General features: G+C 56.9%; 49 protein-coding genes and 2 tRNA genes. 21 read left to right on the top strand and 30 right to left on the bottom strand.

Going from position 1 to position 57671, the window contains the following annotated elements; all coding sequences use genetic code 11:
* Positions 1 to 357: 357 nt before the first annotated feature.
* The 3 genes from katG to ACR0NN_RS17385 all read right to left on the bottom strand — a co-directional run bounded on the left by katG (position 358) and on the right by ACR0NN_RS17385 (position 4782).
* The gene (gene katG, locus ACR0NN_RS17375) at positions 358 to 2559 is read right to left on the bottom strand and encodes a catalase/peroxidase HPI (protein ID WP_170722921.1); all 2202 of its coding nucleotides are present in this window, start codon (positions 2557 to 2559) and stop codon (positions 358 to 360) included.
* 335 nt (positions 2560 to 2894) lie between these two features.
* Positions 2895 to 3878, bottom strand: a complete 984-nt coding sequence (locus tag ACR0NN_RS17380; RefSeq protein WP_170722918.1) for a glycosyltransferase — start codon at positions 3876 to 3878, stop codon at positions 2895 to 2897.
* A gap of 46 nt (positions 3879 to 3924) precedes the next feature.
* Entirely contained in the window at positions 3925 to 4782 is an 858-nt protein-coding gene (locus tag ACR0NN_RS17385) for an SDR family oxidoreductase (protein ID WP_170722912.1), read from the bottom strand.
* Positions 4783 to 4869: 87 nt separating this feature from the next.
* On the opposite strand from ACR0NN_RS17385, the gene ACR0NN_RS17390 reads away from it, so the two are divergent.
* Positions 4870 to 5502, top strand: coding sequence for a class I SAM-dependent methyltransferase (locus ACR0NN_RS17390; protein ID WP_170722910.1), 633 nt, complete (start codon positions 4870 to 4872; stop codon positions 5500 to 5502).
* 27 nt (positions 5503 to 5529) lie between these two features.
* On the opposite strand, the gene ACR0NN_RS17395 is transcribed toward ACR0NN_RS17390, so the two are convergent.
* The gene (locus ACR0NN_RS17395) at positions 5530 to 6516 is read right to left on the bottom strand and encodes a sterol desaturase family protein (protein ID WP_170722908.1); all 987 of its coding nucleotides are present in this window, start codon (positions 6514 to 6516) and stop codon (positions 5530 to 5532) included.
* 25 nt (positions 6517 to 6541) lie between these two features.
* The gene (locus ACR0NN_RS17400; protein WP_480685211.1) at positions 6542 to 7297 is read right to left on the bottom strand and encodes a class II aldolase and adducin N-terminal domain-containing protein; all 756 of its coding nucleotides are present in this window, start codon (positions 7295 to 7297) and stop codon (positions 6542 to 6544) included.
* 118 nt (positions 7298 to 7415) lie between these two features.
* Between ACR0NN_RS17400 and ACR0NN_RS17405 the strand changes: the two genes are divergently transcribed.
* The 7 genes from ACR0NN_RS17405 to msrA all read left to right on the top strand — a co-directional run bounded on the left by ACR0NN_RS17405 (position 7416) and on the right by msrA (position 14372).
* On the top strand, positions 7416 to 8291 hold the full coding sequence (locus ACR0NN_RS17405; RefSeq protein ID WP_170722903.1) for a LysR family transcriptional regulator: 876 nt from the start codon (positions 7416 to 7418) through the stop codon (positions 8289 to 8291).
* A 148-nt stretch (positions 8292 to 8439) separates the two neighbouring features.
* Positions 8440 to 10242: an adenine deaminase gene (gene ade, locus ACR0NN_RS17410; protein ID WP_170722898.1), complete on the top strand. Its 1803-nt coding sequence runs from the start codon at positions 8440 to 8442 to the stop codon at positions 10240 to 10242.
* Positions 10239 to 11702, top strand: a complete 1464-nt coding sequence (locus ACR0NN_RS17415) for an AMP nucleosidase (RefSeq protein WP_170722896.1) — start codon at positions 10239 to 10241, stop codon at positions 11700 to 11702. Before ade ends, ACR0NN_RS17415 begins: the two co-directional genes overlap by 4 nt.
* A gap of 130 nt (positions 11703 to 11832) precedes the next feature.
* Complete coding sequence (locus ACR0NN_RS17420) at positions 11833 to 12120, top strand: HU family DNA-binding protein (protein ID WP_170684908.1); 288 nt, start codon at positions 11833 to 11835, stop codon at positions 12118 to 12120.
* 111 nt (positions 12121 to 12231) lie between these two features.
* A complete protein-coding gene (locus tag ACR0NN_RS17425) occupies positions 12232 to 13119 on the top strand; it encodes a DMT family transporter (RefSeq protein ID WP_170722894.1) in 888 nt (295 codons plus the stop codon).
* Between the two features lie 294 nt (positions 13120 to 13413).
* Complete coding sequence (msrB, locus tag ACR0NN_RS17430; RefSeq protein ID WP_170722892.1) at positions 13414 to 13860, top strand: peptide-methionine (R)-S-oxide reductase MsrB; 447 nt, start codon at positions 13414 to 13416, stop codon at positions 13858 to 13860.
* On the top strand, positions 13860 to 14372 hold the full coding sequence (gene msrA, locus ACR0NN_RS17435) for a peptide-methionine (S)-S-oxide reductase MsrA (protein WP_170722890.1): 513 nt from the start codon (positions 13860 to 13862) through the stop codon (positions 14370 to 14372). Before msrB ends, msrA begins: the two co-directional genes overlap by 1 nt.
* Positions 14373 to 14394: 22 nt before the next feature.
* Here the strand turns inward: msrA and ACR0NN_RS17440 are convergent, their stop codons facing one another.
* From ACR0NN_RS17440 to ACR0NN_RS17475, 8 genes are all read right to left on the bottom strand, one after another.
* Positions 14395 to 16398, bottom strand: coding sequence for a hydantoinase/oxoprolinase family protein (locus tag ACR0NN_RS17440; protein ID WP_170722887.1), 2004 nt, complete (start codon positions 16396 to 16398; stop codon positions 14395 to 14397).
* A gap of 62 nt (positions 16399 to 16460) precedes the next feature.
* Positions 16461 to 17498 carry a tRNA epoxyqueuosine(34) reductase QueG gene (gene queG, locus ACR0NN_RS17445; protein WP_170722885.1) on the bottom strand — a complete coding sequence of 346 codons (1038 nt, stop codon included), beginning with the start codon at positions 17496 to 17498 and terminating at the stop codon, positions 16461 to 16463.
* A 77-nt stretch (positions 17499 to 17575) separates the two neighbouring features.
* Positions 17576 to 18241: an FtsZ-binding protein FzlA gene (gene fzlA, locus ACR0NN_RS17450; protein WP_170684896.1), complete on the bottom strand. Its 666-nt coding sequence runs from the start codon at positions 18239 to 18241 to the stop codon at positions 17576 to 17578.
* 60 nt (positions 18242 to 18301) lie between these two features.
* The gene (gene mtgA / locus ACR0NN_RS17455; protein ID WP_170722883.1) at positions 18302 to 19042 is read right to left on the bottom strand and encodes a monofunctional biosynthetic peptidoglycan transglycosylase; all 741 of its coding nucleotides are present in this window, start codon (positions 19040 to 19042) and stop codon (positions 18302 to 18304) included.
* A 38-nt stretch (positions 19043 to 19080) separates the two neighbouring features.
* On the bottom strand, positions 19081 to 20031 hold the full coding sequence (locus tag ACR0NN_RS17460; protein WP_170722881.1) for a Hint domain-containing protein: 951 nt from the start codon (positions 20029 to 20031) through the stop codon (positions 19081 to 19083).
* Positions 20032 to 20217: 186 nt separating this feature from the next.
* Positions 20218 to 24750: a glutamate synthase large subunit gene (gltB, locus tag ACR0NN_RS17465; protein ID WP_170722879.1), complete on the bottom strand. Its 4533-nt coding sequence runs from the start codon at positions 24748 to 24750 to the stop codon at positions 20218 to 20220.
* A complete protein-coding gene (locus tag ACR0NN_RS17470; RefSeq protein ID WP_170684889.1) occupies positions 24747 to 25181 on the bottom strand; it encodes a GFA family protein in 435 nt (144 codons plus the stop codon). The genes gltB and ACR0NN_RS17470 overlap by 4 nt, the downstream gene beginning before the upstream one ends.
* A 27-nt stretch (positions 25182 to 25208) precedes the next feature.
* Positions 25209 to 26642: an NAD(P)-dependent oxidoreductase gene (locus tag ACR0NN_RS17475; RefSeq protein WP_170722877.1), complete on the bottom strand. Its 1434-nt coding sequence runs from the start codon at positions 26640 to 26642 to the stop codon at positions 25209 to 25211.
* Between the two features lie 228 nt (positions 26643 to 26870).
* Between ACR0NN_RS17475 and ACR0NN_RS17480 the strand changes: the two genes are divergently transcribed.
* Positions 26871 to 27674 (top strand): undecaprenyl-diphosphate phosphatase, encoded by an 804-nt coding sequence (locus ACR0NN_RS17480; RefSeq protein ID WP_480685216.1) that lies wholly within the window; start codon positions 26871 to 26873, stop codon positions 27672 to 27674.
* On the opposite strand, the gene ACR0NN_RS17485 is transcribed toward ACR0NN_RS17480, so the two are convergent.
* Positions 27675 to 28658, bottom strand: coding sequence for a complex I NDUFA9 subunit family protein (locus ACR0NN_RS17485; protein WP_170722875.1), 984 nt, complete (start codon positions 28656 to 28658; stop codon positions 27675 to 27677).
* A gap of 197 nt (positions 28659 to 28855) precedes the next feature.
* Between ACR0NN_RS17485 and ACR0NN_RS17490 the strand changes: the two genes are divergently transcribed.
* A tRNA-Leu gene (locus ACR0NN_RS17490) sits at positions 28856 to 28942 on the top strand.
* Between the two features lie 344 nt (positions 28943 to 29286).
* Complete coding sequence (gene hmgA / locus ACR0NN_RS17495; protein WP_170722873.1) at positions 29287 to 30648, top strand: homogentisate 1,2-dioxygenase; 1362 nt, start codon at positions 29287 to 29289, stop codon at positions 30646 to 30648.
* Between the two features lie 78 nt (positions 30649 to 30726).
* Here the strand turns inward: hmgA and ACR0NN_RS17500 are convergent.
* Positions 30727 to 30803, bottom strand: a tRNA-Arg gene (locus ACR0NN_RS17500).
* A 115-nt stretch (positions 30804 to 30918) separates the two neighbouring features.
* Between ACR0NN_RS17500 and ACR0NN_RS17505 the strand changes: the two genes are divergently transcribed.
* Both ACR0NN_RS17505 and ACR0NN_RS17510 read left to right on the top strand, forming a co-directional pair.
* Positions 30919 to 31944 carry a LacI family DNA-binding transcriptional regulator gene (locus ACR0NN_RS17505; protein WP_170722870.1) on the top strand — a complete coding sequence of 342 codons (1026 nt, stop codon included), beginning with the start codon at positions 30919 to 30921 and terminating at the stop codon, positions 31942 to 31944.
* A 5-nt stretch (positions 31945 to 31949) separates the two neighbouring features.
* On the top strand, positions 31950 to 33164 hold the full coding sequence (locus tag ACR0NN_RS17510) for a DNA glycosylase AlkZ-like family protein (protein ID WP_170722868.1): 1215 nt from the start codon (positions 31950 to 31952) through the stop codon (positions 33162 to 33164).
* A 3-nt stretch (positions 33165 to 33167) separates the two neighbouring features.
* Here the strand turns inward: ACR0NN_RS17510 and ACR0NN_RS17515 are convergent, their stop codons facing one another.
* Together ACR0NN_RS17515 and hpaR are read right to left on the bottom strand one after the other, a co-directional pair.
* The gene (locus tag ACR0NN_RS17515) at positions 33168 to 34070 is read right to left on the bottom strand and encodes a helix-turn-helix transcriptional regulator (RefSeq protein WP_170722866.1); all 903 of its coding nucleotides are present in this window, start codon (positions 34068 to 34070) and stop codon (positions 33168 to 33170) included.
* Positions 34071 to 34229: 159 nt separating this feature from the next.
* Positions 34230 to 34664: a homoprotocatechuate degradation operon regulator HpaR gene (hpaR, locus tag ACR0NN_RS17520; RefSeq protein ID WP_170684866.1), complete on the bottom strand. Its 435-nt coding sequence runs from the start codon at positions 34662 to 34664 to the stop codon at positions 34230 to 34232.
* Between the two features lie 127 nt (positions 34665 to 34791).
* On the opposite strand from hpaR, the gene ACR0NN_RS17525 reads away from it, so the two are divergent.
* Positions 34792 to 36201, top strand: a complete 1410-nt coding sequence (locus ACR0NN_RS17525; protein ID WP_170722863.1) for a pyridoxal-dependent decarboxylase — start codon at positions 34792 to 34794, stop codon at positions 36199 to 36201.
* Here ACR0NN_RS17525 and ACR0NN_RS17530 read toward each other — a convergent pair.
* Positions 36198 to 37340: a DUF3095 domain-containing protein gene (locus ACR0NN_RS17530; RefSeq protein WP_170722861.1), complete on the bottom strand. Its 1143-nt coding sequence runs from the start codon at positions 37338 to 37340 to the stop codon at positions 36198 to 36200. The genes ACR0NN_RS17525 and ACR0NN_RS17530 overlap by 4 nt on opposite strands.
* 144 nt (positions 37341 to 37484) lie before the next feature.
* Between ACR0NN_RS17530 and ACR0NN_RS17535 the strand changes: the two genes are divergently transcribed.
* From ACR0NN_RS17535 to ACR0NN_RS17550, 4 genes are all read left to right on the top strand, one after another.
* Complete coding sequence (locus tag ACR0NN_RS17535) at positions 37485 to 38657, top strand: MFS transporter (protein WP_170722859.1); 1173 nt, start codon at positions 37485 to 37487, stop codon at positions 38655 to 38657.
* Positions 38658 to 38672: 15 nt separating this feature from the next.
* On the top strand, positions 38673 to 39707 hold the full coding sequence (locus ACR0NN_RS17540; RefSeq protein WP_170722856.1) for a glycosyltransferase family 4 protein: 1035 nt from the start codon (positions 38673 to 38675) through the stop codon (positions 39705 to 39707).
* A gap of 112 nt (positions 39708 to 39819) precedes the next feature.
* The gene (locus ACR0NN_RS17545; protein WP_480685220.1) at positions 39820 to 40842 is read left to right on the top strand and encodes an aspartate-semialdehyde dehydrogenase; all 1023 of its coding nucleotides are present in this window, start codon (positions 39820 to 39822) and stop codon (positions 40840 to 40842) included.
* A 130-nt stretch (positions 40843 to 40972) separates the two neighbouring features.
* Entirely contained in the window at positions 40973 to 42601 is a 1629-nt protein-coding gene (locus tag ACR0NN_RS17550; protein ID WP_170722846.1) for a DUF4139 domain-containing protein, read from the top strand.
* On the opposite strand, the gene ACR0NN_RS17555 is transcribed toward ACR0NN_RS17550, so the two are convergent.
* Positions 42602 to 43138: an SRPBCC family protein gene (locus tag ACR0NN_RS17555; RefSeq protein WP_170722844.1), complete on the bottom strand. Its 537-nt coding sequence runs from the start codon at positions 43136 to 43138 to the stop codon at positions 42602 to 42604. It lies immediately after the preceding gene.
* Positions 43139 to 43241: 103 nt separating this feature from the next.
* Complete coding sequence (locus ACR0NN_RS17560) at positions 43242 to 43892, bottom strand: carbonic anhydrase (RefSeq protein WP_170722841.1); 651 nt, start codon at positions 43890 to 43892, stop codon at positions 43242 to 43244.
* Between the two features lie 142 nt (positions 43893 to 44034).
* On the opposite strand from ACR0NN_RS17560, the gene ACR0NN_RS17565 reads away from it, so the two are divergent.
* From ACR0NN_RS17565 to ACR0NN_RS17575, 3 genes are all read left to right on the top strand, one after another.
* Positions 44035 to 44424, top strand: a complete 390-nt coding sequence (locus tag ACR0NN_RS17565) for a hypothetical protein (protein WP_170722838.1) — start codon at positions 44035 to 44037, stop codon at positions 44422 to 44424.
* A gap of 64 nt (positions 44425 to 44488) precedes the next feature.
* Positions 44489 to 45871, top strand: a complete 1383-nt coding sequence (locus ACR0NN_RS17570) for a M17 family metallopeptidase (protein ID WP_170722836.1) — start codon at positions 44489 to 44491, stop codon at positions 45869 to 45871.
* The gene (locus tag ACR0NN_RS17575; RefSeq protein WP_170722833.1) at positions 45868 to 46605 is read left to right on the top strand and encodes a C40 family peptidase; all 738 of its coding nucleotides are present in this window, start codon (positions 45868 to 45870) and stop codon (positions 46603 to 46605) included. Before ACR0NN_RS17570 ends, ACR0NN_RS17575 begins: the two co-directional genes overlap by 4 nt.
* On the opposite strand, the gene ACR0NN_RS17580 is transcribed toward ACR0NN_RS17575, so the two are convergent.
* The 10 genes from ACR0NN_RS17580 to ACR0NN_RS17625 all read right to left on the bottom strand — a co-directional run bounded on the left by ACR0NN_RS17580 (position 46602) and on the right by ACR0NN_RS17625 (position 57503).
* Positions 46602 to 46952 carry a DUF2794 domain-containing protein gene (locus ACR0NN_RS17580; RefSeq protein ID WP_170722830.1) on the bottom strand — a complete coding sequence of 117 codons (351 nt, stop codon included), beginning with the start codon at positions 46950 to 46952 and terminating at the stop codon, positions 46602 to 46604. The genes ACR0NN_RS17575 and ACR0NN_RS17580 overlap by 4 nt on opposite strands.
* 78 nt (positions 46953 to 47030) lie before the next feature.
* Entirely contained in the window at positions 47031 to 48695 is a 1665-nt protein-coding gene (locus tag ACR0NN_RS17585) for an ABC transporter permease (RefSeq protein WP_170722828.1), read from the bottom strand.
* A gap of 104 nt (positions 48696 to 48799) precedes the next feature.
* Complete coding sequence (locus ACR0NN_RS17590) at positions 48800 to 49996, bottom strand: acyl-CoA synthetase family protein (RefSeq protein ID WP_170722823.1); 1197 nt, start codon at positions 49994 to 49996, stop codon at positions 48800 to 48802.
* Between the two features lie 19 nt (positions 49997 to 50015).
* The gene (locus ACR0NN_RS17595; protein ID WP_170722821.1) at positions 50016 to 50849 is read right to left on the bottom strand and encodes an ABC transporter ATP-binding protein; all 834 of its coding nucleotides are present in this window, start codon (positions 50847 to 50849) and stop codon (positions 50016 to 50018) included.
* Positions 50850 to 50957: 108 nt separating this feature from the next.
* Positions 50958 to 52241 carry an ABC transporter substrate-binding protein gene (locus ACR0NN_RS17600; RefSeq protein WP_170722819.1) on the bottom strand — a complete coding sequence of 428 codons (1284 nt, stop codon included), beginning with the start codon at positions 52239 to 52241 and terminating at the stop codon, positions 50958 to 50960.
* 75 nt (positions 52242 to 52316) lie between these two features.
* The gene (locus ACR0NN_RS17605) at positions 52317 to 53393 is read right to left on the bottom strand and encodes a branched-chain amino acid ABC transporter permease (RefSeq protein ID WP_170684829.1); all 1077 of its coding nucleotides are present in this window, start codon (positions 53391 to 53393) and stop codon (positions 52317 to 52319) included.
* A gap of 3 nt (positions 53394 to 53396) precedes the next feature.
* On the bottom strand, positions 53397 to 53654 hold the full coding sequence (locus tag ACR0NN_RS17610; RefSeq protein ID WP_170684827.1) for a hypothetical protein: 258 nt from the start codon (positions 53652 to 53654) through the stop codon (positions 53397 to 53399).
* Between the two features lie 3 nt (positions 53655 to 53657).
* On the bottom strand, positions 53658 to 54644 hold the full coding sequence (locus ACR0NN_RS17615; RefSeq protein WP_170722816.1) for a branched-chain amino acid ABC transporter permease: 987 nt from the start codon (positions 54642 to 54644) through the stop codon (positions 53658 to 53660).
* A gap of 29 nt (positions 54645 to 54673) precedes the next feature.
* Entirely contained in the window at positions 54674 to 55492 is an 819-nt protein-coding gene (locus tag ACR0NN_RS17620) for an ABC transporter ATP-binding protein (RefSeq protein WP_170722814.1), read from the bottom strand.
* A 67-nt stretch (positions 55493 to 55559) separates the two neighbouring features.
* On the bottom strand, positions 55560 to 57503 hold the full coding sequence (locus ACR0NN_RS17625) for an AMP-binding protein (RefSeq protein WP_170722986.1): 1944 nt from the start codon (positions 57501 to 57503) through the stop codon (positions 55560 to 55562).
* Between the last annotated feature and the right edge of the window lie 168 nt (positions 57504 to 57671).

Genomic DNA, 57671 nt, shown 5'->3' on the forward strand with positions numbered 1-57671 from the left:
CCACCGTCTCTCCGATGCGTCCAACCGTCTTTCCAGTCCGTCAGGCCGTCTCAGCGACCCCAGCAACCGCCTCAGCAGCGCCGGTGAAGGGGTATTTACGGATTAGGTCTGGGACCTGCAACCCCCAATTTGAAAAAACTTCACATTTCTGGTCAGTTTCTTCTCTTCCTTAATAATAACAACAGGTTAACTTAATAATCCACCGTGCGATCCCGCCAACGAAAGGGTTGAAGATAAGGAATAGATCACCTTTCGGCGGAATCGTACCCAATGCTTGGTAGGCACCCCGGCGTCGGGCGAATGAAAACGCCGCCCGAGTTCTCTCGGGCGGCGCAAATCACTTCTATGATCGCCGGGTTACTTCAGATCGAAACGATCAGCGTTCATCACCTTGTTCCATGCGGAAACGAAATCGCAGACAAATTTACCACCCGCATCATCCTGACCATAGACTTCGGCCAGTGCCCGCAGCTGGGAGTTTGACCCAAAGACCAGATCCGCGCGGGTACCTGTCCACTTGACGTCACCGCTGGCACGGTCGCGACCCTCATAGACGCCTTCACCGGATGGTTTCCATTCGGTACCCATGTCTAGCAGATTTACGAAGAAATCGGTGCTGAGCGTACCAACCCGATCCGTAAGGACACCATGTGACGTGCCGCCAAAGTTTGTGCCCAGCACGCGCATCCCGCCGACAAGCGCCGTCATCTCGGGTGCTGACAGTGTCAGAAGTTGCGCTTTGTCCACCATCAGAGCCTCGGCCGGAACCGAGTATTCCTTGTGCAGGTAATTACGGAAACCGTCAGCGATGGGTTCCATCACGGCGAAGGAGTCGACATCTGTCTTTTCTTGCGACGCATCGGTGCGACCGGGAGTGAAGGGCACGTCAACGTCGTGGCCCGCCGCTTTGGCCGCCTGTTCGATAGCCGCAGCGCCACCTAGAACAATGACATCGGCCAACGAGACCTTCTTGCCACCCGATTGCGCGTCATTGAACGCGGTCTGCACGCCTTCCAGCGCATCCAGCGCCTTGGACAGTTTCAGCGGCTCGTTGACCTCCCAATCCTTCTGCGGGGCTAGGCGAATACGCGCACCGTTGGCGCCGCCACGCATGTCCGACCCACGGAAGGTCGAAGCAGAAGCCCAGGCGGTGGAAACAAGCTCTGAGACCGACAACCCGGTTGCAAGGATCTTGGCCTTCAGATCGGCCGCATCCGCATCGTCAATCAGGGCATGATCCACTGCAGGCACGTTATCCTGCCAAATGAGCTCTTCGGTCGGGGCTTCGTCACCCAGATAACGCGCACGCGGGCCCATATCGCGGTGGGTCAGCTTGAACCAGGCACGGGCAAAGGCATCAGCGAACTCGTCCGGATTTTCGTGGAAGCGCTTTGAGATCGGGCCATAGATCGGGTCCATACGCATCGCCATGTCAGCGGTGGTCATCATGGTCTTGACCTTTTTCGTCGCGTCGTGCGCAGCTGGGGCCATGTCTTCTTCTTTAACGCCCACTGGCTCCCAAATCCACGCACCTGCAGGGCTTTTGGTCAGGTTCCAGTCATAGCCAAACAGCAGATCGAAATAGCCGTTATCCCATTTGATGGGGTTCGCGGTCCAGGCGCCTTCGATCCCCGAGGTCGTGGTGTCGCCACCCTTGCCCGAGCCGAACTTGTTGATCCAGCCAAAGCCCATATCCTCGATTGGAGCTGCTTCAGGTTCGGGGCCAACCAGGTCGGGATCACCCGCACCATGGGCTTTGCCAAAGGTGTGGCCACCTGCGACCAGAGCCACAGTTTCTTCATCGTTCATTGCCATCCGACCAAAGGTGTCGCGGATATCTCGGCCTGACGCCAGAATGTCGGGCTGACCATCCGGGCCTTCAGGGTTCACATAGATCAGACCCATCTGGACAGCGGCCAGTGGGTTTTCCAGATCACGCTCGCCCGAATAGCGGCTGTGCGGATTCTCAGTCGGAGCAAGCCATTCGGTCTCGGCCCCCCAATAGATATCTTCCTCGGGTGCCCAGATGTCTTCGCGACCGCCAGAGAAACCAAAGGTCGTGCCACCCATGGATTCGATCGCGCAGTTGCCGGCCAGAATATACAGGTCAGCCCAGGAGATCTGGTTGCCGTATTTCTGCTTGATTGGCCACAGCAGACGGCGCGCTTTGTCGAGGTTGCCGTTATCCGGCCAGCTGTTCAGCGGCGCAAACCGCTGATTGCCGGTCGAAGCGCCGCCGCGACCATCCGCCGTGCGATAGGTGCCTGCGGCATGCCATGCCATGCGGATGAAGAAACCGCCATAGTGGCCGTAATCCGCAGGCCACCAATCCTGCGAATCCGTCATCAGCGCAAACAGGTCTTCTTTCAATGCTTTTAGGTCAAGCTTCTTGAACTCTTCGGCATAGTCGAAAGCCTCACCCATCGGGTTCGACGCAGGGCTACGCTGGTGAAGAATCGACAGGTTTAACTGGTTCGGCCACCAATCCCGATTGGTCCGGGCTTCGGCGCCATGCATTACCGGGCATTTGCCCATGTTGGGGGTATCACTTCCGTCCATATCGATCTCCAGTCCTAGCTAGATGTGTGCGTCGCGCGGTTAACTTTGAAACATGAAACAGGGGTTGCAAGTGCTTTTATTTCGACCACGGATTTGGGCATTTCGCGCGGTCGCGCAGAATGGCCCTGCATTGAGTGTGGGAAATGGCATTAACGACTCGGTCTTTCTGTTTGGGCTAGATTTAGCAAATCCAAGTCATTCATATAAGTTTTGTTTTTAGATGATATTGATAACTCAAAGCTATTGAATCGGCGTGCCAAGGCAACCCGCAAAAAACCTGCCTCCGCGGCGTCATAACTGCGCTTTATACCACTCGTTAATCTGTCAGCATAAAATCAGTGACCACTGACTTTCTTATACAGCGCGGATTTGTAGCCGAAGGGGATACCCAATACCCCGACCAGCCACCCAGCCGTTCGGGCGATCTGGATCAGCCGCTGGTCCGGTTGAAACGGAAACAACAAGATTGCCCCCAACAATGCGACCAAACGAAGAGGCGCGCTGAGAAATCCCAAAACGGCCTTGGCGGGTTTCTGATCAAGCTTGCGGCGCATATGGGTGTTAGACTGATCCCGCCCACGGGCGGCCTGGTACCAGAAAGATAAGCGCTCGGGCGGAATGGTCTCATACACAAAAGCATCAGGAACCCAGCCGACCGGCAATCCGGCGGCCACGGTCTCGGCATAGAATTTTGAGTCGGTTCCGCCTGTCATCCGCATGGTTTCATCGAACCAAAGACCGGCTTCGCTGAACAGGCGGGTTTCGCCCAACCAGTTGTTGGTCACGATGGTCACGCCGCCGGTATCGTTCAGATTGGCTTTCTTCGCGGCCGCATTCTCTTTGTCGAGGTATCGGTTGCTGATATTGCGCAACATCAGCCGCTGCATCGCCGTTTCCTGCCCCGTTGGCCCTGCCGCACGCAGTGGAGCACCCAGCAACACTGAAGAGCTAGCGCGATACCCCGCAACCAGCCGATCCAACCAATCGGGCGCGACCACCTCGTCATCATCAACAAAACACAGCAGGTCAGAGCCCTGCTGAATTGCTTCACGCGCGGCGCGGTTGCGTCCGAATGGAATCCCGGGCTCGGTTTCGAGGACATAATCCAGACCTGCGCCATTGGGCAGTACGTCTCCTATAGCCCGAATGGTTTCTTCGCTAAGCGGTTTGCTGTCGTTTTCCACTACAAGGCATCGCACCGAACAATTGGGCGGCAACGCCATCTCGCCCCAACTTTGGATCAACGCAGCCAGCATCTCGGGCCGCTGGCGGGTCAGGGTCGAAACGGTGATCTTAAGCGGGGCAGAGCGATCCTTCATCGCATCCCCTTACAACCCGCATCGGTTTCTTGACAAGGCAAGGCCGTCACAAGGTGCTGTTTTGATCTGACATCAGTGCCTCAAGCCCGACACGGTAATCCGGATAAAGCAATGTGATTCCCAGCTCATCCTTGATCCGATCATTCCGAACGCGTTTGTTTTCGTTATAGAAGCTGCGTGCCATCGGAGTCAGATCAGCCTCATCAAACGGAACGGCTGGTGGCAGTGGCAGCCCTTGAAGCTCGGCAGCATAGCCGATCACATCCTGGGGCGGCACCGGCTCATCATCGCAGACATTATAGATTACACCTGGATTGGGCTTGGCCATCGACGCCGTCAAAACCTGGGCGATGTCATCCACATGAATGCGCGAGAAAACCTGACCCGGCTTGATGATCCGCCGCAGCCCTCCGCGTTTGAGTTTCGAAAACGGCCCGCGACCCGGGCCATAGATACCTGCAAGGCGGAAAATATGCAGGGGCAGTCCCGGAATGTCCCTCCATTGCTGCTCGGCACGCACACGCCACCTGCCGCGCTCCGCCGTTGGTGTGGCGGGCGTTGTCTCGTCCACCCAGTTGCCCTGATGATCTCCATAGACGGCTGTGGTCGACAGATATCCGACCCATTCGAACTGCCCGGCATGTGCAACAATATCGTCTCTTAGCCCTGCCAGCACCGGATCGCCCTCAGCGTTCGGCGCGGTCGAAATCAGCAGATGTGTCACCCCGTCCAGATCAGGCCGCTCCCCAGGCCAAACACAAGGCTCCGCACCCGAGGCGCGGATGGCCTCAAGCTGCTGAGGATCGCGCGTGGTTCCGATGATGCGCCATGTCTTGGGATCAAGTCGCCGCGAGACAGCGCGCGCAGAATAGCCGTGGCCGAAGGAAAAGAGTGTCTGAGTCATACCCCTTTGATGATCCCCCCAATCCGGGGATGCAAGCGCCGGATGGACGCACTTGATTCGAATCCTCTGATGCGCATTCATTAATCCATGAGTAAGAAATCACCTGATCTGCACGCGGCTTATGCCCTGAAATCCCCCGAAGAGAACAAGCGCCTCTACGCGGAATGGGCCGGGGATTATGACGATAGCTTTGCGGCGCTCGAGGATTACCAGCTCCACATCCATACAGCACGCGCCTTTGTGGCCGCAGGCGGACAGGGTCCGGTGTTGGATGTGGGCGCAGGAACAGGGTTATGCGGTGCAATTCTGGCCGGGTTGGGTGTTGGCCCGATCGATGCCACTGATATCAGCGCCGAGATGCTGGATCAGGCTATGCGCAAGGATATCTATCGCGACGCGATTGAGGCTGATTTGAATCACGGTCTGCCTGTCCCGCGCGACAGTTATGCAGGCGTGGTTTCATCCGGCACATTCACCCATGGCCATCTGGGACCAGACGTTTTGCCAGCGCTGCTGCGCGTCGCGCGACCTGGCGCGCAATTCGCCCTGTCGATCAATGCCAAACACTTTGAGGCAATAGGGTTCGCTGATGCACTAAAGAGCCTGCAAGGGACACAGATCAGCAATCTTTCGCTGCCAGAGGTGCGCATTTATGGTGATTTGGCCGCTGGACCAAACAAAGACGACATCGCGCTGATCGCATTGTTTGAGAAGAACTGAAACAGACCCTGACACAGGTCTTTTTGCTCAAGTGTACATCTGCTTTTTGAACTCACGCGTCCGCTTTGTCGCTTCGGCCGTACCATCGTGATAGGTGCCAAACCATTTGTCGAAGGGAATCTCCGAGGTGCCATAGTTGCACTCAAAATACCGGTGATGCAGCTGGTGAAAGAAATCCCCGGCCCGCGCAGCATCTGTTTCGCCTGCTTTCAGCTTTTCGAATCCCGAATGGGACAGCACCGGGCTGATCTGCTGAAAATAGACGTGAAACAGCACATGCAGAGGATGCGAAGGCACGATCAGGTGGATGAAGTAGGTCGTGAAATAAAGCAGGTTTTCATACCAGTGGTTCGATATCCCCGACCAAGGCCCAATGTTGATGTTGCGGTGGTGCACGGCATGGACGTGTTTATAAAGCTTAGGATGATGTTCCAATCGGTGCACCCAATAGAAGTGGAGCCCTGACCACATCGGGATCAGCAGCATCCAGATCACAAACCATACGGGCGCAGCCGCCCAGGTTATGACCGGCACAAATCCATTCGCCATCGCCCAGTAGATCAGCCATTGATAGACCGTCGCCACGGTCATCGCGCTGCCCAATGTCCACCAGATATTATCCAGAACCTGATTGCGAAATGTAAAAGTTCCATTGTTGCGGGTCAGATCACGCCGGTCGAACTTTTTGTACATGCCCTGACCTTTGCGCATGTAAAGCCACCAATGCAGCCCACCTGCCACCAGAATCTGAGGCACCATGTTAAGCATCCAAATGCGGAACATCCATCCGGGCGCGAAGCTTTGCATTGCCTCTAATGGAGGCAAGAATGCAAAATACGCGATTAACGCAAATACCATGCAAAGCGTCAGGGACGTTAGCGGCAGCCAAGCCCCTCCGTACCAACTCAGGATAGCAGCAGGCCGTGGTGGCCAGTTAAATAGCGGGTTCAAACCAACCGGGCCTTCGGGGCGATAATTCCAGCGGGCAGCCTCTGCGTCGTTGACATCGGTCATGGCTGATACTCCTCAGCAGGTATAATCAGGTAGCGTAATCCGAACCTTCGGCGTCCAGAACAGCTTTGATCTCTCGCAGATGTGCTTCTGCCTGGCCGGGATAATCATCCAGTTCTTGCGCGGTTTTCTCGGCAATCTCATCTGACAGAACGCGCAAGGGTAACCCGGTCTGTAGCGCGCGAATGTATGTCTCGGCAGCGCGCTCGAAGTAATAGAGCCTATTAAAGGCGTCTGCAGGGTTTTCACCGATCACCAGAACCCCGTGATTGCCCATGATCATAACCTTCTTTTTCGGGTCAGAAAGCAGCGTAGCGCAGCGTTCGCCTTCGCTTTCAAACGCCAGACCTCCGAATTCTTCATCGATCGCGTAGCGGTTGAAGAAGGTCGCTGTGTTCTGATCAATTGGCGGCAGGGTGCTGTCTGCCAGCGAGGCGAGAACCGTCGCAAAGATCGAATGCACGTGCATCACACAGCGTGCATGAGGACAATGGCGGTGGATCGATCCGTGCAACCCCCAAGCGGTCGGGTCCGGTGCACCGGGCTGATCCATAACTTTCGGGTCATTGGCATCCAGCAACAGCAGATTGGACGCAGTGATGCGGGCAAAATGCATCTGATTGGCATTCATCAGGAACTTTGTGCCCTCGGCATTCACAGCCAAACTGAAATGGTTGGCTACGCCTTCATGCATATTAAGACGCTCCGTCCACCGGAAGGTGGCCGCCATATCCACACGTTCTGACCAATGATCAATGTTGGGGCGCAGGTTGGTGACACGCATGCCGGGCTCCTTAGCGAAATGTTCGCGACGTGCGGAAATCGTGCCTGCGCCGCAAAAGTTTGACCAACGAAAAAAACATGCCTAGTTCATTAGTAAAACTAATGGCGAGGTTATGCATATGCAGACACCCCTTCCACCGCTTGGTTGGCTGAGAACCTTCGAGGCCGCTGCCCGCCACCTGTCCTTCACGGGTGCAGCGCGGGATTTGAACATGACGCAAAGCGCGGTCAGCCAGCAGATAAAGTCGTTGGAGGGGTATCTGGGTCAGCCCTTGTTTCTGCGCCGGCCGCGCGCGCTGGAACTAACCGAGGCAGGGATCACCTATCTGCCGGTGGTGCGCGAGGCGTTTCGGACATTGATGCGGGGGACGCAGGCCGTCACAGGTGCGCAACAAAACGCGGTTCAGGTGCAAAGCAATATTACCTTTGCCGTTAACTGGCTTGCCCCGCGCCTGACCCGGTTTCGGGAACTGCATCCAGATATACATCTGAACATCTTCACTGAGCTCTGGGAACCTCGCGAAATGGCCGAGGGTGCAGCCGTGGAAATCCGCTATTCGTTGCGCCCCGCTGATACGGTGCGCACCGAATTACTGCGGACCGATCACTACTATCCTGTCTGTGCCCCGGAGTTTTCAGTGACGCTGGAGAACCTACAGAAACAACCCTTATTCGATTGCTCAAATTTGTTATCGAACTGGGAAAATTGGATTACAGATCAGGCTCTAACTTGGGAAAAACCTCAAGTAACTTATTCGACGACGTATCTGGTCAGCCTATCCGTTGCAATGGCGGGTGGGGGATTGTGTCTGGCGCATGATGTGATCGCAAAGCGTCTGATCGACGAGGGCCGACTGATCGCACCATTCAGCCACCGTGCCGTGATGCCCGAGGCTTATTATTTGCTGCTTTCCCCTCAGGCCGAAGAGACACCAGGAGCTGTTGCGTTCGCCGATTGGCTTCGCGCCGAGATTGAAGTTGATGCGCAGGTCTGAAATAAGCCCTCCCGCCCATCGTCAATGCCCTTTGGGCATCTCCTCTGGTTGGGCGTAGCAGCGCTAACGCGCTGCGGAGTTTGTGATGATACGGTGACACCTCACAGGTGGGGGTTGCACCTTCTGTCGCATTCGTGAAAGTTGGGCCATGGAATACACGCCCTTCCCAAGTTGGCCCGATACCGCCCCTCGTCTCATTGCAGTTGCAGCAGGCCGTGAGGCTGCTGATATGGTGATCCGTGGCGGCATTTGGGTAAATGTGCATAGCCGCGAAACCTTGCCCGATCATGACGTCGCAATCACTGCGGGGCGCGTGGCCTTTGTGGGACCGAACGCATCACATTGCATCGGAGCCGAGACTCAGGTCATCGAAGCCAATGGCCGCTATATGATCCCCGGCCTGTGCGACGCGCATATGCACATCGAATCAGGCATGCTGACCCCTGCCGAATTTGCCCGCGCTGTCATCCCGCATGGAACCACGTCCATGTTCACCGACCCGCATGAGATTGCCAATGTGCTTGGCCTTGAAGGCGTGCGCCTCATGCATGACGAGGCGCTGATGCAGCCCGTGAACATCTTCACCCAGATGCCGTCTTGTGCGCCTTCTGCGCCGGGGCTTGAGACCACAGGCTATGAGATCACCGCCGAGGATGTGGCCGAAGCGATGTCTTGGCCCGGCATTGTCGGGTTGGGTGAGATGATGAATTTTCCCGGTGTCATTCATGGCGACCCGAAGATGCTGGCCGAAATCGCGGCCACGCAGAGGACAGGGAAAACAGTGGGCGGACACTATGCTTCGCCCGATTTAGGGCCTGATTTTGCGGCATATGTTGCGGGTGGCCCCGCTGATGATCATGAAGGCACCTGCGAGGCCGACGCCATCGTTCGGGTCCGTCAGGGGATGCGGTCGATGATGCGGCTTGGATCGGCCTGGTATGATGTGGAAAGCCAGATCACCGCAGTAACCGAAAAGGGGTTGGACCCGCGGAACTTTATCCTGTGCACCGATGACTGCCATTCAGGAACGCTGGTCAATGATGGGCATATGAACCGTGTCGTGCGCCATGCGATTGCCTGCGGGTGCGATCCTCTGGTCGCCTTACAAATGGCGACGATCAACACGGCGACCCATTTTGGCCTGGAGCGCGAAATCGGCTCGATCAGTCCCGGTCGGCGTGCTGACATTATCCTGAGTTCGCACCTGACAGAGCTGCCGATCGAAACCGTGATTGCGCGCGGTCAGATCGTAGCTGAGGATGGGGCGGTGACAATCGACTGCCCGCATCTGAACTGGCCCGACAAGGCGCGGAATACCGTTCATTTGGGGCATGCGCTAACATCGACCGATTTTGAGATCGCAGCCCCTGCCGGAGCCAATCGTGTTATGGCCAATGTGATCGGCGTGGTTGAAAACCAAGCCCCCACACAAGCACTGAAATCCGAACTGCCCATCATCGAGGGGCTTGTCGAGGGCGAAGGCGATGTATGTCAGATCGCATTGGTCGAGCGACACCGCGCAACCGGAGGTGTGACGAATGCCTTTGTTGCGGGCTTCGGCTATCAGGGCAGGATGGCAATGGCCTCAACCGTGGCACATGACAGCCACCACATGATCGTTGTGGGCACCGACCGCGAACAGATGGCGCTGGCCGCGAACAGATTGGCCGAAGTAGGCGGAGGCATCACGATCTTCCGAGATGGTGAAGAATTAGCCCTGGTGGAACTGCCCATCGCAGGCTTGATGTCCGATAGCCCAGCTGCCGAGGTGGCTGCCAAAGCCGAAGCGATGGTCGAGGCGATGCAGGCCTGCGGTTGTCAACTTAACAACGCGTATATGCAGCACTCATTACTGGCACTGGTTGTGATCCCTGAACTACGGATCTCGGACCTTGGGCTGGTGGACGTACGCACATTTGAAAAGATCGATCTTCTGGAACCCCTTGCATGACAATCATAAGAACTCCTGACGTTCCTTCCCCTCAGACCTTTACCGACCCGGTAGCGGCAGTCGCCCGCCTGGAAGAGCTTTATAAACAGGCAACAGATTTCCTGTGCCACAATTTTGCGCAGGCCCTGGAGAACGGGACTCCAACCGAAAGATATCGCGCATTCTATCCGGAAATCCGTATCAAAACATCGTCTTACGCCCAGGTCGACAGCCGCCTAAGCTTTGGACATGTGTCCGAACCGGGTATGCACGCCACAACAGTGACGCGCCCCGATCTGTTCCGGTCTTATCTAACCCAGCAAATCGCGCTGTTGATCAAGAATCACGATCAGCCGGTAACTATCGGAGCCTCGGAAACGCCGATCCCGGTTCATTTTGCCGTGGCCAACAATCCAGATCTCATTGTCCCGCATCAGGGCGCTGCCGGTTTCACGTTGCGCGATGCGTTTGATGTGCCGGACTTGAATACAACCAACGATGACATCGTAAATGGCGTAAACGAGCCTGAAAACGACTCCGGGCCCCTTGCCCTGTTCACCGCGCAGCGCGTGGACTATTCGCTGGCGCGGCTGTCGCATTACACCGCAACCGACCCCGGCCATTTTCAGAACCATGTGTTGTTCACCAACTATCAGTTCTACGTCTCGGAATTCGAAAACTACGCGCGTGCGCAATTGGCCGATCCCGAAAGCGGGTATACCAGCTTTGTCTCGACCGGGAATGTCGAGATCACAGATGCCAAAGCTGCTATGGAAGAGCCGTTGAAGCTGCCGCAAATGCCCACCTACCATCTGAAACGTGCAGATGGCTCGGGGATCACCTTGGTCAATATCGGTGTCGGGCCGTCAAACGCCAAAACAGCCACTGACCACATTGCGGTGCTGCGCCCGCACGCCTGGTTGATGGTCGGACACTGCGCCGGGCTGCGCAATACGCAGGCGCTGGGAGATTTCGTTCTGGCCCATGCCTATCTGCGCGAAGACAAGGTGCTGGATGACGATTTGCCCGTCTGGGTGCCGATCCCCCCATTGGCTGAAGTTCAGGTCGCGCTAGAGCAGGCTGTGGCCGAAGTAACCGAGCTGGAAGGTTATGAGCTAAAGCGCATCATGCGCACTGGCACTGTTGCTTCGGTCGACAATCGCAACTGGGAATTGCGCGATCATTCCGGGCCGGTGCAAAGGCTCAGCCAATCGCGTGCGATTGCACTGGATATGGAAAGCGCAACGATAGCCGCCAATGGGTATCGGTTCCGGGTTCCCTACGGCACCTTACTGTGTGTCTCGGATAAGCCCTTGCATGGCGAATTAAAGCTTCCCGGCATGGCTTCGGCGTTCTATACCACTCAGGTCAGTCGTCATCTTGCGATCGGAATTCGGGCGATGGAGCATTTGCGCGGCATGCCGCTCGAGCGTTTACACAGCCGGAAATTGCGTTCCTTCGACGAAACGGCCTTTCTCTGAAGCAAAAAAGCAACGAATTCCCCCTATTTTTGGGGTTTTTGGTGCTACTATTCGTTGTGTTCGGCCACAATATCCCGTTACAGTTACGCGGTGAGGCCCTATAGATCGGGCACGTTAAGGAGACCAAGAAATGGCAAAGCCTATGACAAAGACTCAGCTGGTGGCTGCTCTCGCTGAGGAAATGGGAAGTGACAAGAAATCCGCAAACTCCGCGCTGGAGGCCATCACCGGCCTGATCACCCGCGAAGTTTCCGCTGGTGGTGCCGTGACTCTGCCCGGCGTTGGCAAAATCTACTGCCGCGAGCGCCCCGAGCGCATGGTGCGCAACCCCGCCACCGGTGAGCAGTTCAAGAAAGAGGCTGACAAAGTGGTCAAAATGACCATCGCGAAAGCTCTGAAAGACAGCGTCAACGGCTAATTCGCCGAAGACAGAGCATAAGATCAAAGGGGTCGCCAACAGGCGGCCCCTTTTCCTTGCGGTTGATGTCAAAATCGGAAACAGTCGCCCGAATTCTATCAGGAGGCCGAAATGGATCTGCGCGCCATTGCCATGGGGCTTGTCTTTGCCCTGATATGGTCTTCGGCGTTTTCGTCGGCGCGGATCATCGTTGCGGATGCCTCGCCTCTGTTTTCTCTGGCCTTGCGATTCCTCATATCGGGTTTGCTCGGCGTCGTAATAGCGCGCGCCTTGGGACAAAGCTGGCATCTGTCACGCAATCAGTGGCGCGCCACAATCCTGTTCGGAATATGCCAAAATGCCCTTTATTTGGGTCTGAACTTCTATGCGATGCAAACGGTCGAAGCCTCGGTCGCCGCGATCATCGCATCAACCATGCCGCTGTTGGTTGCATTGGCTGGATGGCTGGCGCTGGGTGAACGGATGCGTCCGCTGGGCATCACGGGCCTGCTCGCTGGTTTTATCGGGGTCGCCTTGATCATGGGCAGTCGGATCAACGCAGGGGTCGATCTGTTCGGTGTTCTGCTCTGCGGGATTGGGGCCCTAGCTTTGACGTTCGCAACCCTTGCAGTGCGGGGGGCGACGTCGGGCGGAAACTTTATGATGGTTGTCGGGCTTCAAATGCTGATCGGTTCAACTGTGCTGTTTCTTGCCGCCCCAGTGTTCGAAACGATCCATATCCACCTTACACTGCCATTTGTTCTGGCTTTCACCTACACCACCCTGTTCCCCGGCCTGCTGGCGACCTTCCTCTGGTTTCTTCTGCTGGACCGAATCGGAGCAACGCGCGCAGCGACGTTCCACTTCCTCAATCCCGTATTCGGCGTTGCAATTGCCGCCATCCTCTTGGGCGAAAAGCTTGGTGCAATGGATCTGTTGGGGGTCGCAATCACGACCTTGGGCATTCTTGCGGTGCAGCTGTCACGAGACCCGGGGCAGCGCAGCAACGCCTCAGCCTGATCGATCAGCTTTCAAGCATCCGGCATAGGGCCGGATCAGTAATTGGCGGCTATCTTGCCACCTTGGACATCAGGAACTAGGTGGTCTCCATCGCGACCTGGACGGCCTTGCCCAACAAAATCAGATCGGTCGCCAAAGCCATGCGCAACATCTTATCGCCTCCTGCTATTCTGGAGTCGCGACAAGGAGCTGATTGTGTGAATCGCACAGACTCTTGATCAGATTGAAATATGATTTTGAATTTCCCCAGGATGTGCCCAAATAGTGCACCACAATCCTAACACCGGAGGATCCATGCCCCGTTATTCCAAAGACCCCGAGGTCATTGCGGCCCTCTCACCAGAAGAGTTTCACGTCACCCAGCGCAGCGGCACCGAACGCCCGGGCACCGGCAAGCTGTTGAACAACAAAGAACCTGGCATCTATGTGGACATCGTGTCGGGCGAGCCATTGTTTGCCTCGACCCACAAATACGAATCCGGCTGCGGCTGGCCCAGTTTTACCAAGCCGATCATCCATGAACATGTTGAAGAGTTCCGCGATACGACCCATGGCATGATCCGGACCGAGGTCCGCTCGAAACACGGGGACAGCCATCTGGGCCATGTCTTCCCGGATGGTCCTCGCGAACATGGTGGGCTACGATATTGCATCAATTCCGCCTCGCTGCGGTTCATCCATCGCGATGAGATGGAGGCCGAAGGCTATGGCGAATTTCTGATCCATGTGGAGGACATCTGATGACCGATGAACGCGCCGTTCTGGCCGGAGGTTGCTTTTGGGGCATGCAGGACCTGATCCGCAAATTGCCCGGCGTTTCCCGCACTCGTGTCGGCTATACCGGCGGCGACGTGCCCAACGCCACTTATCGCAACCATGGCACCCATGCCGAAGGGATCGAAATCTGGTTTGATTCCAGCCAGATCACCTATCGTGAACTGCTGGAGTTCTTCTTTCAGATCCACGATCCCACCACCCTGAATCGTCAGGGCAATGACCGTGGGATGAGCTATCGTTCAGCCATCTATTACGTGGACGATGCCCAGAAACAGGTGGCCGAAGACACGATCGCCGATGTGAATGCCAGCGGTATCTGGCCCGGGAGGGTCGTGACCGAGCTGGAGCCCGTCGGCGATTTCTGGGAAGCCGAGCCCGAGCATCAGGATTACCTTGAGCGCATCCCCAACGGCTATACCTGCCACTTCCCGCGCCCGGACTGGGTTCTGCCCAAACGGTCCAGCGCGGCAGAGTGAATGATCTGGTAGCCCTTCGGGGCTACCCGACCGCCACCCGAGGTCGCCCGCTGGCCTCAACCGTGATCATCGCCTCAACAAATACTTCCTGCGATTCAACCTTGGCGGTGCGGATGTCGCGGTCGACGGTTACGCGAATGTCCTCAGCACCAGCGTCCCGTACGGCCCCTTCGGCCTCACCCCGCAGCGCGTCCTCGAGAACCTGCAAAGCAGAGGTGGAATCCGAGAAATCTTGCGGGCCTTCTTCCAGATGCACCCGATATCGGCCCTCAGCCGGTGAGGTCACCGATCCCGTGCGACGCAAGGTCAGTCGTCCGACAACAGCCCCGATTGCATTGGCGACGCCGGCATGTTCCGGCAGAACCATTTTACAATGCAGACGCTTACCAACCGCCGGGTAATAGCTGGGGGCAGATGCGCCGAGCCCCACCACATCCACATTCAGTGCCGCATCCAGCGCAAGCAATCCACGGTGTTTTGCCAGCCCACGCTGCGTCAAGACATGCCGCGCAAGATCTTTGGCAGGCAGGCCAAAATCGTCGCTTTCCTCGGCAAAAGCAGTCTCTAACAAGGTCAATGCGGTCTGTTCGGTCAATTGGTCGACAATGACCTGAGCCAGAGCTTCAGGAGACTGCGCAAGCTGGTCACCCGATCCAACCCGCTTACGTGCCATCAGTTCCAAAGCTTTCAGCGCGGCCGCGCGATCCCAATCGTCAAGTCGCCCCAGTACATGGCTGGCATCCGACGGTGTCACGCCCGAGACCTGCACGATCCCGCGGTCGACCAGACGGGTCAGCGCACCATGCTCCATCCTAGTCTGTAGTAGTTTGCTAAGCGAAACGACCCGATCCGCCAACCGATCCAACAAAACAGCTTCACGCGGGCCTACCCCGTCAGCGGGGATCCCAGGGACCCGGCGCGCAAACCGAGTATCGTGTTCACCCACGGTCGTCGCACGCAATTGCTCATCCAACGCAGCATGAACAATCTCTGGGGCCTCGGCAGCGATCAGCGACACCGGCAGCACCCGGCGCGGCCCAAGGAAAACACCGCCGCCCAAGCCTTCGGTCACCACATGAACCTGACTATCGCCGCCCAAGCCATGGGTGCGCATGGCAACGGCCTCAACCATGGTTCGAAATCCGCCCACTTGCGCACCCGCAGGATCGATTGCTGGCTTGCCGTCACGGATCAGCGCCACATCGGTTGTTGTGCCGCCAATGTCGGAAACCAAGGCGTTCTCGGCCTCGGTCAACCAACGCGCCCCGACAATCGAAGCCGCAGGACCACTGAGGATTGTCTCAATCGGTCGCTCCCGCGCTTGCTCGGCGCTCATCAGCGCGCCATCGCCCCGCACGACCATCATGGGCGCGCTGATGCCCTGGGCTTGCAACTGATCTTGTGCCCGCCCGATCAACCGATCGATCATCCCGATCAACCGCGCATTCAGCACCGCCGTCACGGCCCGTTTTGGCCCGTTCAGCTTGGCCGACAGGTGATGAGAGCACGTCACCGGAACACCCGCACGTTCGGTAATCACACGCGCCACTTCCAGTTCATGTGCCGGATTTCTGGTCGCAAACTGCGCTGCAACCGCGTAACCGGAAATACCTGTGTGTGAGTCTAAAAAGGCTTCAAGCGCCTCAATGTCCAACTCTGCGACCTGCCCTCCGGCGTGGTTGTGCCCCCCTGCCAACACCAAAGCCGGATCACCTTTCAATGCGTCTTTCAGCCCATGCTTCTCAAGATCACTATCCCGGAACCCGACATAGATAAGCGCGACGCGCCCACCCTGTCCCTCAACCAGCGCGTTCGTGGCCAAGGTGGTCGACAACGACGCCATACCGATCTGGTCCGGGGCCACGCAGGCAGTCTCAAGCACTGCCGAAACCGCTCGGCTGACACCAATCGCAAGGTCCGCCCGCGTGGTCAGGGACTTGGCCGAGGCGATCACCTCGCGCTCATCCCGGATTAGCACCGCATCCGTGTAAGTTCCGCCCGTATCCACCCCCAAAGCCAGCGCCATCGGGTCCTCCATCTGTTCGCCAAAATCGGGTGTAGCGTTTTCTTGCGGCGCGTCCAGCCTGTTTACGACAACCGAGCTGTTGCCCAGCGCGCAGCATCTGCCACGGTCATATCAGGATCGTCGGTTAATCCCTGCGCAATTGACAGCAACGCCGAATCGCCGGAATTCCCAATCGCGTACAGAACGTTTCGCACAAACCGATCCCGCCCGATCCGTTTGATCGGCGAACCAGAGAATTTTTTCCTAAATGCCGCATCATCCAACTGTGCCAGCTCGGCGAGCGGGGGCGCTTTCAATTCGTCCCGCGCAGCATAGCGAACATCGCTGGCCGCCACCGCAAATTTGTTCCAAGGACACGCAGCCAAACAATCATCGCAGCCATAAATTCGATTGCCCATTAGCGCCCGCAACTCTTCGTTCACAGGTCCCTTATGTTCGATGGTCAGATACGAGATACAGCGTCGTGCATCCAACTGATAAGGCGCTGGGAAAGCAGCGGTGGGGCATGCCGTCAAACAAGCACTGCACGATCCACAATGGTCAACTTCTGCGCCGTCCACGGGCAGGTCTAATGTCGTAAAAACGGACCCTAAAAAGGCCCAATTCCCCCAATCCTGACTAACCAGATTGGTGTGTTTGCCTTGCCACCCCAACCCAGCGGCCTGCCCCAGCGCCTTCTCGGGTACAGGGGCGGTGTCCACAAAAACCTTCACCTCACCCCCGCCCTCGGCAATCAACCATCGCGCCAGTCGCTTGAGGCGTTTCTTGACCAAATCATGATAGTCCTTGTTCTGCGCATAAACCGAGATCGCCCCCAATTCGGGATGCGCCAAAACCTCTGTCGGATCATGTTCGGGCGTGTAACTCTCGGCCAGCATAATCACCGCCCGCGCCTCAGGCCACAGCACCGATGGATCGCCGCGCCAATGGCTTCGCTCAGCCATCCAACCCATCTGCCCATGAAAACCAGCCTTCAGAAACGCATCCATCCGTTCGGGCACCTCAGGCACATCCCACGGACGGCACACCCGGCAGGCCACAAACCCTTCGCTCAAGGCCTGTTCCACCAACCGCTCTTTCAACTCTGATCCGCTCTTCATCTGGCCAAAAATATCCTCGGGGGTGAATTGGCCCAATGGGCCAAGAGGGGGCAGACAGCCCCCTGCCCCTCAGCCTATCAGAAATCCAGATCAGCGTAATGCGGTGGCGGTCGGAAACCCGGAACCTGATCTGCCAGAATCGACCGGAACGCGGGGCGAGACTTTATCTTCGCGTACCAATCCTTAACCGCCGAACTGCGGTTCCAATCCACATCCGAGATATAGTCCAACGCCGACAGGTGCGCCGCAGCCGCAAAGTCGGCCAGCGTCATCTGATCTCCCGCCAGCCAGCGGCGATGGTCCAGCAACCAAGCCATGTAATCCAGATGATACTTAATCGCCTTTGCACCAGCCTTGACGTTTTTGCTGTCCGGATAGCCCTGACCCGTCACCTTCTTGTTCACCCGCTCATACAAGAGATTTGACGTCACCTCGTGATGAAACTTGTCATCAAACCAGCCAACTAGGCGTCGAACTTCATATCGCGCCTCGGGCTTCTTGGGCATCAAAGGTGGCTCAGGGCGGGTCTCTTCGATGTATTCACAGATCGCCGCGCTTTCAGCCATGATCTGACCATCCAGCCGCAGCACCGGAACCTTGCCCGCCGGATTGCGACGTAGGAAATCAGGATCCTGTTCCCAATATCGTTCTTCGACCAGTTCAACCTCGATCTTCTTTTCGGCCAGAGACAGGCGAACCTTGCGGCAGTAGGGAGAGAGGGGAACGTGAAACAGACGCGCCATGAACTTCCAATCGAACCAATAGACTACTCTTCAAGCTTTAGCGCCTGAGGGGATGTGGTTTCAATCCTCGAAACAGTCGGCGCGTCCATCTGCGCGGATGGTAGCCGCCCCATCCAGGATCGAGGCTGCCCGGCGGCGCGTCCGAACCGATGGATCAGTGACTGATCGATTGCGCGGCGAGGGCAGGATTGCGGCCAATCGTGCCGCCTGAACCGGCGACAGTTTTGCGGCGCTTACTCCGTAATATTTCTGCGCCGCTGCCTCGACCCCAAAGACGCCCGAGCCTGTTTCGGCGACGTTCAGATAGATTTCGAGAATGCGTTGTTTGCTCCAGACGATTTCAACGACCGGGGTCATCGTCGTTTCAAGCGCCTTGCGGACCCAACTGCGCCCCTGCCACAGAAACACATTCTTCACCACTTGTTGCGTTATGGTCGAGGCACCGCGACTGCCGCCATCTTCCAGCGCGTCGCGGATCGCTTCAACATCAAACCCCCAGTGCAGGCAGAAGTTGGCATCCTCGGCAGCGACCACGGACCGCGCCATGACAGGAGATATCTCCTCGATCGCCACCCAGTCACGCTCGACCTTGCCCAGTCGTCGCCATTCCGACCAGATTGTGTGAGTGACCGGCGGGTTCACGACTGAATATATCAGCACCAAAGCCACAAAAACTGCCGCCAGCCCCACAACAGTACGCAATGCCCAGCGCCGAATCCGAGCGATGAGGCTTGATGCATTCTTTGATTTAGACGCCTTGTTTTTCTTACCGCGAGACTTGCGCGCTGCTTTTTTTGCCATGGCTTGCTATACGCCGCCCGGGCCGCATTTGAAACGGATTATTTCGACAACATCTGCCCGTCACGCGGACGCACAACCGGGCGCACGGTTTTTACTGATGCAGCACCCCGAAATTTGAGCTCTGGGAACAATTCAAGCACTTCAGCCTGTGTTCGTTCCTCGGCCAGACTCACTGCATGCCCTGGATAGTAGCTTTCGCTTTTAGCCCCGTTGGCAAACACAATTTCGTGCCGTCGGAATAGCAGATGGATGTATTCCACCTCTCCCCCTTCCACACGTGTCACGGTTTCGCCGTTCACAAGGCAATGCGCGGCAATCAGAACTTCTTCGTGACCAAAAAGGTAAGGCGCGCGCCAATCGTCAATCAGCATCCGATGCTGCGGAGACACCAGAAGCGGATGCGTAAGACCAAAAACTCCGGCTTCAAACCTGATCGGCGCCAGCTTTCCTTCGGCCGCCACAGTTGTCCGGCCAATCCAGAGCAAAGGTTTTGCACCGCTATCGGCCGTGGCGATCAAATCGCCCGGCTTCAGATCCTCGACTAGCCTTGGCCCGTCAGGTGTTTCGATCAAAGTGCCGGGTGTAAAGCAGGGCGGACCCAGATCCCCATTGGCTATGTCCACAGAGCCAAAGGACGCGCCATCATCGCTGAAGTCGGTGATCGACGAGGATACAAAAGTGCCCTGCTGCAGAACCTGCCCGTCAGTGGGTGTAAAAACCTCACGCCCATCTGCGAGGTAGAATGTCACACCGACGTAAGTCACCTCTACACCGCTCGGCAGCTCGATGGTTACGACGTCGTCAAAGTAGGATGCAGTGATGTCTGAACCGTCGACGGAATCACCGTTCAGCCGGTTGATCAGGTCATCGTCGTTCTGATCGACGATATCAAAGACCTCAACGTTCAGCGTGGTTCCAACCACCGTTCCGTTCGCACCCGGGTTCGCCGGGTCGAGCACAAAAAACTGGTCTGTATAGGTCGTGGGCACACCGATACTCCACTTAACTCACATCATTGGGACGGCATCATGCCTGCATTTCCCGAATAAACTATGACCAAAGCTAGGCGTTTTAACCCGCATTGCACAACAATTGGAAACAATAAGTGCGTACAAAAGAAAACCCGGCGTGTTGGAAACAACACGCCGGGTCCCTGATTCTCGCTGTATCGGGGCCTATTCTGCAGGAACGGCCGCAACTTCAGAGGTCAGCGGATGGCTGAGTTTGTTCAGCATCTCTTTCGGGCAAACTTGAAGGAAGTTGGCCTTTTCCACTTCCCAATGCTGCAGGATATCAATTCCCTTGCGGCTGTTGGTTTCTTCGACATGGCGCTCGATCATCGCTTTCAGCTGCGTTTCCCAATGCTCCACTGTCACAGGGCAAGTGACCAATGTCTCCATATTCATCAGCTGTTCGGCTTTGCCTTCAGGATCGTACAGATAGGCCATACCGCCCGTCATACCCGCACCAAAGTTGGCGCCAATATCACCGAGGATCACGGCCACACCGCCGGTCATGTATTCACATCCGTTCGAGCCGCAGCCTTCGATCACCACCTTGGCGCCCGAGTTTCGCACCGCGAACCGCTCACCCGCGCGGCCAGCTGCGAACAGGTGACCGTCGGTTGCGCCATACAGAACAGTATTGCCGATGATGGTGTTGTCATCTGCCTTCAGCGGGCTGACCTGCGGCGGTCGAACGACAATCATGCCGCCCGAAAGACCTTTGCCAACATAGTCATTGGCATCACCCGATACCTCAAGCTTGAGGCCCGGAGCCGCAAATGCCCCCAGCGACTGACCAGCTGAGCCTTGCAGCTTCACATGCAGATGGTCATTCTGGAACGTGTTTCGCATCCCGAAATTCTGCACGATATGGCTGGAAACACGTGTGCCAACGGTCCGGTGCGTGTTCTGCACTGCATAAGACAGCTGCATCTTTTCACCGTCTTTCAGGAACCGGGCTGCGTCACGCACGATTTCAGCGTCCAGCGTATCCGGCACCGCGTTGCGGTCCTTGTCGCGGTTGTAGACGATGTCATGCGCTCCATCGACAGTGATCAGCAGCGGGTTGAGGTCCAGATCATCCAGATGCGCCGAGCCTCGGCTGACCTGAGCCAACAGATCGGCCCGACCGATGATTTCATCCACCGAACGCGCACCGAGGCTGGCCAGCAACTCGCGCACTTCTTGCGCGTAGAAGGTGATCAGGTTCACCACCTTGTCCGCATTGCCGGTGAATTTGGCGCGTAAGGACTCGTCCTGCGTGCACACACCAACCGGGCAGGTGTTCGACTGGCACTGACGCACCATGATACAGCCCATCGCGATCAGGGCGGCGGTGCCGATACCGAATTCCTCGGCCCCCATCATCGCGGCCATGACGATGTCGCGCCCGGTGCGCAAGCCACCATCGGTCCTTAGAGTCACGCGGTCGCGAAGGTTGTTCATCGCCAGAACCTGATGCGCCTCGGTCAGGCCCATCTCCCACGGCAGTCCAGCGTATTTGATACTGGTTGCGGGCGACGCGCCCGTTCCGCCATTGTGACCCGAAATCAGGATAATATCCGCTTTCGCCTTGGCCACACCGGCAGCAATCGTGCCAACGCCCGAAGACGCCACCAGCTTTACCGTCACCTTACAGCGCGGGTTGATCTGTTTCAGGTCATAGATCAGCTGCGCCAAATCCTCGATCGAGTAGATGTCGTGGTGCGGCGGCGGTGAGATAAGGGTCACGCCCTTGGTTGAATGCCGCAGGCGGGCGATCAGGTCGGTGACCTTCATGCCAGGCAACTGACCGCCTTCACCGGGTTTCGCACCCTGGGCTACCTTGATCTCAAGCTCTTCGCACTGGTTCAGGTACTCGGCAGTTACGCCAAACCGGCCCGAGGCCACCTGTTTGATCTTGGCCGATGGATTGTCACCGTTAGGCTCGGGCACGAAATGCGCCGGATCTTCGCCACCTTCGCCACTGTCAGACTTGGCGCCAATCCGGTTCATCGCGACGTTCAGCGTCTTGTGTGCTTCGGGCGACAGCGCGCCCAGCGACATGCCCGGCGTGACAAAACGCTTGCGGATAGATGTGATCGATTCGACCTCTTCAATCGGCACCGGCTTACCCATTGGCTTGAAATCCATCAGGTCACGCAGGTGGATCGGCGGGTTCGATTGCATCTTGGCCGAATACTGTTTCCACAGCTCATATGAGGCTCTGTTACAGGCCATTTGCATCATATGCATCGAGGTCGCTTCCCACGCGTGGGTCTCACCCGATTTGCGAGACTTGTAGAAACCCCCGATGGGCAGAACGTCCAGACCGCTGTCCCAGCCTTTGGCGTGGATCTCTTCCAGCTTGGTTTGAATACCGGTGACGCCGATGCCCGAGATACGGCTGGTCATGCCGGGGAAGTACTCTGCCACCATCGCGCGGCTGAGGCCTACGGCCTCAAAATTCAGGCCACCACGATATGAGGAAATCACCGAAATCCCCATCTTGGCCATGATCTTCAGCAGGCCCTGATCGATGGCTTCGCGGAACCGTGCAACGTTTTCTGTAAGCGTTCCATCCAGCAAACCGCGATCAATGCGATCTGCCAGTGAATCTTCGGCCAGATAGGCGTTCACAACGGTCGCGCCACAGCCGATCAAAACCGCGAAGTAATGCGGATCGACGCATTCTGCGGATCGCACGTTCAGTGAACAGAACGTGCGCAGCCCCTGGCGCGTCAGGTGCGAATGCACGGCGCTGGTCGCAAGGATCATCGGCATGGCCACGCGACCCTCGCCCGAATTCATATCCGACAACACCAAATGTCCTGCGCCAGAGCGTACGGCCTCCTCCGCTTCGGCTCTAACACGGGCCAAAGCCGCGCTTAGCACGCCCTGGCCGGGCTCAAAGCTACAATCGATTTCAGCCAGCGGAGATCCCAGATTTTCTACCAGGATGTCCCACTGCGCGTTCCCGACAAACGGGCTTTCCAGAACGATGATCTCGGTCTGGCTGCTGTCTTCGTCCAACACGTTCTTGAGGTTCCCGAAACGCGTCTTCAGCGACATCACGCGGTATTCGCGCAGGCTGTCGATCGGAGGGTTCGTGACCTGGCTAAAGTTCTGACGGAAGAAATGGCTTAGCGGGCGGTATTGCTTGGACAAAACAGCTGACGGGGTGTCATCCCCCATAGACGCCAGCGCCTCTTTGCCATCCTCGGCCATCGGGGCCAGAATCTGTTCCAGCTCCTCAACCGAGTACCCGGCTGCGATCTGCCGCTTGCGCAGCTCTTTACCTTTGAAGATTGGTGCTTCGGACACGCCGGCCAGCGTTCCGTCCAGATCATTGATCTTGCCAACCCACTCGCCAAAGGGCAGAGCACGGGCCAATTTGTCCTTGATCTGGGTGTCGCGGAACAATTTACCCTTCTTCATATCAACGGCCAGCATCTGACCCGGGCCCAAAGCGCCCTTTTCAGTGACCGATGCCTCATCGATCGGAACCATCCCGGCCTCGGACCCGGCAATCACCAATCCGTCCCCGGTTACGACATAGCGCATCGGGCGCAGACCGTTCCGGTCCAGCCCGGCGCAAACCCAACGGCCGTCGGTCATAGCCAGCGCGGCAGGGCCATCCCAAGGTTCCATCACCGAATTGCAGTAGGAATACATGTCACGCCATGCCTGCGGCAGCTCAACCGCCTGCTTGGACCAGCTTTCCGGAACCAGCATGGTCTTTGCCATCGGAGCCGAGCGGCCCGCACGCACCAAAACCTCAAAAACCGAGTCTAATGCAGCGGAATCCGACGATCCACCTGCGATGATCGGCTTGATATCTTCGGCATAGTCACCAAAGCTGTCCGAGGTCATCCGGATCTCGTGGCTTTTCATCCAGTTGATATTGCCCTTAAGCGTGTTGATCTCGCCGTTATGCGCCAACATGCGGAAGGGTTGCGCCAGCCACCACTGTGGGAAGGTGTTGGTCGAATAACGCTGGTGATAGATCGCAAAAGCCGATTCAAAGCGCTCGTCCATCAGGTCCGGGTAGAAGACCGCCACCTGTTCAGCCAGCATCATGCCTTTGTAGATAATCGACCGGCAAGACAGTGACGCCAGATAAAGCCCGGAAATGCCCGCGGCCAAAGCTGCCTTTTCGATGCGTCGGCGAATAACATAAAGCTCACGCTCAAACGTCTCTTCGTCCACACCCTTGGAGTTCGAAATCAGGATCTGCTCGATCTCGGGGCGGGTTGCGTTGGCCTTTTCGCCCAGGCAAGTCACATCCACGGGCACGTGCCGCCAGCCATAGATGTAATAGCCCATGCGGAGAACTTCGGTTTCCACGATGGTCCGGCACTGCTCCTGCGCGCCAAAATCCGTGCGTGGCAGGAAAACCTGACCAACGGCAATCAGTTCATCCAAATTGGGCTCATGCCCTGTCCGGCGGATCTGGTCGTAGAAGAAACGCACCGGGATCTGAACATGGATGCCCGCGCCATCGCCGGTTTTGCCATCGGCATCAACAGCCCCGCGGTGCCAGATCGCTTTTAGCGCATCAATGCCTGCGTCAACCACCTTGCGCGAAGGTTTGCCGTCGATGGACACAACAAGCCCAACCCCACAGGAAGAATGCTCTTCCTGCTCGGAATAGAGACCATTTTCAGCCATCCATTTGCGTTTGGTTTCTTCGGCCTGCACCCAATCGGCATCATATTTGGTCATTGGCTGTCTCCTTCTTCCGGTTGGGCAAACATGGCTTCGACCTGCGTCTTGGTCATTTGCCGGCGCTCACCTTCGAACGCGTACCCGCCGGGTTTTTTGTCGATGTAAAGTTCCAGTTGCAGCGGGTGGCCTGTATCTTCGAACAGGCCTGCTGCCATTTGTGTATGTCCGTGCATCTCGCCTGGCAGGGTGATCCGGTACCAAAGCGCTGAACCACAATCGGCGCAAAAGGCACGCTCGGCCCAATCGGACGAGGTGAAGGTTTTGACCGGTCCCAGAGCGGCATAGCCGGGCTCGGCCTGAAACGTCACCAGCATTGAGCTGGTCCAGCGGCGGCATTGGTCACAATGGCACGCGCCCAGCGAGTCTTTCGCCGGAGTCGCGGTCACAGTCACTGCGCCGCACATGCATTGACCTTGCAATTCGGGCATCAGACCCTCCTGTCGCTGGGCATTGAGTTACTCGGCTGCAACCACAGCTTTGCTGTTAAAGCGGTCGATGATTGCGTCGGCGCAGTCACGGCCGTCGCGGATCGCCCAAACGACCAGTGATGCACCACGCACGATGTCACCAATGGCGTAGACACCCTCCATCTCGGTCTCACCGGTCTGGAAAGCCGCCTTGACGGTCCCCCAGCGGGTCACCGGCAGGTCGGGTTGGCCGAATAGGGTGGGCAGGTCTTCGGGCTCGAATCCCAACGCCTTGATCACCAGATCGGCGTCTTCCACATAGTCGGCGCCTTCGATCACTTCGGGGGCCTGACGGCCCGACGCATCGGGTTGACCCAAACGCATTTTCTGAACCATCACGCCCGAGATCTTGTCATCTCCGGTAAAGCCTTTGGGCGCGCTGAGCCACTCGAACACCACGCCTTCTTCTTCGGCGTTCTGGGTTTCGCGCTGCGATCCCGGCATGTTGGCGCGGTCGCGACGGTAAAGACATTTGACCGAGGTTGCACCCTGACGGATCGATGTACGTACGCAATCCATTGCAGTATCGCCACCGCCGATCACAACAACCTTTTTGCCTTCTGCATTCAGGCGGCCGTTGTCAAAATCTTCGACTGCATCACCAAAGCTCTTGCGGTTTGAGGCGGTCAGGAAATCGATCGCCTTTTCAATACCCGCCAGACCGCTGCCAGGCATGGATAAGTCGCGCGATTTGTAAACGCCCGTGGCGATGATCACCGCATCATGTTTTGCACGGATTTCCTCGAACTTGGCGGCGTCTACATCACAATTCAGAACGAATTCGACACCACCATCTGCCAGCAGGTCATTGCGGCGCTGAACGATGTCTTTTTCCAGCTTGAAACCCGGGATACCGTACATCAGCAATCCGCCGGCGCGGTCATAGCGATCATAGACCGTGACCTGAATACCAGCCTGCCGCAACATATCTGCCGCAGCCAAGCCGCCCGGACCACCACCAATGATCCCTACGCTTTCGCCGCGTTCAGCACCGGGCTGAACGGGTTTGACCCAACCTTTGTCCCATGCGGTATCGGTGATGTATTTTTCGATCGTACCAATCGTGACCGTCCCATGGCCCGATTGCTCGATGACGCAATTGCCTTCGCACAACCGGTCCTGCGGGCAAATACGGCCACATATCTCAGGAAACGTATTGGTTGCCTGGCTTGTCGCATAAGCCTCTTCCAGACGTCCGGTGGCGGTCAGGTGCAGCCAATCCGGGATATTGTTGTGCAGAGGGCAATGCGACTGACAATAAGGCACACCGCACTGGCTGCAACGACTCGCCTGCTCGGCCGCTTTTTCCGCGGCGTATTCGGCGTAGATTTCATCAAAGTCCTCTTTGCGGTCATTTGCGGCACGCTTTTCAGGCATGACGCGATCGATCTGCACAAATTTCAGCATCGGTTGCTTGGCCACGGGTCAGACTCCATGAATTGGCTTGGTCGGGTCTCTTTAAGTGAAGTCACTGAGGATGAAAAGTCAATCGTACTGACCTAATTTTGGAAAATCACGGGAAGGAGTGTTTTTTCTGCAGTTTTTTCGTCTATTTTAGTTCCGTTTCGGACCTATATGCACACTTCCCTTTACAGCGGCACGCAAATACCCATTGTAATCACCAAAACGACCAAAGCGTTGGCAGAGCAGATGAGCCTTTTTCACTTGATTCTCGTGGCGATGATTCAGGGCGTCACCGAATTCCTGCCTGTCTCATCCTCTGGACACCTGATCCTATTACCCAGCCTTACCGGCGCAACCGATCAAGGCTTGGCAATTGATGTTGCAGTACACGTGGGCACGCTTGGCGCGGTTATTTTGTACTTCTGGTCCGATGTGAAACAAGCGCTGGCCGGATTGCCAGAGGTCTTGCGCGGGCAAACTGATACCCCTCAGGCCCGATTGGCACTGGGATTGGTCATCGCAACAATTCCCACGGTCATTGCGGGCGCGATTTTGTACCTGTCAGGGCTTGAGCAATCACTGCGTTCGGTCGCAGTCATCGGCTGGACGATGCTTGGATTTGGCCTGTTGCTTTATTGGATGGATCAGAACGGCGCGCAGACCAAAGAGGCCAACGACTGGGGCTTCAAGGACGCCTTGATCATGGGGCTATGGCAGGTCTTGGCCCTAATCCCAGGCACTTCACGCTCGGGGATCACGATCACCGGCGCGCGCCAATTGGGCTATACCCGAGAAGATGGGGCCCGAATTGCGATGCTGATGTCCATTCCAACGATCATAGCTTCCGGCACACTGTTGTCGGTTGACGTGATCCGAGACTCCAACGCGCAATTGGCCAAGGACGGTGCAATCGCCGCAGCGTTTGCCTTTGTCGCTGCGCTACTGGCCCTCAGCCTAATGATGCGGCTATTGCGCAGCGTCAGCTTCACACCCTACGTAATCTATCGGGTGATCCTTGGCGCGATTTTGCTGGTGATCGCCTACAGTTGATCAGATCTTCAGGTTTTTGGCCGAATCCTGAATCTCGTCATACTGACCGGAGGGCCGGAACTTCCAGAGATACTCTGGCAATATCGATTCCAGAGTCGTCGGTTCGATCCCGAGATCCACAAATCCCTTTGCGTCTTCTGCAACCACGTTGTCACGCCGCAGGTTCTTAAGCTGGTCGCGGGTCAGAATGTGGTTGGGGAACAGCTGGAAACTGAGAAATTTGGCGATATCTAACACGCCCGCCATGATCTTCGCCGCCCAGAAAGGCATGCCGATGATGATCCTGCGACGGTGGATTACGTCCAGCATCTGCTGCATCAGCGCACGGAAGGATTTCACCTCTGGCCCGCCAAGCTCGTAAACACCTGCGGGTGCATCGCCCAGAACGCCCTGAACGGCAGCCTGCGCGACATCATCCACGTATACGGGCTGAAACTTCGTATCCGCCCCGACAAGCGGCAGGAACGGACTCATCCGAGTCATCCCCGCAAAGCGGTTGAAAAACTGGTCTTCGGTTCCGAATATGACCGAAGGACGCAGGACGATCGTACCCGGCATGTGTTGCAGCACTCCTGCCTCGCCCTGCGCTTTGGTGCGCGCATATTCGCTGTCAGAGTCCGCATCAGCACCAATGGCCGAGATGTGCACCATGCGCTCAACACCCTGCGCGGCCGCCAGCCGGGCAATCCGTTCAGCACCATCGGCCTGCACCGCGTCAAACGCGTTCTTGCCCAGTTCGTTCAGCACACCCACGCAATTCACTACTGCGTCGGCACCATGCATCGCAGCAGCGACCGAGGCATCGTCGCGAATGTTGCACAAGATCGGCTCGACCTGTCCAACCGCACCATAAGGTCTGACAAACATCGCCTCATTTGGGCGGCGCACGGCCACGCGGACGCGCCAACCCTCGGCTGCCATACGCCGTGCGATATATCGGCCAACAAAGCCTGATCCACCGTAAATCGTGACCAGTTTCGACATGATGGCGCTCCTGCTATCTGGTTCTGAGTTGGTCTAGCGCTCAAGCGTCCGTTGAACAAGGCGCAATAACGCCGCGCGGCTCTGAAAATCCAGCGTTTGAAACCGATCTTGGGTGTTGCGTCAAAAAACTTTCAAAATCACCTCGAATCCGGTTGACGCCTTCCGCCAGTCAGCTTAAACGCCCCTCCACGACACCTGCCCAGGTGGCGGAATTGGTAGACGCGCTAGCTTCAGGTGCTAGTGTCCGTATGGACGTGGAGGTTCGAGTCCTCTCCTGGGCACCAATCATCCCCAGAATTTTAGTATCTCTGCAGCGATTGTTCGTAACTTTTCGAAGATTTCGAACGCCTGGTAAGAGTTGAACGCGCATGGTCTAACTACTACAAGTTTCGACCACAGATATCCTTCGTGTAAATATGGTCTTCGCCCGCAATGATCGCTGCCAATTGCGACCATTCCAAACCTCTGTTTTCTGGACCAAACAGAGCGCCATGTCTTGCCGCCTCTAATTCTTGCAAAATTCACTCATGTTTTTCCAGATCATCACCCCTCACGCTTGTTAGTTACAAAGTCAACTATTACCAAAGCGCTCAACTTCGATCGCATTTGCTCGGAAGGAACGCGCAAAATGAAAGAAATATCAAAACCCGAACGTATGACGATAGCCCCTACCCTGAAGGGTCCGCATGCTGGATATATGCCTGGTTTCGGCAATGATTATGAGACCGAAGCGCTGCCCGACGCCCTACCGCAAGGTATGAACAGCCCGCAGAAATGTAACTATGGCCTCTACGGTGAGCAGCTTTCGGGCACAGCCTTTACTGCGCCCGCGCACCAGAATGAGCGCACCTGGTGCTATCGCATTCGCCCTTCGGTAAAGCATTCACACCGTTACGAAAAAATAGATGTACCGCATTGGAAATCAGCACCCAATGTCGACCCCGATGTGGTCAGCTTGGGGCAATACCGCTGGAACCCGGTACCCCACACTGAAGAACGGCTGACTTGGGTCACCGGTATGCATACCATGACGACAGCCGGAGACGTGAATACTCAAATTGGTATGGCCAGTCATATCTACTTGGTAAACACGTCGATGGAGGATGACTATTTCTTCTCGGCCGATTCCGAGCTGTTGGTTGTGCCGCAAGAAGGCATTTTGCGATTCTATACCGAGTTGGGAATCATCGACCTTGAACCCAAGGAAATCGCCATCATTCCCCGCGGCCTTGTGTACCGGGTCGAGGTTTTGGAGGGTCCGGCGCGTGGGTTCGTGTGCGAAAATTACGGCCAGAAATTTGAACTGCCCGGTCGCGGTCCGATTGGCGCCAACTGCATGGCCAACCCGCGCGATTTCAAAGCGCCAGTCGCGGCGTTTGAAGATCGTGAAGTGACTTCGACCGTAACCATCAAATGGTGCGGACAGTTCCACCAGACCAAGATCGGTCACAGCCCGCTGGACGTAGTGGCCTGGCACGGCAACTATGCACCCGTGAAATATGACCTGCGCACCTATTGCCCAGTCGGTGCGATCCTGTTCGATCATCCGGATCCATCAATCTTCACCGTGCTGACCGCCCCGTCGGGCCAACCGGGAACTGCCAATATCGACTTTGTCCTGTTCCGCGAACGCTGGATGGTTATGGAAGATACGTTCCGCCCGCCATGGTACCACAAGAACATCATGTCCGAGCTGATGGGCAACATCTACGGCCAGTATGATGCGAAACCGCAGGGCTTTGTTCCCGGCGGTATGAGCTTGCACAACATGATGCTGCCTCATGGCCCGGACCGCGACGCATTTGAGAAGGCTTCGAATTCAAACCTGGGGCCCGACAAGCTGGACAACACCATGTCCTTCATGTTCGAAACCCGCTTTCCGCAACATCTGACCGCCTTTGCCGCCAAAGAATCACCCCTACAGGATGACTACATCGATTGCTGGAGCGACATTGAAAAGAAGTTCGATGGCACACCCGGCAAGAAGTGACGGGATAAATCCCCGACATTTCCCGATAGATCGAACTTCAGCCGCTAAGGCCTGTAATCAGGATGGCTCGAAAGTCTCTGGCGACCCCGGCAGGATTCGAACCTGCAACCTGCCCCTTAGGAGGGGGCTGCTCTATCCAGTTGAGCCACGGGGCCGCGCATCGCTTTCTGTAGCGGGCTTTTTTCGGGTTGTCATGAGTTTTGCGTAACAGTTGAACAGTTTGCCCTGTTCACGCTACCATCGGGGCAAACAAACAATGCAGGTACCCCGGTGACAACAGAAACAAAACGCCCGCTTACCCTTCGTGATGTCTCGGAAGCGTCCGGAGTGTCCGAGATGACCGTCAGCCGGGTGCTGCGCAATCGCGGGGATGTCTCGGATGCTACCCGTACCCGCGTTCTGGCCGCCGCAAAAGAGCTGGGATACGTGCCCAACAAGATCGCGGGAGCATTGGCGTCGAGCCGCGTAAATCTGGTGGCGGTGATCATCCCGTCGCTGTCGAATATGGTCTTCCCTGAGGTGCTGACCGGCGTTAATCAAGTGCTGGAAGACACTGAGCTGCAGCCGGTAGTCGGTGTCACCGATTACCTGCCCGAAAAAGAAGAAAAAGTGCTGTACGAGATGCTCTCGTGGCGGCCTTCGGGCGTGATCATTGCCGGGCTGGAACATACCGAAGCGGCACGCGCCATGCTAGATTCTGCCGGCATTCCCGTGGTTGAGATCATGGACACTGACGGCAAGCCAGTGGACGCAATGGTGGGGATATCTCACAGGCGCGCAGGACGAGAGATGGCGCAAGCCATTCTAAAGGCTGGCTATGAGCATATCGGCTTTATGGGTACCAAGATGCCGCTGGATCACCGCGCCAGGAAGCGATTTGAAGGCTTCACCGAAGTGCTGGGCAAGCACGGGATTGAGATCGAGGACCGCGAGTTCTACTCGGGCGGTTCCGCATTGGCGAAGGGTCGTGAGATGACTCAGGCGATGCTCGAGCGCTCGCCTGAATTGGATTTCCTCTATTATTCCAACGATATGATCGGTGCCGGTGGGTTGTTGTATCTGCTGGATCAGGGGATTGATGTCCCTGGTCAGATTGGGCTGGCCGGGTTCAACAATGTCGAACTCCTGCAGGGTCTACCACGCAAGCTGGCCACCATGGATGCGTGCCGGACCGAGATCGGACGTACTGCGGCAGAAATCATCGCGGCAAAACTGGCCGATCCGGATTCCGAAGTGGAAACCCGCGTCACTCTGACTCCCAAGATCAGCTTTGGCGACACGCTGAAACGGCGTTAAGCCATATGGCGCTGCAACGTCTGGACAATCGGGCTGCGCGTGCCCTGTTTATGGACCGCCATGCGCTGTTGGAGCAGCCCTCAGGCGGGTCCAAGGGTGATGACCTGTTGCAGCTGATCCATCGGCTGGGGTTTGTGCAACTCGACAGCATTAACACAGTCGCCCGTGCGCACGATATGATCCTGTATACACGCAGGCCCAGCTATCGTGCGCGCCACCTAAAACGGCTTTATGAACGCGACCGGGCATTGTTCGAGCATTGGACTCACGATGCGGCCGTGATCCCGATGGACTTTTATCGCCACTGGCATCTGCGATTTCTGCGCGATGCCGATATGTTGAAAGCGCGCTGGAAAAACTGGCGTCGCGATGGGTTTGAACAGAAATTCGAAACCGTCCTGCAGCATATCCGCGATCATGGGCCGGTCGGGTCGTCCGATGTGGGGAAGGACGAAAAGAAGGGTTCGGGTGGCTGGTGGGATTGGCACCCATCCAAGACAGCGCTGGAATATCTTTGGCGATCCGGCGCGCTAACCGTGGTAGGCCGTGACGGGTTTCAAAAGCGATACGATCTGACCGAACGCGTGATCGACAACAATCTTTGTCCTGGCAATTTACCCTGCGATGCCGATGAAACCACGGATTGGCTGTGTAACGCTGCGCTTGACCGGTTGGGTTTTGCTACATCCGGGGAGATTGCAGTGTTCTGGGATACGGTCAGCGCGGCCGAAGCCAAATCTTGGTGCGAACAGGCTCTAACACAAGGTGAAATCCAGGAAGTTTTCATCGAATGTGCTGATGGGAAAGAGCGAAAGGTATTCGCCCACCCAGGCACAAGTGAACATGCCGCAACGCTACCCGAAGCGCCGGGCCGGATCAGGGTCCTTAGCCCTTTTGATCCGATGTTGCGTGATAGAAACCGGGCTCAGCGGTTGTTCGGGTTTCACTACCGCATCGAAGTGTTCGTCCCTGAACCCAAACGCATCTACGGCTACTATGTTTTTCCCTTGCTAGAAGGAAATCGATTGATCGGTCGTATCGACATGAAGGCACAGCGTGATTGTGGCCTGTTGCATGTTCGCGCTGTATGGCCAGAACGGACGGTGCGCTGGTCAGATGCAAGAACCCGGCGGCTGCAGTCAGAACTTGAAAGAGTCTGTCGGTTTGCGGATCTCGATGACGTCAGATTTGATGACGATTGGCTCAAGACTCCCAAATAGCGTCTAGGCGTTGATCAGGAACCCGTGCTCGCTGATGAGGTGCCGCAATTCGCCTAGCGAAACCTCGGGGCTGCGACCAGAAGTATCCAGCTGTGCATCTGCCCGCCCATACAAGGCCTCACGACTGGCCAACATGCTCTTGAGCTGCTCCATCGCCTTGGGATTTCCGGCCATCGGGCGTTCGTCCCCCTGGGCACGCACACGATCCATATGCTCTGTCGGCGAAGCCCTGAGCCAGACGGTATGAAATCGGCTAAGCAGCTTGGAATAGGTCGACGGCTCGGAAACGATCCCACCTGCAACGGCAAGAACAACCCAATCATGATCTGTAATCACCCGATCAAGCGCCTGAGCTTCCAGATTGCGGTATCCTTCCTGACCGTAGAATGCCACCACCTCAGACATTGGCATGCCTGCCATCTCTTCGATCGTCGCGGTCAACTCAACAAACGGAACGTTTTGCGCCGCCCCCAGCATAGCGCCAAGGGTCGATTTGCCCGCCCCGCGCAATCCGATCAGGCAAACCCGACGCGCGCGTGCGTCTTCTTCCGGATGAGGATGCAAGGCGCGCCTGACACTTTCTTTGACGTCATCGCTGGCTTGCCGGAACAGCTCTATGATCTGCAAAACATCCGAATCCCACGGATCATCCTCGCCGATCAGCCATTCCGCTTTGTAGTCCAGGGCCTGCGCGACGCGGTACAAAACTCCGATGGAAATATTTCCCTCACCCGCTTCGAGCTGAGCCAAATAGCGTGGAGAGACACCCGAGGTTTCAGACAGGACCCGGCGCGGTATTCCGCGCATTTGTCGCGCCCGTCGCACACGCGCGCCCACTCGCTCGCTTAGATCCTGCTTTACGAAATGTGCAGGGGATGCCGGGTCTTGCGAGTTTTGTCCTTCCATTCGACTATACCGTTTGCTCAGTATCACCATGAGGCTACGACGCGAAACAACGACGGGCAACGGGTTTTACCAAATACGTGCCAAAAGCTGTTTACTTGGGGCATGGAATTGGGTCCACAGTGCAATTTTTCGCTTGGTTAGAGACTATGCTTGCTGCGTCTATGCTTCCAACTCGTGAAGTTCAACCAGCAGGTCCAACAGCATCTCGTGCCGCTCTGCCCCAAGCAATGCGCGGGTGTGTTCTGCCAGTTCCAACATCTCTGCCAGATTGGCATCGATAATTTGTAATCCGTTTTCGCTGATTTCGACAATCTGGCGGCGGCGATCTTTGGTATCCGGCCGCCTCATTATCAGATTGTTGTCTTCGAGCTTTTTTAGAATGCGGGTCAGGCTGGGCAACAAAAGACAAGCGCGCTCAGCGATCTGAGTTGGTTCTTGCGGCCCCTCCTCCTGCAAAACCCGCAGAACGCGCCATTGTTGCTCGGTAACGCCAGCATCGGTCAACACACCCCGAATTGGCCCCATCACCTTTTCCCGCGCACGCAGCAGCGCAATCGGTAAGGATCGGGACGTCCGTGGTAAGTTTCTGGTCATAAGGAATTTTCGCGCAATTCCAGTAATTTCGCAATAGAGCGTTGGTTCAGGACGCGTATCGCTTTCTGGACTTTACTTAACTTGTTTATTATATGCGTCCTACGTGAAGGTCTTTGGGGGGCACAAGATGAATTGGAATGAATTCTCCGATTGGGGCAAGAAGGTCGCCGAGTGGACGCAGGACTATCACCTGACGGTTGGCGACAAACCTGTCCGTGCCAGGACCGAGCCGGGCGATATCCTGAACGCTTTGCCTGCGCACCCGCCTGAACGGGCCGAGCCAATCGAAGATATCTTTCGCGATTTCGAAGACATCGTAATGCCCGGCATCACCCATTGGCAGCACCCTCGGTTCTTCGCCTACTTTAACTCGAACGCTTCGGCCCCGTCGGTGCTGGCAGAGTTCCTCGCCAGTGCGATCGCGCCGCAATGCATGCTATGGCAGACCTCACCCGCCGCGACCGAGATGGAAACCCGGATGATGGACTGGCTGCGCGAGGCACTGGACCTGCCCAGTGGATTTGCGGGGGTCATTCAGGATTCGGCCTCATCTGCAACGCTGGCGGCTGTGCTGACCATGCGCGAAAAAGCGATGAATTGGCAGGGGAACACCCAAGGTCTGTTCGGCCAAAAACCCCTGCGCATTTATTGTTCTTCCGAGGTTCATACCTCGATCGACCGTGCAATCTGGGTTGCCGGAATCGGACAAGACAATTTGGTGCGCATCCCGGCGCAAGGCGACTGGCGTGGGATGGATCCAGAAGCGCTGGAGGCGGCTATTCAAGCCGATTTATACTCTGGTTTTCAACCAACGGGCGTGATCCTTTGTGTTGGCGGAACGGGAACCGGTGCAACTGATCCGGTGGATCGCTGCCTTGAGATCACACAGAAATATGGCCTGTATTCCCATGTCGATGCCGCTTGGGCCGGGTCAGCGATGATCTGCCCGGAATACCGTCACTATTGGCCAGGGATCGATCAGGCTGACAGCATCGTGTTCAATCCCCACAAGTGGCTCGGCGTTCAGTTCGATTGCTGCGCGCATTTCCTGAGAAATCCCGATGATCTGGTCCGTACGCTGGCTATCAGCCCGGAATATCTGAAGACACATGGCAAAGACGGGATCATCAACTATTCGGAATGGTCGGTGCCGTTGGGCCGCCGATTCCGCGCGCTGAAGCTGTGGTTTGTCATCCGGGCCTATGGGCTGGAAGGGCTGAGGCAACGGCTGCGCAATCACGTCAACTGGTCGGTCGAACTGCATGATCGGCTGGCGTCCGAGCCGGATTTTCGGATCGTGACGCCCCCGATGTGGTCGCTGTGGACTTTCCGGTATGAGCCTGAAGGCGACACGAATCTGGACGATCTGAACCTACGCTTGGTGAATACAATCAATGATGACGGGCGGATATATCTGACCCAGACCCGTGTGGACGGTGATCTGGTCATCCGCTTTCAGGCCGGTCAATTCGAAACCACTGAAAAGGACGTCATGATGGCCTATGACGTCATCACCGAGATTGCGCGGAGGCTTTAACTCCGCATCGATGCCGCGGCCTGAGCATACCCGCCCGACGCCCCGTCAACGAAATGCACATGGTCATCGCGCATGGCCGAGGGCACAAAGCATGTCATCATCGCCTCTTGCTGGGCATGCAGTCCGTATCGGATTTTTCCCTCTGCCTGCGCGTCGTCCAGCATTTGGGCGAGCTGCCTCAGCGTCTCTGGGTCACAATCCAGGGTCATCTTCAGCCCGTCATCGAACTTGCGAAAATCCGCATTGCGGCTGACCATTTCTTTGTAATGATTGGGTTCGAATTGACCCAGGCGCAGGCCGGTTTTGAACAGCAAACCGATCAGCATGTTGCCAATTGTCAGACGGACTTTCTGCAACAGCAAGTTGCGCCCAGCGCGCGAGACATGGGCGTCAATGTCAACGCCTGGCGGTGGCCAGCTCATCGGTGGTCCTTTAGGTGGCACCGGGTGGCCAGCACGCTCTAACCCTTCGGCCAAGGACAGAACGGATTGGGTCAGAGCGGCAAAATCTGCCTCAGTAGACTCTGTTGTTGGTTGTATGACCAGCGACACGATCTGACCAAGCCGCGCCGGGCTGTTGGACCAGCGACATGACAGGCCGGTCAGATCTGGCTGCGCGTCGGGGCCAGCGGGTTTAACGGCCGATAGACCGGATTTCATCTGCGCTTCGGCCCAAGCCAGTCCACCACCCGTGAACATCGCATAATCAACCCCAGTGGACGGTGCATAGCGGGCCACGCGCAGATCGCGACCGGCGGCGCGAATGTCGGCCACCGAAACCAGCGCCGCGCGTAGCGCAATATTGAACTCAGCCTCTGCCCAGCTTTGCAATGCCGCCAATGTTTCCCGTGCGGTTTCAGTATCTTCGCTAGGCACTGCAAACCCGGCACCGTCCCCGCCAAAAACATAGGGGAAGTCACGACCGCTCAGCGCATTGATCATTCCTGAAATCACCGCGGCCCCAACCATGTTGACGGTCTTGTACCGACCGCGCGCGATCTCGCCGGTCGAGTCCACGATATCCGCCACACCCATGACCCAGGTATCTGGCAAAGGTATGAACTGCGCTGGATCGCTGAGGCTCAGGAAACTGTCGGAAATGGGTACGGAATCATAGAATACTGAATCTGAAGAGGTCATGGCTCTCTCTGAAAATCCTAAAACTGATCTGAAGATAGCCCAAAGTTGACAGATGTCTGCCCCTACTGAAGCGAGCCGCGCTTGTGCAGGTCTGGTTGACGTGCGAAGCATCGCTGCAGGGCATTCAGGCAGAGAGGGCGCTAGATGCAGGCAGGATTGGTTGTATTATGTCTGGCTTATGTCCTCAGCCAGTTCTTTCGTGCGTTCTTAGCCGTGCTCACCAGCGATTTGGGCCGGGATATCGGGGCCACGCCCGAAGACCTCGCCTTTGCTTCGGGCCTTTGGTTTCTAGTCTTTGCGGCAATGCAAATACCCGTGGGTTGGGCACTGGATCGTGTTGGCCCAAGGCGAAGTTCGGCGCTATTGCTGTTGATCGGCGGCGCGGGTGGCGCGGGTCTGTTCGCGGTCGCCACTACTCCACTCCATGTCGCGTTGGCCATGGCCCTGATCGGCGTGGGATGCTCACCCGTTCTGATGGCGTCTTACTACATCTTCGCGCGTGAGTTTCCGCCGGCCAAATTTGCAACCCTTGCCGCCGTAATGCTGGGTGTGGGGTCTGTCGGCAATCTGGTCGCCTCATACCCCACAGCGCTGGCGGTTGAATTGATGGGCTGGCGTGCAACGCTGGCTGGGCTGGCGATCATATCGGGCGCGGTGGCTTTAGGCATTTGGATTACAGTTCATGATCCCAATCGTGTCGAGTCCGAGCACAAAGGATCCGTGCTGGACCTGCTGAAAGAACCCGCTCTTTGGGCGATCCTTCCGCTGATGTTGGTGGCTTACGCGCCCTCTGCCGCGCTGCGCGGGCTTTGGGCCGGTCCCTACCTACGCGATGTTTTTGCACTGAATACGACGCAGATTGGCCAGGCAACTCTGATCATGGGGGCTGCGATGATTGCCGGCACCTTTGCGTACGGGCCGATGGATCGCATTCTGAAGACGCGCAAATGGGTGATATTCGGCGGCAATAGCCTAGGGTCGATCGCTTTGGTGCTGCTGTGCTTATGGATTGATCAAGGCATTTGGATATCCATTCTACTGCTCGCTGTGATTGGCTTTCTGGGCGCGAGCTTTCCAGTGATCATGGCCCATGGGCGGGCCTTTGTGCCCCCTCATCTGGTCGGGCGCGGAGTCACGTTGCTGAACCTCTTCGGCATCGGGGGCGTTGGGCTGGCGCAATTTGCAACCGGGCGTATCCATGCAGCCAGCACGGGGATTGATCCCTCAGCGCCATATATCGCGATCTTCAGCTTTTTCGCCGCCACTCTTGCCATTGGATGCGTGATCTATCTATTCAGTCGGGACAGCGTAGACTGAAGCCGGAGACCGCTCGTGCAGGACATTGAGGTGATCGCGCCCAATCTGAAGCATTCCTTGTCGGGCGTGACAACCACGATCGTCCGACTGCTGCCGATCCAGGAGAAGATGATCACCATTCGCGCTACAGGCCCCGGTTTGCCAGCGGATTTACCCCATATCAGGCTCTGGAAACTGCTGTTTCTGCCCAATCGCAAACGGGTTTGGCATGCGCGCCGAAACACTGAGATGCTGATGGGCCTGATCCTGCGCAACCTATTTCGGCGCAAGTATAAACTGCTGTTCACCTCAGCTGCACAGCGGGATCACTCGGGGTTCACCAAGGGTCTGATCCGTAAAATGGACGCGCTGATCGCCACCACGCCTCAGGCGGCTTCATTTCTGGAACACCCCGCGACCGTCATCATGCATGGCGTCAATACCGAGCTGTTCCATCCAACCGAGGACCAGCACGCCCTGCGCCAAAAGCTCGACTTGCCGGATGGGCTGCTCATCGGCTGCTTTGGCCGCATCCGCCCTCAGAAAGGGGTCGACCTGCTGGTTGATGCCGCTTTGCAGGTTTTGCCCAAACATCCAGATGCGCACGTGATCTTCACCGGGCGCGCCACGAACGAATTCGAAGCGTTTCAGGCCGAGCAGGTACAAAAGCTGAAAGATGCTGGGTTGGACGACCGTGTTCATTTTCTGGGTGAGCGCCCCTGGGATGAGATCGTCGAGACCTACCGCGCGCTGGACCTATTCGTCGCTCCGGCGCGACACGAAGGCTTTGGTCTCACGCCGCTTGAAGCAATGGCCTCGGGCGTTCCGGCAATAGCGTGCCACGGAGTTGGCGCGTTCAGCGCGCAGATCAAGGATGGTAAGACAGGGCGTTTGGTTGAAAAAGACAACGCTCAAGCCTTGGCACAAGCGCTAGAAGACATGTTGAAGGACCGCGCAGCATTGGCCGCTGCGGGGCAAACTGCGCGCGCGCATGTGGAACAGAATTTTCGAATCGAAGGCGAAGCAAAGGCGATCGTTAAGGTGTATCGCCGCCTTCTGGACGAGTCCTAATCACCAGCAATCACGACAAATCGGTTTGAGCGGGTAAAATATACCTCAATAGCCCTTTTTTCTTCGCCGCAACGCAGCTATGAACGCGCGTCCTTAACTTTGGAGACATGAAATGGGCTATCGCGTCGTCGTCGTCGGCGCCACGGGTAACGTGGGCCGCGAAATGCTGAACATCCTGGCTGAGCGCCAGTTCCCTGTCGATGAACTTGCTGCACTGGCAAGCCGTCGTTCTTTGGGGACCGAGGTGACTTTTGGCGACAAGACCCTCACGACCAAAGACTTGGACACCTTCGATTTCACCGGCTGGGACATGGCACTGTTTGCTGTGGGATCCGAGGCCACCAAGGTTTACGCCCCCAAGGCGGCAGCGGTTGGCTGCGTGGTGATCGATAACTCGTCGCTCTATCGCTATGACCCGGACATCCCGCTGATCGTGCCGGAATGTAACCCGCAAGCGATCCACGACTACAAAAACAAAAACATCATCGCCAACCCCAATTGCTCGACCGCGCAGATGGTGGTCGCGCTGAAGCCACTGCATGACCGTGCCAAGATCAAGCGTGTGGTTGTATCGACCTATCAATCGGTTTCAGGTGCAGGTAAGGAAGGCATGGATGAGCTTTGGGATCAAACCAAAGCCATCTACAACCCCACGACCGAGGTTGAGCCGAAGAAATTCCAGAAGCAGATCGCTTTCAACGTCATTCCCCAGATCGATGTCTTCATGGAAGACGGTTCGACCAAGGAAGAATGGAAGATGGTTGTCGAAACCAAAAAGATCGTCGATCCGTCGATCAAGGTCACCGCAACCTGCGTCCGCGTTCCCGTGTTCGTTGGCCATTCCGAGGCCGTAAATATCGAGTTCGAGGAATTCCTGGACGAAGACGAAGCCCGCGACATCCTGCGTGAGGCACCAGGTATCATGGTGATCGACAAGCGCGAAGCGGGCGGCTACGTCTCGCCCATCGAGTGCGCAGGCGACTTTGCAACGTTCATCAGCCGTATCCGTCAGGACTCGACCATTGAGAACGGCCTGAACCTGTGGTGTGTGTCCGACAACCTGCGCAAAGGCGCGGCCTTGAACGCCGTACAAATCGCAGAACTGCTGGGCCGTGAGGTTCTGAAGAAGGGTTGAGGTTTTTTAATAAATTGACGCGATCGGGCCGCTTCGAAAGAAGCGGCCCGAATTGTATTTGAGGCTTGTCATCGCCGGAATAGCCTGCAACTTTTGCGGGAAGCTTACGCCCTATTCCATGTGAGATTTCATGAGACAGTTTCTTTTCCTGCTAGCCATTGCCCCAACACTTGCTCAATCCGAAACCTTTACCATCGAAACCAAAGTGAGCGAAGTCACTGTTTATCCGGAAGGGGCCGAGATTATCAGAACCGGAGCATTTGACATCCCGGCGGGTCAGCATCGTCTGGTTCTGTTGGGAATCCCAAACGCAGATTTTGATACACAGCTTTCGACCATGCAGATTGATGCTGCAGGGCTAACGCAAACCGCGTTGATCGTCCGGAGCGATGATGTGCCCTGGCATGATTATGTCAGCGGTGAGGTGAAAGCCGCCGAACAGCGCGTCGAAGACATCGAAACTCTTATCGTGGCCGTTCATGACCGTGCAGAAACAGCCTTGTTGAAGGCCGAAGCCGCGCGCCATAAGATCGCGTTTTTGACCAATCTTGGCGGAAACGAGGGTTTAACGGGATCAGGCGCCGCTGGGCTGCGCGAGATCGCGCGTATGATCGGCTACGAAAGCCTTTCCGCCGAAGAAACCGTTCAGACTGCCGAGATCGAAGCGCGGAGCATCCGCAAGGAACTGATTGAACTGCACCTTGAGCTTGAAGCGGCGAAGGCCGACCTCGCCGCTTTGGTGCCAGAAACCGATGAACGCTTGTTTGTTGCAGTGGATATTGTCGTTGGGAATGACACTGTAGGCGCTATTTCAGTGTCTTATCTTGACTTTTATTCGGCAAACTGGGTGCCCGGCTATGAATTCGATCTGACGACTGGAGACACTCCTGAGGTCACGATCAACCGAAAAATCCGGGTCAATCAGAACACGGGCGAAAATTGGAAAGAGATCACGTTGCATGTTTCGACGCTGCAACCGGTCGGCCAGAACAGCGCCTCATCGCTTTATCCGCGCCGCAGATCTTTCCGGGAGAGGCCCAAGGCCAGGGCCGGTATCGCGAGCCTTGCTGAACCGGTCGTCGAAGCACCTGTAGTTGTCGAAGAAAGCGGCCGCTGGATTCCGAATACGGCGTCAGTTCAAGGCACCGGTATCACCTATACCCTGCCAGAGACGATTTCGGTCGCCAGCGGCTACGAAATCGCAGAGTTCGAACTGGACAGCGAAGTGCAATCCGCTGAAATCTACGCTCTGGCGACCCCGTTGCGGGACAATACCGCCTATCGCACAGCACGCTTCACCAATCCCTACCAACAAAATCTGTTGTCGGCCCCTCTGGCACGATGGAAGGTGGACGGTGTCTTGGTTGCAACCGAAGAATCACTTGAAATCGGCCCGTCGGAAAAGGTCGAAATGGGCTTTGGTCCGCTGCACGGGCTGACCGTAAAACGCCGGATACTCAGCCGCAGCAGCGGTGACACCGGATTGATTTCGATCTCCAATCAGGAGGTCGAACAAGCGCGGATCACTGCCGAAAACCTCACCAACCGCGCATGGCCGTTAAGGATCGTGGATCTTGTACCCTATTCCGAACAGGACGATCTTGAGATCAGCTGGACAGCAAAACCCCGGCCCTCTGAAGAAAACGTCGACGACAAGCGCGGGATTCTTGCATGGGATCTGCAAATTGTGCCAGGCCAGTCCGAAACCATATCGCTGGAAACAACACTCAACTGGCCCGAGGGTATGGTGCTGGACTAATCAGCTCTGCCCCTCAACCAGCCCCTTCAAATTCTCCAATCCACGCTCATAGTCTCCGCCGACCCAGTTATCCATCATCAGACCCATCCAACGGGACATGGGGTTCATGCCCAGTTCAGAGACGAAGCCCCAGGTGACTTGCGTCCCTGACCCTTCGGGCTGCAGCTGGAATGAAGCCGTTGCCGTCCCCATCGGGCCAAAGTCCAGTGCAGTTTGCACCGATTGATCCTGTGTGCTTTCGATGATCTCCTGCGAACCGGTACCGACCTGCGGATTGTCCGAGCTCCAGCTCAGAGTATTGCCAACACCTGCATCCGGGCCGCTGTAGCTTAACTTGGTTTCCGGATCGCGGGACAGCCAAGGGGACCACTTCTCGGTCTCTTGCATGGAATTCACGTAAGGAAAGATTGCCGCGGCCGGAGCATCAATCGTAATGCTGCGCGAAACTTCTGCCTTGCCCGGCAACAAATAAGACACCCCGACAAGCACCAAAATGAGGATAAGCAGGGTGACGAGAATACGTTTAATCAATCGCATGGGTATGATCCGAATCCTGTTAAACAAGAGGATCATATCAAATTATGGCGTGAAATCAGAGCGCTAATCCGATCTTATTCACGCCTCAATCGGCATTTGACCTTCAAACTGCGACGAATTTCTTCTCTTGCGGATCAAAACACTCCAATCCACCTTCACCAATATCAGTCCACAATCCATGCAGGCTGAGCGCACCATCTTCGACCGCTGAGGACACAAAGGGGAAGGTCATCAGGTTTTCCAGCGAGGCCACCACCGCCTGCCGCTCGAACTGACGCGCTTGTTCGACGCCGTCTTCAACATCGGCAACCAACTCGAACTTTGGCTTAAGGATGTCCATCCAGCGGCCCACAAAGCTTTCTTTGGCTTCCAGCTGCGGCGCATGACCTTTGCACATATCAATACAACCTTGCACGCCGCCGCATTGGGAATGGCCCAGAACGATAAGATGCGCGACTTTCAACGCAGTTACGGCGTATTCAATGGCTGCGCTGGTGCCGTGATGGTCACCATCCGGGGCGTAGGGCGGCACCAAATTAGCAATGTTGCGGTGAATAAAGAACTCGCCCTGATCGGCCCCGAAGATCGAAGTTACATGCACCCGACTGTCGCAACAGGAAATCACCATTGCACGGGGGCGCTGGCCCTCGGTCGCCAACCGCCGATACCAGACCTGATTTTCGGAATAGGTGGTTGCCTTCCAACCGTGATACCGTTTCACCAGATAGTTCGGTAAAGGTTTGGCAAATTTCATTCTGTCGTCCCGTTCGCTTGTTTGATCCGTTCTGTAACCTGAATTCTCACAAAATTCGAGACATTATCCCTCTGCCCGGCAACCAATTGCAAAGAGAAATTCGGGCAGAGTAATCCCATGCCGTGGGGGCATATCAATTGGGGTGAATGTGGTGGATAAGATTATCACACTTGAACAGAAGGAATCCGTGCGTCTGGACCCGGACCGCCTGAGCAGCCTGTATCATCAGCTAGGTGATGCCAATGCGATGGATGTAATGTGCCGTACGGTTGAAGAGTTGGCGCTGCGGCTGTCGAATTGCGAACGGTTCTGGCGGCAGCGGGATTGGGTTGGATTGCGCAAATGCGCCAGATCGCTGGTCGCGATATCCGAACAGATCGGCATGACTGCTCTGGCCCGCGTGGCAGGTGACGTTGCCAACACGGTGGATGCCGGCGATGCGGTCGCCACTGGGGCGACATTGGGCCGCCTGATCCGCGTGGGCGAGCGATCTCTAACTGCGATCTGGGATCAGCAGGACTTGTCGGTTTGACGGGGGGTTGCAGGCAGGCTGCAGACGGCTAGTCTGTGCCAAACCTAAATCATCCGAGACACGCATGACACTGTCCTTTGCACCTGACTCAGAACCTTCGCTGCCGCTGCATGTAGTGGCGCAATCTGATCTGGAGGGCTGGCTTGCGGATCAGTCAGATCGCGTGCGCGCGTGGGTCGCAGCAGATGGTTTTTCCGGAGCGCTGGGTCAAACTCTTCTGGTCCCAGGTCCAAAAGGCACGCCAGAATTCGCGCTGGCGGGATATGGCAGCGCGGCGAAACGGGCACGCAAGCGGTTTCCACTGGCTGCGGCGGCGGAGGCGTTGCCCAAGGGCACCTATCACATCGCAACTGGCGTTCCCGACGACGTACTTGAGGCCGAGTGTTTTGGCTGGCTGATGACCGGGTACGTTTTCGACCGCTACGCCGCGCAAAGCGCCGCCACAGCCGCACTGATTGCCCCGGAAGGTATCGATGCGAAGCGGACCGAGATCATGGCCAATGCCGAGGCGTTGACCCGAGATCTCGTCAACACGCCTGCTTCAGACATGGGTCCAGCGCAATTGCAACAGGTGGCAGAAACACTGGCACAGGAATTCGATGCCAGCTTCTCGGTCACTACAGGTGATGCGCTGCTGGACCAGAATTTTCCAATGATCCATGCGGTCGGGCGCGCGGCAGAACAGCCGCCGCGTCTGATCGAGATGAATTGGGGCAACCGCGGACCAAAGCTGACTTTGGTCGGGAAAGGGGTCTGTTTCGACACCGGCGGCTTGAACCTCAAGCCCGGTGCGTCGATGGGATTGATGAAAAAGGATATGGGCGGGGCGGCAAACGTGTTGGGTCTGGCCCGCATGATCATGGCGCTGGAATTGAACGTTCAGCTGCGCGTCTTAATCCCGGCGGTTGAGAATTCGGTCGCAGGCAACGCTTTCCGACCCGGTGATATCCTGACGGCACGAAATGGAATGGCTGTCGAGATCAACAACACCGATGCCGAGGGGCGTCTGGTCTTGGCCGATGCGTTGACGCTGGCACAAGAGGACGCTCCGGACCTGCTGATCTCGATGGCTACACTCACGGGCGCGGCACGTGTTGCGTTAGGCCCCGATTTGGCGCCGTTTTACACTGATGACGACCGGGCTGCCGAAACATTGGCGCGCGCAGGCCAAACAGCCGCCGATCCGGTTTGGCGCCTGCCCTTCCATGAACCCTATGAGGCCATGATCGAGCCTGGGATTGCAGATCTGGACAACGCGCCAGCGGGGGGCTTCGCGGGGTCAATCACTGCCGCGCTGTTCCTGCGCCGGTTTGCCGCCCAAAGCCGCTATCTGCATTTTGATATTTATTCCTGGCAACGCAGCAAAGAGCCCGGCCGCAGCAAGGGTGGTCTGGGTCAAGGCCCGCGCGCCCTATTGACTGCTCTACCAGAGATGCTGGGCCTATGACGCAAGCACGAGTCATCCATCCGGTCACCAACCTGTTGCGCCGCCCCGACGGCCCGCGTGACCGGCAATTGCTGTTTGGTGACGTCGTAACGATTGCGGATGAACAGGACGGGTACAGCAGCGTCACATCCAGCAAGGATGGATATTCAGGATGGATATCGACAGAACACTTAGGGTCGATCGAACCCCAGACCCATTGGATTGTCGCGGCCTCGACCCATGCCTATGAAAAGCCGGATATAAAAAGCCCTGATCAGCTTTCGCTGAGCTTCGGCAGCAAAATCAGGGCGCTGTCAGAACAAGACGGGTTTTTGGAAACGGCGAGCGGATTCATTCCTCGGGTTCACGCCGTGCCCGCCTATTCCCGGCTGACCGATCCCGTTGCGGCGGCCGAGCTGTTTCTTGGTACACCTTATCTTTGGGGCGGCAACAGCCGGTTCGGGCTGGATTGCTCGGGCCTGGTACAGGCCGCGCTGCTGGCATGTGGCATTCCCTGCCCCGGAGACAGCGGCGATCAGGAACGCGAAGTCGGAGAAGTCGTGCCTGCGGGTGAGTCGGCGCGACGGGGGGACCTGTTGTTCTGGAAAGGTCATGTTGCATGGGTCGCGGCCGAGAACCTGCTGCTTCACGCCAACGCCTATCACATGGCCGTTGCGCTTGAACCAATGGATCAGGCGATAGCCCGGATCGCCGCCCAAGGCGACGGGCCGGTTACCGCGCACAAAAGGCTCTAGTCCGGGTCAACGGCGCGGATCAGCTTACGTTCCAAAACCCTCAGAACCGAACGCAGATCGTGCCCGCGTTTCAGAATACGACCATCCATGCCAACGACCGAATACATCCCCTGCCGCATCCGCAGGCGCGGGTGTTTCTCGACCCGATAGATGGGATGTTCAGCCGTCCGACGAAAGATGGAAAATACGGCCATATCCTTCAGATTGGAAATACCATAGTCGCGCCACTCACCGGCGGCGACCATTCGGCCATAGACTGACAGGATTTGAGACATCTCGCGCCGGTCAAACGCGACCGGCATCTGGGCAGAGCCGGACCCGAACCGGCTGGGAGGCTGCATGTTCATATGACAAGCCTTGCCGGAAATCGTCGTTGAATCAAGTCCGACGCTATCTGGGTGTTGTATTTTTGAATCGCTCGCATTCTAGCGCCGTCCGACTTGTCGACAGATCAGGATCACCGGCAATAGCCCAACAGCGAGAATAACCAGTGACGGGACAGCTGCCCCCTCAAGCCGTTCATCCGAGGCAAGGCGATAAGCCTGCACTGCCAGCGTGTCGAAGTTGAATGGCCGCATGATCAATGTCGCGGGCAGTTCTTTCATCACATCGACAAAGACGATCAGCAGTGCCGTCAGAAGTGATGGTGTCAGGATCGGCAAATGCACGCGGCGCAAGGTTCCCAGCGGTGTCTGGCCCAATGATCGCGCTGCGGCATCCATATTGGCGTGTACTGTGCTTTGCCCGCCCTCATAGGCGCTAAGCGCGGCTGCAAGAAACCGCACCATATAGGCCGCAACCAACAGCCAGATCGACCCGGTGACCAGCAAACCCGTGGAAATATCGAAGGTATTGCGCATCCATGCGTCCAGCGCATTGTCAAAACCCGCAAAGGGAACAATCAGACCAACCGCAATCACCCCGCCCGGAACCGCATATCCAAGGCGCGCCACATACCCGGTCATTGCTGAGCCCCGCCCGGGTCTTAGGCGTTGAAAAAACCCAATACAGATCGCAGCGCTTACCGTTACGACCGCAGCTGTTCCAGCCAGGATCAGGGAATTGCGGATAAAGCCCAGGTACCGGGGTGTAAGCAGGTTTTGTTCGGATTCAAGCCCCATCTCAACCAGAATGACGACCGGCAATAAAAACCCAAACACCACCGGGATTACACAAAGAGTGAAGGCACCTACAGCCTGCCAGCCCCGTAATTGGGCGGCTGGCTGCGACCGACCATTTTTGCCTGCCTGATAGTATTTTGCCTTCCCCCGCTGAGTGCGTTCGGTCACTGCCATGACCAGCGCGAAAGCCAGCAAGCAAAGGGCTAGCTGCGCCGCTGCCGCCCGGTCCGCCATCGAAAACCAACTGGTGTAGATGCCAGTGGCAAAGGTCTGAACTCCGAAATAGGCGACGGTGCCGAAATCAGCGATGGTCTCCATCACTGCAAGCAAGACACCCCCGGCAATCGCCGGGCGCGCCATGGGCAGGGACACCCGCCAGAACGCATGCCAAGGCCCGTTGCCCAGCGCGCGCGCCGCTAGAAAAGCCGTAGCACTTTGCTGCAGGAATGCCGCACGCGCCAACAAGTAGACATAAGGATAAAGCACGAGGATCAGCATCACAGCCGCACCCTCGGTCGAGCGGATCTCGGGGAACCAATAGTCACGCGGGCCCCAGCCTGTCACATCACGCAGCGTAGATTGGACAATTCCGGGATGGTCGAGGATGAACGTATACGCGTAGGCCAGAACGTAGGCCGGGAAGGCCAATGGCAGTACCAAAGCGATTTCAAGGAACCTGACCCCCGGAAACCGTGTCATCGTGACCAGCCAAGCCGCCCCAACTCCGATCGAGAATGTACCCGCAGCCACCAGCACCACAAGGACAGCCGTCGTCAGTGCATATCTCGGTAACACAGTCTCTAACAAATGAGATACCGTATCCGTCCCACCGGTGACGGCCGCCAGAACAACGGCCACCATTGGCAAAAGACAGGCCGCTGCCACTGCATACGAAACGGCTGCGACGAGCCGCGTGCCAAACGCACCGCGATTGCGTGTTCCGTGTTCTGCGTATTCGATTTCGGCCATGATGCGTGACTGATAGTCCCCGAGGTTCAGCCTTTAATCGACCAAAACGCTAAGAAACACCAGTGCAGCGCGCAACAAATCTACGGCATACGCTACCGCAGGTGTTACTCATAGACACGCTGATCCTCGATCACCAACCCGTCTTTGGGCAGTGAGCCCGGCGCCACAACCTCGATGGCGCCTTTGAGTTTGAGCACCTCAACAACCGATTTGGCGTAAGCGTTGTCATTTTCGCGCGGGCTCTCGATCTGGACGGTCATGGTGTCCATCTCACCTTGGCGGGCGGCAATTACGCGGGCCTTGACGATTTCATCATGCTTTTCAACCAACGCTGCAACCTGTTCTGGTCTGACAAACATGCCCTTGATTTTGGTCGTCTGATCAGCACGACCCATCCAGCCCTTGATCCGCAAATTCGTGCGGCCACAAGGTGACTCTCCGGGCATGATCGCTGACAGATCGCCGGTGGCAAAGCGGATCAACGGATAGTCGGGGTTGAGCGTAGTCACCACAACCTCGCCCACTTCTCCGGGGACAACCGGCGTGCCGGTGCCGGGGGTGACAATCTCGACGATCACATGCTCGTCGATGATCATCCCCTCCATCGCAGGGCTTTCATAAGCGATGTTGCCAAGATCTGCGGTCGCATAACACTGCAGGCAGCTGATGCCGCGATCCGCGTATTCCTGACGCAAGGATGGAAACAGCGCACCACCCCCTACCGCAGCTTTTGAGAACTTCAGCGCGACACCCATCTCATCTGCTTTATCAAGAATGATCTTAAGGTAATCCGGCGTGCCCGCATAGGCCGTACAGCCCACATCGCGGGCGGCCGTGACTTGCAATTCGGTCTGCCCCGTCCCAGCAGGTAGCACCACGGCCCCAACGGCCCGCGCGCCGCTTTCGAAAATCATACCTGCGGGGGTCAGGTGATAGCCAAAGCAATTCTGTACGATGTCACCCTTAACAACACCCGCCGCATGTAGGAACCGCCCCATTCGCCACCAATCGTGCGTAACACCGCCAGGTTCATAGATTGGGCCCGGGCTTTGAAATATGTGCGCGACATTTGCGGTGTAGATACCCCCGAAAGGAGGGTTTTCGGTCTGCCAAGCACTCAGATCCGACTTACGTAGAACCGGAAGCCCACTAAGTTCAGACAGGTCATGAACATCGTGATCTGTAATCCTGCATGCGCCCGGAACAGACGCCGCGCGAGTCAACTGTGCCTGCAGAGCTTTGAGTTGATCAGCGGCGCGTTCGTCGGCGGATCGGGTTTCAAGCTTATCGAAATAGGTCATCGAAATATCCTCCACCCGCTTACAGCCATCTCTTGCGGCGGCGGTATGAACGCACGTCACGAAAGCTTTTGCGGCCTTCGTCTGACATGCCGAGATAAAATTCCTTCACGTCCGGATTTTCGCGCAACTCAGCGGCGGGGCCGTCCATCACCACGCGGCCCGATTCCAGGATATAGCCGTAATGGGCAAACCTTAGAGCCACATTTGTGTTCTGTTCAGCCAACAGAAAGGACACGCCTTCCTTCTCGTTCAGATCCTTCACGATGCCGAAAATTTCTTCGACAAGTTGCGGTGCCAGACCCATCGAAGGCTCGTCCAGCAGGATGGTTTCGGGGCGTGACATCAGTGCACGGCCCATCGCGACCATCTGCTGTTCCCCGCCCGAAGTGTATCCGGCCTGCGACCGGCGACGTTCTTTCAGGCGCGGGAAATAACTGTAGACAAGTTCCAGATCCTGTTGGATCGCAGCCGAGCCGTCCTTGCGCGTATATGCGCCGGTTAGCAGGTTTTCTTCGACGGTAAGGTGCTCGAAACAGTGACGGCCCTCCATCACCTGAATAACGCCCTTTTCCACCAGATCGGCAGGGTCGCTTTCATGCACGCTTTCACCGCGATACTTGATCGAGCCTTTGGTAACCTCACCACGTTCCGAGTGCAGCAGGTTCGATACCGCCTTCAGCGTGGTCGTCTTGCCTGCACCGTTGCCGCCCAGCAAGGCTGTGATGCCGCCTTTGGGAACGGTTAGGCTGACGCCTTTCAGCACGAGGATCACGTGGTTGTAGATCACCTCGATATTGTTGACCTCAAGCAGGGTTTCCGCCTGCACGTCAGTGGTGTGTGCCGCATCCAGCATCAGCGTGTGTCCTCATGCCTGCCCCTTCGGGGCGGTTCGTAAGGAGCGGCAGGCAGACTGCCGCTCCGGATCTTAATGTGTCCCGGATATCCGGAACACTAGGGCAGCTTACTCACAGCGCTGCGAGATGCTGTTTTCAGCCGCGTAAGCGCCCGAGTCTTCTTCGATCAGTGCATTGATCACTTCTGCATCGGTCGGTTTGAAGTCTTGAATCGGGTTCCACGTGCCGGCTGCCGCGTCCCACTGGACGACGCCAACCAGTCCTGGGCCACCATGGTTGTCACAGGACACCGCGAACTCAGGCCCAAACCCGGCCATTCCCAGCCCTTCCATCTTGGCGTTGGTAATATCCAGCGCCTCCATGCCATCGCGCATCATGGATGCGTCAATCTCGGCAGTGCCGTGCATTTCCTGCGCAGTCTTCACCGCTTCGGCCGCCAGCATCGCGGCATAGAGACCACGGTTATACTGAACCGAACCCAGCTGATCGCCCGCGCCTGCGGCCTTGCCTGTATCGACGACATATTTCTTCAAGTCGTCATAGACCGGATAATCGTCGCCCAGACCGGTGAACGTCAGCGCCTTGTAGCCGGTGGCTTTGTCACCAGCTGGCTCCACGTCGAATTCCGCACCCGACCACCAGACACCGATGAAATTCTCCATCGGGAAGCGGATGTTGGCGGCTTCCTGAACCGCAACCTGGTTCATTACGCCCCAGCCCCACATGATCACATAGTCCGGCTTTTCACGACGGATTTGCAGCCACTGCGACTTCTGCTCCTGACCTGGGTGGTCTACGGGCAGCAATGTCAGGTCATAGCCGTGCTTTTCGGCCAGTGTTTCCAGCGTGCGGATCGGCTCTTTGCCGTAGGCCGAGTTGTGGTAGACCAGCGCGATCTTCTTGCCGTTCAGATCTCCGCCATTTTCATCCAGCAGGTAATTGATCGCGCCTGACGCACCGTTCCAGTAGTTGGCTGGATAGTTGAATACATGGCTGAACACCTTGCCGTTCGCAGCGGAGGTCCGGCCATAGCCCATGGTGTGCAGCGGGATGCCATCTGCGGTTACTTTGGGGATCAGCTGATAGGTGATACCGGTCGACAGAGGCTGATAGACCAGAGCACCTTCGCCCTTGGTCGATTCATAGCATTCCACACCTTTTTCAGTGTTATAGCCGGTTTCACATTCGATCACCCGCGCCGGAACACCGCCGATGCCACCGTCGCGTTCGTTCAGCAATGTGAAGTAGTCGGCATATCCGTCCGCAAATGGGATACCGCCAGCCGCATAAGGCCCGGTCCGATAGCTGAGCGACGGGAACACGAGATCGGCCATGACCGGACCTGCGGCCATCACGGCGCCCAGCGCCAGGGTTGCCAGTTTCTTGTTCATCGGGTGTCTCCTCCCTTGGTTGATCCGATGTTAGGTTTCGGGCTTTCCACCCGTTTTATTGATTGGACCGGCCCCTTAGTGCGGAAACGGCCAGAGTCTGAGTTTCTCTTTCGCCACGCGCCAAAGCTGCGCCAGCCCGTGCGGTTCGAGGATCAGGAACATGATGATCAGTGCGCCCACGATCACGAGGTTCAGGTGCGCCACGATATCCGTTGGCCAGCCCAGCAAATCGACGCCGAGCAGTTTCAGAACGACCGGCAGCAATACCAGGAATGCCGCCCCGGCGAAGGATCCAAAAATAGATCCTAATCCGCCAATAATGACCATGAACAGCACCAGGAATGATTTCTGGATGCCGAACACCTCGCCAACCTCAACCGCGCCCAGATAGACAGCGAAGAACAGAGCCCCTGCGATGCCAACAAAGAACGAGCTGACAGCAAAGGCGGTGAGCTTGGCCTTTAGCGGGTTTACCCCGATGATCTCGGCCGCGATGTCCATGTCACGGATCGCCATCCATGTGCGACCCGTGGTGCCACGCGTCAGATTACGCGCGATGATGGCGCAGACGGTCAGGAAAATCAGGCAGAACAGATATGTGGCCCAGGCCGGTGCGTTTGGTCCGGTAATGATGATACCGAACACATCCCGCTCCGGTGCGTTGATCTGGCCTGATGCTGAGTAGTTGTAGAACCAGGGTACTCGGTTAAACAGCCAGACAAGGAAGAACTGTGCCGCCAGCGTTGCCACCGCCAGATAGAACCCTTTGATCCTGAGCGACGGCAGACCAAACAACACGCCGACAAAGGCTGTAATTCCTCCGGCCAGCAGGACATGGATGAACATGCTGACATCGGGAAAGGCCGTCATCAGCTTGTAACAGGCATACGCCCCCACGGCCATGAATCCACCGGTGCCCAGCGAAACCTGCCCACAATAGCCCACCAGAATGTTTAGCCCAATCGCCGCAATTGCGTAGATCAGAAACGGCAGCAGCAAGGCATTCGCCCAGTAATCGTTGATGATGAACGGAATGATCCCAAACGCCACCGCCAGCACCACATAGTACCGATACCGGTCAAACTTGATCGGGAAAGTCTGGCTGTCATCTATGTACGAGGTTTTGAAATCCCCGGCCTCACGATAGAACATATCTTACTTTCCCCATTCTTCTTGCGCCCGGTTTCGGGCCACAGCGTCCAGTTGGTTAGAGCCTTTGGCATATCCGCTGGCTTCCGACGCGCGTACCAGTTTCATGTAAGCAAGGATGCCCATGATCAGCCCGGCAAAGGCCAGGATCGCGGCCACCACAAGCTGGCTGTCGGTCAGATCATCCGACGTCAGCGCGATGTAGCCAAAAGCCCAGAACCCGGCCCAGGCGATCACATTTATGATGGCGATCAGCTTGGTCACGCGTCACACCCTCTCAATGATCTTCTCGCCGAACAGACCTTGCGGTCGGAAAACAAGGAAGATCAGGGCCAACACATAGGCGAACCAGTTCTCGGTCGCGCCTCCAACCATCGGGCCAATTGCGAACTCAAACAGTTTCTCGCCCACGCCGATGATCAGCCCGCCCACGATGGCACCAGGGATCGACGTGAATCCACCCAGCATCAGCACCGGCAAAGCCTTGAGAGCGATCAGCGACAGTGAGAACTGAACACCCGATTTGGTACCCCACATGATCCCCGCGACCAGCGCTACAAATCCGGCCACCGACCAAACCATGATCCAGATGAAGTTCAGCGAAATCCCCACCGACAGCGCCGCCTGATGGTCATCCGCCACGGCGCGCATGGCCCGGCCCTGCTTGGTGTACTGGCTGAACGCCACCAAAGCCGCCACCAGCAGCGCCGCTATGATCGTTGCCACGATATCCAGATTGTCGATAAAGAACCCATAGTCGAAGATCTGGAATGTCGATTCATCAATCCACAGGTTGATCCCTTGCGGCAAACCCACATCCAGCGTCTTGATCTCGGATCCCCACATCAGGTCGGCCACACCTTCAAGGAAATAGGCCAGACCGATGGTTGCCATGAACAGGATAATCGGCTCCTGCCCGACCAGATGCCGCATGACAAAGCGCTGCACCGCCCAGGCAAGCAATACCATCACCGCCATGGTCAGGATGATTGCCAGTAAGGCGGGCACGTTCCAGCCGAAGTAATGAACATGCGTGCCAAAGATCGCATTGATCAGATGCGCAAACGGCACCTGCCCATTCATGATCCCCACCAGCGTCATCGCCGCGAATAACGCCATAACCCCTTGCGCATAATTGAAAATCCCCGACGCCTTGTAGATCAGCACAAAGCCCAGCGCGACCAGAGCATACAGCACCCCGGCCATCAGACCGTTGAGGATGACCTCCATCGCGAATACGAGTTGTTCAGGCATTGGTGCCCCCCCAGATATCTGCCTCGGTGTCAGTCATGGCTGACCCCAAGATAAGCATCGATGACCTCTTGATTGCTGCGCACCTCATCCGGCGTGCCGTCACCGATCTTCTTGCCGTAATCCATCACTACCACCCGGTCGCTCAGGTCCATCACCACACCCATGTCGTGTTCGATTAGCGCGATGGTGGTGCCAAACTCGTCATTCACGTCGAGGATAAAGCGGCTCATGTCCTCTTTCTCTTCTACGTTCATCCCGGCCATCGGTTCGTCCAGCAGCAGCAGCTTGGGCTCCGCCGCAAGTGCGCGCGCCAGCTCAACGCGCTTTTTCAACCCGTAAGGCAGGCGGGACACAGGCGTTTTACGGATGTGCTGAATTTCAAGGAAGTCGATGATCTTCTCGACCGCCTCGCGGTTTTCGGTCTCCTCCGCTTCGGCCTTACCCTTCCACCAAGCCTGCTGAAATATGTTGGTCTTCATAAAGCTCAATCGCCCGGTCATGACATTGTCCAGAACGCTCATCCCTTCGAACAAGGCGATGTTCTGGAAGGTCCGCGCGATGCCCTGCTGCGCCACCTCAAATGGCCGCATCTGCGGGCGTTTGGCGCCGTGGAACCAGACCTCACCTTCCTGTGGAACATAAAACCCCGAGATCACATTCAGCATCGAGGACTTGCCCGCCCCGTTCGGCCCGATGATCGCGCGGATCTCCCCCTCGCGAATGTCGAATGAGATATCCTTGATCGCCACCACGCCGCCAAAGCGCAGGGTGATGTTTTTCATCTCCATCACCACACCGCCAATCTTGCGGCCGTCCTCGGTGACATATCCTTCGGAATTATCCAGCATCAAAATCCCCCTGACAGGAAAAACGGGATGGCGGGCGGGGCGATGACCGCAGGTCGAGCGGCGCTTGTCATTCCGCGGCCACCTTGTGCTGCGCAACCGGTACAACCGTTGCGTCGACAATTTCCAGCGTTGCTGAAATCGAGCCCTTGCGACCGTCTTCATAGGTCACTTCGGTGGTGGTCGACACACTCTCAGACCCATCATAAAGCGCGGCTATGATGTCGCTGAATTTGTCCTCGACAAATCCGCGACGCACCTTGCGGGTCCGGGTCATTTCACCATCATCCGCATCCAGTTCCTTGTGCAGCACCACAAAGCGATGCACCTGACAGCCTGACAGCATTTCATCTGCCGCAACTGATTTGTTCACCTCTTCCACATGGGCCTTTATCGTCTCTAACACTTGAGGATTTGCGGTCAGCTCCTGATAGGAGGCATAGGCAACGTTGTTGCGTTCGGCCCAGTTCCCTACCGCGGTCAGGTCGATATTGATGAAGGCCACACAGCGATCCTTACCATTGCCGAACAGCACGACCTCAAGAATATCGGGATAGAATTTCAGCTTGTTCTCGACATATTTGGGCGCGAACATCGACCCGTCGGCCATTTTTCCCACATCTTTGGCGCGGTCGATAATCCGCAAATGGCCCGAATTCTCTTCGATGAACCCGGCATCCCCTGTCGCAACCCACCCCTCGGCATCCTTGGTCGAGGCGGTCGAAGCCGGGTTGTTGTAATATTCAACAAACACCCCGGGTGAGCGATAGTGAATCTCGCCGCTGTCGTCGATCTTCAACTCGACATCCGGCGCAGGAACCCCAACCGTATCGGCGCGCACCTCGCCATCCGGCTGCACGGTGATGAATACGGTCGCTTCGGTTTGGCCGTATAACTGTTTCAGGTTGATGCCGAGCGAGCGGTAGAAATCAAAAATCTCCGGACCGATGGCCTCTCCTGCGGTGTACCCAACGCGGAATCGCCCATATCCCAACGTGTCCTTCAGCGGCCCATAAACCAAAAGGTTGCCCAGCGCGTATTTCAGCTTGTCGCCAAACCCCACCGGTTTGCCGTCCAGCAACACGCCGCCAACCTTCTTGGCGTGCGCCATGAAATAATGGAACATGCGCTGCTTCAGCTTGCCCGCATCCTCCATCCGGATCATCACATTGGTCAGCTGGGTCTCGAACACACGCGGCGGGGCGAAGAAATAGGTCGGCCCGATCTCACGCAGGTCTGTCATCATCGTGTCGGCGCTTTCGGGGCAGTTCACGCAGAAGCCGCACCAATAGGCCTGACCGATAGAGAATATGAAATCCCCAACCCACGCCATCGGAAGGTAGGACAGGATATCCTCATTTCGGGTCAGATGATCGAACTCTGCGGAATTCTTGGCGCTTTCAATAACATTCCGGTTCGACAGCACCACGCCCTTGGGCTTGCCCGTGGTGCCCGAGGTATACAGCATCACGCAGGTATCGTCATAGGTAATTGCCGCGATGCGCTTGTCCAGCTCAGCATCAAACCGGGCGTGGCCGGCGCTGCCTTCGGCCATGATGTCCTCAAGCGCGTTCATCTGGGAATGGTCGTATTTCCGCATGCCGCGCTTGTCGGTATAGAGGATATGTTTGACCTGATGCAGGTTCTGCTGGATCTCGATAACCTTGTCGACCTGTTCCTGATCGCCGCAGACAACGTATTTCGCGCCGCAATGCTCCAGCACATAGGCCATCTCTTCCGCGACCGAATCCTGATACAGCGGCACCGGAACCGCGCCCACCATTTGGGCTGCGACCATTGACCAGTAATGCGCCGGACGGTTGCGGCCTATGACGGCGATATGGTCGCCTTTCTCAACGCCCAACTCCAGAAACCCCAGCGCGATAGCACGGATTTCCTTGGCCGTTTCGGCCCAGGTCCAGCATTGCCAGATCCCGAATTCCTTTTCCCGATACGCCGGAGCGTCCCCGAACTGATCAACATTGCGGTGTAGCAGCGCCGGAAGGGACGTCATCCCTTCGGCGCCCGACTGCGTCTGAGCCAATCTTTTTCTCCTCCCCATCCGGCCCCTCCCCGGGCCGGAAATGGCGGGTTCGGGTCATTGCCCGAACGCCATTGTCCCGATTAGGGACGGTGGTACGATCAACGTCAAGTTTTGCCTGATGTTTTCTCAATTCTTACG

This window comes from Ruegeria sp. BA2 (assembly GCF_056539605.1).

Coding starts and splice junctions, on each gene's coding strand:
- ACR0NN_RS17550 (WP_170722846.1), top strand. CDS start 40,973: ATGAGACAGTTTCTTTTCCTGCTAGCCATTGCCCCAACACTTGCTCAA.
- ACR0NN_RS17605 (WP_170684829.1), bottom strand. CDS start 53,393: ATGTTCTATCGTGAGGCCGGGGATTTCAAAACCTCGTACATAGATGAC.
- ACR0NN_RS17390 (WP_170722910.1), top strand. CDS start 4,870: ATGAGTAAGAAATCACCTGATCTGCACGCGGCTTATGCCCTGAAATCC.
- ACR0NN_RS17385 (WP_170722912.1), bottom strand. CDS start 4,782: ATGACTCAGACACTCTTTTCCTTCGGCCACGGCTATTCTGCGCGCGCT.
- ade (WP_170722898.1), top strand. CDS start 8,440: ATGGAATACACGCCCTTCCCAAGTTGGCCCGATACCGCCCCTCGTCTC.
- msrB (WP_170722892.1), top strand. CDS start 13,414: ATGCCCCGTTATTCCAAAGACCCCGAGGTCATTGCGGCCCTCTCACCA.
- ACR0NN_RS17415 (WP_170722896.1), top strand. CDS start 10,239: ATGACAATCATAAGAACTCCTGACGTTCCTTCCCCTCAGACCTTTACC.
- ACR0NN_RS17525 (WP_170722863.1), top strand. CDS start 34,792: ATGAATTGGAATGAATTCTCCGATTGGGGCAAGAAGGTCGCCGAGTGG.
- ACR0NN_RS17480 (WP_480685216.1), top strand. CDS start 26,871: ATGAGCCTTTTTCACTTGATTCTCGTGGCGATGATTCAGGGCGTCACC.
- ACR0NN_RS17400 (WP_480685211.1), bottom strand. CDS start 7,297: ATGCGTGTCACCAACCTGCGCCCCAACATTGATCATTGGTCAGAACGT.
- ACR0NN_RS17560 (WP_170722841.1), bottom strand. CDS start 43,892: ATGAAATTTGCCAAACCTTTACCGAACTATCTGGTGAAACGGTATCAC.
- ACR0NN_RS17420 (WP_170684908.1), top strand. CDS start 11,833: ATGGCAAAGCCTATGACAAAGACTCAGCTGGTGGCTGCTCTCGCTGAG.
- ACR0NN_RS17535 (WP_170722859.1), top strand. CDS start 37,485: ATGCAGGCAGGATTGGTTGTATTATGTCTGGCTTATGTCCTCAGCCAG.
- ACR0NN_RS17425 (WP_170722894.1), top strand. CDS start 12,232: ATGGATCTGCGCGCCATTGCCATGGGGCTTGTCTTTGCCCTGATATGG.
- ACR0NN_RS17395 (WP_170722908.1), bottom strand. CDS start 6,516: ATGACCGATGTCAACGACGCAGAGGCTGCCCGCTGGAATTATCGCCCC.
- ACR0NN_RS17590 (WP_170722823.1), bottom strand. CDS start 49,996: ATGACCTATTTCGATAAGCTTGAAACCCGATCCGCCGACGAACGCGCC.
- ACR0NN_RS17600 (WP_170722819.1), bottom strand. CDS start 52,241: ATGAACAAGAAACTGGCAACCCTGGCGCTGGGCGCCGTGATGGCCGCA.
- katG (WP_170722921.1), bottom strand. CDS start 2,559: ATGGACGGAAGTGATACCCCCAACATGGGCAAATGCCCGGTAATGCAT.
- ACR0NN_RS17470 (WP_170684889.1), bottom strand. CDS start 25,181: ATGCCCGAATTGCAAGGTCAATGCATGTGCGGCGCAGTGACTGTGACC.
- queG (WP_170722885.1), bottom strand. CDS start 17,498: ATGAAGAGCGGATCAGAGTTGAAAGAGCGGTTGGTGGAACAGGCCTTG.
- ACR0NN_RS17575 (WP_170722833.1), top strand. CDS start 45,868: ATGACGCAAGCACGAGTCATCCATCCGGTCACCAACCTGTTGCGCCGC.
- ACR0NN_RS17620 (WP_170722814.1), bottom strand. CDS start 55,492: ATGCTGGATAATTCCGAAGGATATGTCACCGAGGACGGCCGCAAGATT.
- msrA (WP_170722890.1), top strand. CDS start 13,860: ATGACCGATGAACGCGCCGTTCTGGCCGGAGGTTGCTTTTGGGGCATG.
- ACR0NN_RS17440 (WP_170722887.1), bottom strand. CDS start 16,398: ATGGCGCTGGCTTTGGGGGTGGATACGGGCGGAACTTACACGGATGCG.
- hpaR (WP_170684866.1), bottom strand. CDS start 34,664: ATGACCAGAAACTTACCACGGACGTCCCGATCCTTACCGATTGCGCTG.
- ACR0NN_RS17585 (WP_170722828.1), bottom strand. CDS start 48,695: ATGGCCGAAATCGAATACGCAGAACACGGAACACGCAATCGCGGTGCG.
- ACR0NN_RS17615 (WP_170722816.1), bottom strand. CDS start 54,644: ATGCCTGAACAACTCGTATTCGCGATGGAGGTCATCCTCAACGGTCTG.
- ACR0NN_RS17485 (WP_170722875.1), bottom strand. CDS start 28,658: ATGTCGAAACTGGTCACGATTTACGGTGGATCAGGCTTTGTTGGCCGA.
- ACR0NN_RS17570 (WP_170722836.1), top strand. CDS start 44,489: ATGACACTGTCCTTTGCACCTGACTCAGAACCTTCGCTGCCGCTGCAT.
- ACR0NN_RS17580 (WP_170722830.1), bottom strand. CDS start 46,952: ATGAACATGCAGCCTCCCAGCCGGTTCGGGTCCGGCTCTGCCCAGATG.
- ACR0NN_RS17595 (WP_170722821.1), bottom strand. CDS start 50,849: ATGCTGGATGCGGCACACACCACTGACGTGCAGGCGGAAACCCTGCTT.
- ACR0NN_RS17515 (WP_170722866.1), bottom strand. CDS start 34,070: ATGGAAGGACAAAACTCGCAAGACCCGGCATCCCCTGCACATTTCGTA.
- fzlA (WP_170684896.1), bottom strand. CDS start 18,241: ATGGCGCGTCTGTTTCACGTTCCCCTCTCTCCCTACTGCCGCAAGGTT.
- ACR0NN_RS17555 (WP_170722844.1), bottom strand. CDS start 43,138: ATGCGATTGATTAAACGTATTCTCGTCACCCTGCTTATCCTCATTTTG.
- ACR0NN_RS17380 (WP_170722918.1), bottom strand. CDS start 3,878: ATGAAGGATCGCTCTGCCCCGCTTAAGATCACCGTTTCGACCCTGACC.
- hmgA (WP_170722873.1), top strand. CDS start 29,287: ATGAAAGAAATATCAAAACCCGAACGTATGACGATAGCCCCTACCCTG.
- ACR0NN_RS17510 (WP_170722868.1), top strand. CDS start 31,950: ATGGCGCTGCAACGTCTGGACAATCGGGCTGCGCGTGCCCTGTTTATG.
- ACR0NN_RS17625 (WP_170722986.1), bottom strand. CDS start 57,503: ATGACGTCCCTTCCGGCGCTGCTACACCGCAATGTTGATCAGTTCGGG.
- mtgA (WP_170722883.1), bottom strand. CDS start 19,042: ATGGCAAAAAAAGCAGCGCGCAAGTCTCGCGGTAAGAAAAACAAGGCG.
- gltB (WP_170722879.1), bottom strand. CDS start 24,750: ATGACCAAATATGATGCCGATTGGGTGCAGGCCGAAGAAACCAAACGC.
- ACR0NN_RS17530 (WP_170722861.1), bottom strand. CDS start 37,340: ATGACCTCTTCAGATTCAGTATTCTATGATTCCGTACCCATTTCCGAC.
- ACR0NN_RS17545 (WP_480685220.1), top strand. CDS start 39,820: ATGGGCTATCGCGTCGTCGTCGTCGGCGCCACGGGTAACGTGGGCCGC.
- ACR0NN_RS17405 (WP_170722903.1), top strand. CDS start 7,416: ATGCAGACACCCCTTCCACCGCTTGGTTGGCTGAGAACCTTCGAGGCC.